At 61.9% G+C, this 57,671-nt stretch carries 49 protein-coding genes and 1 tRNA gene (1 of these 50 running past the window's edge); 21 read left to right on the plus strand and 29 right to left on the minus strand.

Annotated elements, in window-relative coordinates; genetic code table 11:
* Positions 1–140 precede the first annotated feature (140 nt).
* Positions 141–539 (plus strand): MAPEG family protein, encoded by a 399-nt coding sequence (locus VEJ16_16590; GenBank protein ID HYB11282.1) that lies wholly within the window; start codon positions 141–143, stop codon positions 537–539.
* Between the two features lie 114 nt (positions 540–653).
* On the opposite strand, the gene VEJ16_16595 is transcribed toward VEJ16_16590, so the two are convergent.
* Positions 654–1,520, minus strand: a complete 867-nt coding sequence (locus tag VEJ16_16595) for a CmcJ/NvfI family oxidoreductase (GenBank protein HYB11283.1) — start codon at positions 1,518–1,520, stop codon at positions 654–656.
* A 231-nt stretch (positions 1,521–1,751) separates the two neighbouring features.
* On the opposite strand from VEJ16_16595, the gene VEJ16_16600 reads away from it, so the two are divergent.
* The 4 genes from VEJ16_16600 to VEJ16_16615 all read left to right on the plus strand — a co-directional run bounded on the left by VEJ16_16600 (position 1,752) and on the right by VEJ16_16615 (position 5,509).
* Positions 1,752–2,789, plus strand: a complete 1,038-nt coding sequence (locus tag VEJ16_16600) for an arginase family protein (GenBank protein HYB11284.1) — start codon at positions 1,752–1,754, stop codon at positions 2,787–2,789.
* A gap of 182 nt (positions 2,790–2,971) precedes the next feature.
* A complete protein-coding gene (locus VEJ16_16605; GenBank protein ID HYB11285.1) occupies positions 2,972–3,907 on the plus strand; it encodes a zinc ABC transporter substrate-binding protein in 936 nt (311 codons plus the stop codon).
* Complete coding sequence (locus VEJ16_16610; protein HYB11286.1) at positions 3,856–4,704, plus strand: ATP-binding cassette domain-containing protein; 849 nt, start codon at positions 3,856–3,858, stop codon at positions 4,702–4,704. The genes VEJ16_16605 and VEJ16_16610 overlap by 52 nt, the downstream gene beginning before the upstream one ends.
* Entirely contained in the window at positions 4,697–5,509 is an 813-nt protein-coding gene (locus tag VEJ16_16615; protein HYB11287.1) for a metal ABC transporter permease, read from the plus strand. The genes VEJ16_16610 and VEJ16_16615 overlap by 8 nt, the downstream gene beginning before the upstream one ends.
* Positions 5,510–5,628: 119 nt before the next feature.
* Here the strand turns inward: VEJ16_16615 and VEJ16_16620 are convergent, their stop codons facing one another.
* Positions 5,629–5,916: a hypothetical protein gene (locus VEJ16_16620; GenBank protein HYB11288.1), complete on the minus strand. Its 288-nt coding sequence runs from the start codon at positions 5,914–5,916 to the stop codon at positions 5,629–5,631.
* 87 nt (positions 5,917–6,003) lie between these two features.
* On the opposite strand from VEJ16_16620, the gene VEJ16_16625 reads away from it, so the two are divergent.
* On the plus strand, positions 6,004–7,008 hold the full coding sequence (locus VEJ16_16625) for a DUF535 family protein (GenBank protein ID HYB11289.1): 1,005 nt from the start codon (positions 6,004–6,006) through the stop codon (positions 7,006–7,008).
* A gap of 35 nt (positions 7,009–7,043) precedes the next feature.
* Here VEJ16_16625 and lptF read toward each other — a convergent pair whose 3' ends face one another.
* The 3 genes from lptF to VEJ16_16640 form a co-directional block, all read right to left on the minus strand.
* Positions 7,044–8,186, minus strand: coding sequence for an LPS export ABC transporter permease LptF (gene lptF / locus VEJ16_16630; GenBank protein ID HYB11290.1), 1,143 nt, complete (start codon positions 8,184–8,186; stop codon positions 7,044–7,046).
* Between the two features lie 57 nt (positions 8,187–8,243).
* Positions 8,244–10,010, minus strand: coding sequence for an asparagine synthase (glutamine-hydrolyzing) (gene asnB / locus VEJ16_16635; protein HYB11291.1), 1,767 nt, complete (start codon positions 10,008–10,010; stop codon positions 8,244–8,246).
* A gap of 466 nt (positions 10,011–10,476) precedes the next feature.
* Positions 10,477–11,541 carry a glycosyltransferase gene (locus VEJ16_16640; GenBank protein HYB11292.1) on the minus strand — a complete coding sequence of 355 codons (1,065 nt, stop codon included), beginning with the start codon at positions 11,539–11,541 and terminating at the stop codon, positions 10,477–10,479.
* 284 nt (positions 11,542–11,825) lie between these two features.
* On the opposite strand from VEJ16_16640, the gene VEJ16_16645 reads away from it, so the two are divergent.
* Complete coding sequence (locus VEJ16_16645) at positions 11,826–13,049, plus strand: O-antigen ligase family protein (GenBank protein ID HYB11293.1); 1,224 nt, start codon at positions 11,826–11,828, stop codon at positions 13,047–13,049.
* 48 nt (positions 13,050–13,097) lie between these two features.
* Here the strand turns inward: VEJ16_16645 and VEJ16_16650 are convergent, their stop codons facing one another.
* Positions 13,098–13,544, minus strand: coding sequence for a MarR family winged helix-turn-helix transcriptional regulator (locus VEJ16_16650; protein HYB11294.1), 447 nt, complete (start codon positions 13,542–13,544; stop codon positions 13,098–13,100).
* Between the two features lie 171 nt (positions 13,545–13,715).
* Here VEJ16_16650 and VEJ16_16655 point away from each other — a divergent pair, with 171 nt between their 5' ends.
* Together VEJ16_16655 and VEJ16_16660 are read left to right on the plus strand one after the other, a co-directional pair.
* Positions 13,716–14,657 carry a cysteine synthase family protein gene (locus VEJ16_16655; GenBank protein ID HYB11295.1) on the plus strand — a complete coding sequence of 314 codons (942 nt, stop codon included), beginning with the start codon at positions 13,716–13,718 and terminating at the stop codon, positions 14,655–14,657.
* 205 nt (positions 14,658–14,862) lie between these two features.
* Complete coding sequence (locus VEJ16_16660; GenBank protein ID HYB11296.1) at positions 14,863–15,930, plus strand: rhodanese-like domain-containing protein; 1,068 nt, start codon at positions 14,863–14,865, stop codon at positions 15,928–15,930.
* Between the two features lie 104 nt (positions 15,931–16,034).
* Here VEJ16_16660 and VEJ16_16665 read toward each other — a convergent pair whose 3' ends face one another.
* Complete coding sequence (locus VEJ16_16665; GenBank protein ID HYB11297.1) at positions 16,035–16,694, minus strand: peroxiredoxin; 660 nt, start codon at positions 16,692–16,694, stop codon at positions 16,035–16,037.
* Between the two features lie 117 nt (positions 16,695–16,811).
* Between VEJ16_16665 and VEJ16_16670 the strand changes: the two genes are divergently transcribed.
* Complete coding sequence (locus VEJ16_16670; GenBank protein ID HYB11298.1) at positions 16,812–17,054, plus strand: hypothetical protein; 243 nt, start codon at positions 16,812–16,814, stop codon at positions 17,052–17,054.
* A 770-nt stretch (positions 17,055–17,824) separates the two neighbouring features.
* Complete coding sequence (locus VEJ16_16675) at positions 17,825–19,396, plus strand: long-chain-fatty-acid--CoA ligase (protein HYB11299.1); 1,572 nt, start codon at positions 17,825–17,827, stop codon at positions 19,394–19,396.
* 195 nt (positions 19,397–19,591) lie between these two features.
* Here VEJ16_16675 and VEJ16_16680 read toward each other — a convergent pair.
* Positions 19,592–19,668, minus strand: a tRNA-Arg gene (locus VEJ16_16680).
* Between the two features lie 530 nt (positions 19,669–20,198).
* Between VEJ16_16680 and VEJ16_16685 the strand changes: the two genes are divergently transcribed.
* From VEJ16_16685 to VEJ16_16705, 5 genes are read left to right on the plus strand one after another with little or no spacing between them, the layout of a single operon-like run.
* Positions 20,199–21,461 (plus strand): branched-chain amino acid ABC transporter substrate-binding protein, encoded by a 1,263-nt coding sequence (locus VEJ16_16685; protein HYB11300.1) that lies wholly within the window; start codon positions 20,199–20,201, stop codon positions 21,459–21,461.
* A 50-nt stretch (positions 21,462–21,511) separates the two neighbouring features.
* The gene (locus VEJ16_16690) at positions 21,512–22,441 is read left to right on the plus strand and encodes a branched-chain amino acid ABC transporter permease (GenBank protein ID HYB11301.1); all 930 of its coding nucleotides are present in this window, start codon (positions 21,512–21,514) and stop codon (positions 22,439–22,441) included.
* A gap of 9 nt (positions 22,442–22,450) precedes the next feature.
* Positions 22,451–24,475: an ATP-binding cassette domain-containing protein gene (locus VEJ16_16695; GenBank protein ID HYB11302.1), complete on the plus strand. Its 2,025-nt coding sequence runs from the start codon at positions 22,451–22,453 to the stop codon at positions 24,473–24,475.
* Complete coding sequence (locus VEJ16_16700) at positions 24,468–25,181, plus strand: ABC transporter ATP-binding protein (GenBank protein HYB11303.1); 714 nt, start codon at positions 24,468–24,470, stop codon at positions 25,179–25,181. The genes VEJ16_16695 and VEJ16_16700 overlap by 8 nt, the downstream gene beginning before the upstream one ends.
* A 36-nt stretch (positions 25,182–25,217) precedes the next feature.
* Positions 25,218–26,546: an aminotransferase class III-fold pyridoxal phosphate-dependent enzyme gene (locus VEJ16_16705; protein HYB11304.1), complete on the plus strand. Its 1,329-nt coding sequence runs from the start codon at positions 25,218–25,220 to the stop codon at positions 26,544–26,546.
* A 193-nt stretch (positions 26,547–26,739) separates the two neighbouring features.
* On the opposite strand, the gene VEJ16_16710 is transcribed toward VEJ16_16705, so the two are convergent.
* The 10 genes from VEJ16_16710 to VEJ16_16755 all read right to left on the minus strand — a co-directional run bounded on the left by VEJ16_16710 (position 26,740) and on the right by VEJ16_16755 (position 36,908).
* Positions 26,740–27,279, minus strand: coding sequence for an acyloxyacyl hydrolase (locus tag VEJ16_16710; GenBank protein HYB11305.1), 540 nt, complete (start codon positions 27,277–27,279; stop codon positions 26,740–26,742).
* A gap of 122 nt (positions 27,280–27,401) precedes the next feature.
* Entirely contained in the window at positions 27,402–28,364 is a 963-nt protein-coding gene (gene pip / locus VEJ16_16715) for a prolyl aminopeptidase (protein HYB11306.1), read from the minus strand.
* A 66-nt stretch (positions 28,365–28,430) separates the two neighbouring features.
* Positions 28,431–29,672, minus strand: coding sequence for a Zn-dependent hydrolase (locus VEJ16_16720; protein ID HYB11307.1), 1,242 nt, complete (start codon positions 29,670–29,672; stop codon positions 28,431–28,433).
* 53 nt (positions 29,673–29,725) lie between these two features.
* Entirely contained in the window at positions 29,726–31,396 is a 1,671-nt protein-coding gene (locus VEJ16_16725) for an isovaleryl-CoA dehydrogenase (GenBank protein HYB11308.1), read from the minus strand.
* 195 nt (positions 31,397–31,591) lie between these two features.
* Complete coding sequence (locus tag VEJ16_16730) at positions 31,592–32,089, minus strand: CarD family transcriptional regulator (GenBank protein HYB11309.1); 498 nt, start codon at positions 32,087–32,089, stop codon at positions 31,592–31,594.
* Positions 32,090–32,374: 285 nt separating this feature from the next.
* On the minus strand, positions 32,375–32,710 hold the full coding sequence (gene fdxA / locus VEJ16_16735; protein HYB11310.1) for a ferredoxin FdxA: 336 nt from the start codon (positions 32,708–32,710) through the stop codon (positions 32,375–32,377).
* A gap of 112 nt (positions 32,711–32,822) precedes the next feature.
* Complete coding sequence (locus VEJ16_16740; GenBank protein HYB11311.1) at positions 32,823–33,266, minus strand: RNA-binding S4 domain-containing protein; 444 nt, start codon at positions 33,264–33,266, stop codon at positions 32,823–32,825.
* Positions 33,250–35,772 carry a helicase-related protein gene (locus tag VEJ16_16745; protein HYB11312.1) on the minus strand — a complete coding sequence of 841 codons (2,523 nt, stop codon included), beginning with the start codon at positions 35,770–35,772 and terminating at the stop codon, positions 33,250–33,252. The genes VEJ16_16740 and VEJ16_16745 overlap by 17 nt, the downstream gene beginning before the upstream one ends.
* A 47-nt stretch (positions 35,773–35,819) precedes the next feature.
* Positions 35,820–36,518 carry a protein-L-isoaspartate(D-aspartate) O-methyltransferase gene (locus tag VEJ16_16750; GenBank protein ID HYB11313.1) on the minus strand — a complete coding sequence of 233 codons (699 nt, stop codon included), beginning with the start codon at positions 36,516–36,518 and terminating at the stop codon, positions 35,820–35,822.
* Positions 36,519–36,578: 60 nt separating this feature from the next.
* Complete coding sequence (locus VEJ16_16755; protein ID HYB11314.1) at positions 36,579–36,908, minus strand: HPF/RaiA family ribosome-associated protein; 330 nt, start codon at positions 36,906–36,908, stop codon at positions 36,579–36,581.
* 167 nt (positions 36,909–37,075) lie between these two features.
* Here VEJ16_16755 and htpG point away from each other — a divergent pair, with 167 nt between their 5' ends.
* Both htpG and VEJ16_16765 read left to right on the plus strand, forming a co-directional pair.
* Positions 37,076–38,956, plus strand: a complete 1,881-nt coding sequence (htpG, locus tag VEJ16_16760) for a molecular chaperone HtpG (GenBank protein HYB11315.1) — start codon at positions 37,076–37,078, stop codon at positions 38,954–38,956.
* A gap of 280 nt (positions 38,957–39,236) precedes the next feature.
* Positions 39,237–40,109, plus strand: coding sequence for a LysR family transcriptional regulator (locus tag VEJ16_16765; protein HYB11316.1), 873 nt, complete (start codon positions 39,237–39,239; stop codon positions 40,107–40,109).
* 106 nt (positions 40,110–40,215) lie between these two features.
* Here VEJ16_16765 and VEJ16_16770 read toward each other — a convergent pair whose 3' ends face one another.
* The 6 genes from VEJ16_16770 to VEJ16_16795 all read right to left on the minus strand — a co-directional run bounded on the left by VEJ16_16770 (position 40,216) and on the right by VEJ16_16795 (position 48,992).
* The gene (locus tag VEJ16_16770; GenBank protein HYB11317.1) at positions 40,216–40,947 is read right to left on the minus strand and encodes a DUF1223 domain-containing protein; all 732 of its coding nucleotides are present in this window, start codon (positions 40,945–40,947) and stop codon (positions 40,216–40,218) included.
* Positions 40,948–41,142: 195 nt separating this feature from the next.
* Positions 41,143–41,724: a TetR family transcriptional regulator C-terminal domain-containing protein gene (locus VEJ16_16775; GenBank protein HYB11318.1), complete on the minus strand. Its 582-nt coding sequence runs from the start codon at positions 41,722–41,724 to the stop codon at positions 41,143–41,145.
* A gap of 276 nt (positions 41,725–42,000) precedes the next feature.
* Positions 42,001–44,694 (minus strand): aconitate hydratase AcnA, encoded by a 2,694-nt coding sequence (gene acnA, locus VEJ16_16780; GenBank protein HYB11319.1) that lies wholly within the window; start codon positions 44,692–44,694, stop codon positions 42,001–42,003.
* A gap of 157 nt (positions 44,695–44,851) precedes the next feature.
* Positions 44,852–46,273 carry a benzoyl-CoA 2,3-epoxidase subunit BoxB gene (boxB, locus tag VEJ16_16785; GenBank protein HYB11320.1) on the minus strand — a complete coding sequence of 474 codons (1,422 nt, stop codon included), beginning with the start codon at positions 46,271–46,273 and terminating at the stop codon, positions 44,852–44,854.
* A 35-nt stretch (positions 46,274–46,308) separates the two neighbouring features.
* Positions 46,309–47,958, minus strand: a complete 1,650-nt coding sequence (boxC, locus tag VEJ16_16790; protein HYB11321.1) for a 2,3-epoxybenzoyl-CoA dihydrolase — start codon at positions 47,956–47,958, stop codon at positions 46,309–46,311.
* A 74-nt stretch (positions 47,959–48,032) separates the two neighbouring features.
* A complete protein-coding gene (locus VEJ16_16795) occupies positions 48,033–48,992 on the minus strand; it encodes a helix-turn-helix transcriptional regulator (GenBank protein HYB11322.1) in 960 nt (319 codons plus the stop codon).
* Between the two features lie 186 nt (positions 48,993–49,178).
* Here VEJ16_16795 and VEJ16_16800 point away from each other — a divergent pair, with 186 nt between their 5' ends.
* The 3 genes from VEJ16_16800 (at position 49,179) to VEJ16_16810 (ending at position 52,247) form a co-directional block, all read left to right on the plus strand.
* Entirely contained in the window at positions 49,179–49,667 is a 489-nt protein-coding gene (locus VEJ16_16800; GenBank protein HYB11323.1) for a flavodoxin domain-containing protein, read from the plus strand.
* Between the two features lie 202 nt (positions 49,668–49,869).
* Positions 49,870–51,459 carry a benzoate-CoA ligase family protein gene (locus tag VEJ16_16805; GenBank protein HYB11324.1) on the plus strand — a complete coding sequence of 530 codons (1,590 nt, stop codon included), beginning with the start codon at positions 49,870–49,872 and terminating at the stop codon, positions 51,457–51,459.
* On the plus strand, positions 51,456–52,247 hold the full coding sequence (locus VEJ16_16810) for an alpha/beta hydrolase (GenBank protein HYB11325.1): 792 nt from the start codon (positions 51,456–51,458) through the stop codon (positions 52,245–52,247). The genes VEJ16_16805 and VEJ16_16810 overlap by 4 nt, the downstream gene beginning before the upstream one ends.
* Here the strand turns inward: VEJ16_16810 and VEJ16_16815 are convergent.
* The 5 genes from VEJ16_16815 to VEJ16_16835 all read right to left on the minus strand — a co-directional run.
* Positions 52,244–52,804, minus strand: a complete 561-nt coding sequence (locus VEJ16_16815) for a MarR family transcriptional regulator (GenBank protein HYB11326.1) — start codon at positions 52,802–52,804, stop codon at positions 52,244–52,246. The two genes, VEJ16_16810 and VEJ16_16815, sit on opposite strands and share 4 nt — an antisense overlap.
* Before the next feature lie 89 nt (positions 52,805–52,893).
* Positions 52,894–53,850 (minus strand): threonine/serine dehydratase, encoded by a 957-nt coding sequence (locus VEJ16_16820; GenBank protein HYB11327.1) that lies wholly within the window; start codon positions 53,848–53,850, stop codon positions 52,894–52,896.
* Positions 53,851–53,874: 24 nt separating this feature from the next.
* A complete protein-coding gene (locus VEJ16_16825) occupies positions 53,875–55,476 on the minus strand; it encodes an AMP-binding protein (GenBank protein ID HYB11328.1) in 1,602 nt (533 codons plus the stop codon).
* Complete coding sequence (locus VEJ16_16830) at positions 55,473–56,039, minus strand: hypothetical protein (GenBank protein HYB11329.1); 567 nt, start codon at positions 56,037–56,039, stop codon at positions 55,473–55,475. The genes VEJ16_16825 and VEJ16_16830 overlap by 4 nt, the downstream gene beginning before the upstream one ends.
* Positions 56,036–57,671, minus strand: the 3' portion of a protein-coding gene (locus VEJ16_16835) for a bifunctional salicylyl-CoA 5-hydroxylase/oxidoreductase (protein HYB11330.1). The gene runs 623 nt beyond the window's last position; only the last 1,636 of its 2,259 coding nucleotides appear in the window; its start codon lies off the right edge, out of view; it ends in the stop codon at positions 56,036–56,038. Before VEJ16_16835 ends, VEJ16_16830 begins: the two co-directional genes overlap by 4 nt.

Below are 57,671 nucleotides of genomic sequence, written 5' to 3' on the forward strand. Positions count from 1 at the left end.
CGACGAGACGTCACCAGCGGTATATTTGTGCGCACCGCTTTCAAGAACGGGTGCGCTCCTCTATTGTGTCGACCGCAAAAGACAAGAGCTATCCCTACTAAGGAACTAATTTAGCAATCAAACGAAAAGGAGCCAGGCAAATGCCTATGGAACTCTTCTGGCTGACGTTGACCGTTGCGATGACGGGGCTCTTCTGGGTCCTCTATGTTCTGAACCGGATGGCGGTGAGGGGTCTCTGGCCTACGCTGGACAATCCGAGACCCGATGCGCCGCCCTTGTCCAACTGGGCCGAGCGGCAGATGCGCGCCCATGCCAATGCGGTCGAGAACCTCGTGCTGTTTGCACCACTGGTCTTGACGGCCCACGCCCTCGGCATCTCGAACGATTGGACCGTCGGCGCGTGTGCCGTCTATTTCTGGGCGCGCCTGGCGCACTACGTGATCTACACCGCGGGTATTCCGGTGCTGCGCACCTTGAGCTTCGCCGCCGGTTTTGCGGCACAGGTCGTCCTCGTGCTCGCGATCTTCAAGGCACTATAGGCCCGCACGCCTGGGCCGCCCCGGACCCAGGGTCCGGGGTTTCGGCCCGCTTATGACGGGATCGGGCACTACCCTCTGGCCGCGCGATCCCGATCCCGAAGCACGCCGACGGCTTCAATCGGGATAAAAGATGAGCGTCCTGATCTCAATGCTCTCGCGCGGCAGAACGCCGGCAGGTGCGGTCGGGTCCTCGAAGGCCGAGTGTGGCGAGAATCGCGCCCGCCCGTCTTTTGCGGAGTCGAAGCACTTTATGAGGAACGCCTCGTCCACTTCCATCGCAGGTGCGTAGAACCACCGGTGGGAGGCATTGTATCGGACGGCATAGGTTTCGCCCGTCCGGTCCCTGTAGATGAGGTCGGACGGCACGAAATCCTCGAACGGAATGCTGCGTGCGTCACAGATGGCAAGGGGTGCGTCGCGCAATGGGCCGCGTATGGGCCTCCAGAGGTTCACGACCGAGTAGCGACCGCGAAGAAGCTTCTCGGCCTCCGGACCCATGAGGTCGCGCACACGCTGGGGCCCGGACTTTTCCGTATAGTCGTTGTGCACGCGAGGCACGGGCTGACGCGGTTCGTGCGCGGTGCGATCCGCGACCCCGGGTACGCGCCGGCGGATCGTGTGGTCGAACACGATGACGCGGTTGGCCCCGGTCGCCTCCGCGACGACACGCTCGGCCTCCGGGTAGTAGACGCGCTTCAATTCGTCTTCGCTGTCGAAGTCCCGGACGGCACTATGGTGCCGCACAAGCCGAAAACCCTCCCGGTCGAGGGACGTGTCGGACGCTAAAAGACGCGCGTTGCGGATTCGCACGCGGTGAGGCTCATAGGTCGCGTTCATTCGCGCGATACCCGGTGGGGGCTCGTAGGTGTAGCTGCGCGGTTTCTCGGTCATCGGCACGATGTAATTCAAATCGGCCTCGACGTACGCCGGCTCACTCTCGACATCCGCACGGTCAGCCAGGGCAACGCTTTGTCGGCTCATGGTTGGGTCCTCGCCAAAATCCGTCCCCGTTCAAATCCTCGTGGGGATTCAAATGCGACTCCTCCGGGCGGATGACAAACAAATCTTTGTCAGGTCATGATTGAGTTTTTGTAACAGGAGACTGCACGACGGGCCTCGCCATGCCCTTCCACAGGCCTTGGAAAGTACTTAACATTCCGCCGATTGGGCCGATATCCGGGAGCCCCGGTTCGAAAAGGGAGCATTCGCATCATGGCGAAGCGTGGAGGGAAGAGGATTACCGCCGCCACGGGCGGCTATTCACCAAAACACCGGGTTGACCGGCCGTTCGTCGGCATTCCCTCGTTCCTGCGCTCGAGTATCTGCACGGATCTCGACGCCCTCGATGCGGCGATTGCGATCATGGGCGTTCCCTTCGACGAAGGGTCGCCGTTTCTGGCCGGCTCCCGCATGGGGCCGCGCGCACTCAGGGAGCATTCGCTTCGCTTCGGCAGCGCCAACAAGGGCTTCTACGACCCGGAAACGGACAAGCAATACCTCGAATACGAGATGGCCAACGGCCTGATCGCGGATACCGGCGATGCCGATATCCTGCCGACGAACGTCGAGAAGACCTTCGAGATCGTCACCGACATGACCAGGAGGATCCTCGACCGTGGCGCCATGCCGGTCGTGCTTGGGGGCGACCACTCGATCACCTATCCGGTCGTGCGGGCATTCGACACCCCACTTCACGTCGTCCATTTCGACGCGCACACGGATTATGCGCCGTTCATCCATGACCTCCGATTCACCAACCAGCACCCCTTCCGCCACATCAGCCCGATGAAGCATGTCCTGAGCCTGACCCAGGTCGGAATCCGGAGCTTGCGCGAAGGTCGGGAATACTCGGGTGACTCCATCCGCGACGGTAATCGCGTGATCACGATGTCGCAATTCCACCGCCTCAAGCCCAACGGCATTGCCGAAATCGTCCCGGCGAACGCACCGTGTTATGTCAGCATCGATGTCGATGTCATGGACATATCGCTGGTGCCGGGCTGCGTCTCGGCCGAACCAAACGGCATGACCTATAGCGAACTTCGCGACACGCTCAAGGCGATCGCCAAACGCGCAGACGTCATCGGCTTCGACTTCGTGGAGGTCAATCCCCAACTCGATGTCGGTACCGGCATCACGTCTTATCTCGGCGTGCATACGGTCATCGAGTTTCTGGGCCATATTTGCGATCAACCTCGTTGGATCGCCAAGCGCACGCGGTGGCGCCAGGGCAAGAAGCGTCGGCGCTAACGGACATCGGGAGCCATCGGTCCAGTAATCGCGCGGTATCCATCCGTGGATGAGCCGCCGCCCGGGTTTTTGGGCGGTTGCCACAAAAGGCGTGTTATGTAATAACATAACAAGAAGCGGATGCGCCGGACCCCAAGCATCAAGACGATGACCTAGTGTGGCGAACCCGGAATTCGCCACAGCTGGTCCACCACACTAGGCCGGTCTGCTCCAAATCGGTTCGGGTCTTGCAAAGGAATTACAGGGAGAAGCAGATGCGTAATCTCATTTTCGGCGCTCTGGCGAGCGCTTTGGTGGCAATTACGGCGGCGCATGCCGAGCCCCGCAAAATCGTGGCCGCGGAGAATTTCTACGGCGACGTCGCGGAACAGATCGGCGGCGCCAACGTGGCTGTCAGCAGCATCCTGACCAATCCCGAGCAAGACCCGCATGAGTTCGAAGCGAGCACCTCGACGGCACGGCTCCTCGCCGATGCGCAACTCGTCATATATAACGGTGCCGATTACGATCCGTGGGCGGTCAAGCTGCTGTCCGCATCGAAATCGCCGTCGCGCGAAGTGATCGAAGTCGCAAAGCTGGTGGGTCGCAAGGCCGGCGACAATCCGCACATCTGGTACGATCCGCCGACGATGCCGGCTTACGCGAAGGCGTTGGCGGCGACGCTCGTGAAGCTCGACCCGGCGCACAAGGCGGACTATGCGGTGAATCTTGCCGCATTCGAGGCGTCGCTGAAGCCGCTTACCGACAAGGTGGCGGAGCTTCGGACGAAATATGCGGGAACGCCGGTTACCGCGACGGAGCCCGTATTCGGCTATATGGCAACCGCGCTTGGCCTTAAAATGCGCAACGACCGCTTCCAGCTCGCGGTCATGAACGACACGGAGCCGAGTGCCTCGCAAATCGCGGCCTTCGAAAAAGATTTGAAGACGCGGGCGGTCAAGGTTCTCCTATATAACAGCCAGACGAGCGAGCCGCTGACCGAGCGGATGCGCATGCTCGCAAACGATAGCAAGGTGCCGGTCGTCGGCGTCACGGAAACGGAGCCCGAGGGGAAAAGGTACCAGGAATGGATGCTGTCGCAGCTCACGGCGCTGGACCAGGCGCTGGCAAACCGCTAGGGACCGCCGCGATCGAGCTGGCCGGTGTAACGCTTGCGCGGGACGGGCGGACAATCCTTTCGGACGTCAGCTTCAGCATTCGGCCGGGGGAGTTCATCGGAATTTTCGGCCCGAACGGCGCTGGCAAGACGACGCTCTTGCAAGCGATCCTCGGTCTTCTCCGTCCCAAGGCTGGCGCCCTGCGGGTTTTCGGCGAGCACCCCTCGCGTGGCAACCGGGGTGCTGGCTACTTGCCGCAACAGCGCGCGCAGGTCGCTGACCTTCGTCTCCTCGGATGGGACTTCGTGGCCAGTGCGCTCCACGGAGAGCGGTGGGGCCTTCCGATATTGGGCAGCACCGGCAGAGCCGAGGTGGCGCGCGCGATCGGTTTGGTGGACGCCAGCACCCTCGCCCGCCGCCCGCTTTACCGGCTTTCGGGAGGAGAGCTTCAGCGCCTGCTGCTCGCGCAGGCGCTCCTCGGAAGGCCCAAGATGCTTCTGCTCGATGAGCCGTTGATCAGCCTCGATCCGCACTTCCAGCAGGCCGCGGTGGCGCTGGTCAAGCAAATCCAGCGGGATCTCGGCATCACGGTGCTTTTCACCGCGCACGATATCAATCCGTTGCTCGGCTTCATGGACCGTGTCCTTTATCTCGGCCACGGGCAGGCCGCCCTGGGCACGGTCGACGAGGTCATCACGAGCGAAGTGCTTTCCCGTCTTTATCGCACTTCCATCGATGTGTTCCATTTGCAGGGCCGAATCCTCGTCGTTTCGGCGCACGGCCCCATCGAATCGCACCCGCATCTCCACGATGCTTGAATACGACTTCATGCGCACGGCCTTCGCAGCCGGCGCCATCGTGGCGATCGTCGCAGGGGCGGTCGGTTATTTCCTGGTGTTGCGAAACCTGACATTCGCCGGCCACGCGCTGTCGCACGTCGGTTTCGCGGGAGCCACGGGTGCTATCCTGATCGGCGTCAGCGCGCTCTGGGGCCTCCTCGCCTTCACCCTTGCGGCCGGGATCGCAATGGGCTTTCTCGGTGAACGCATACGCGGGCGCGACGTCGCGGTCGGCGTCATCCTCTCCCTCGCACTCGGGCTCGGAATACTTTTCCTTTACCTCTACACGACCCACGCGACCCAAGCGACAGCACTCCTCTTCGGCAATGTGCTTGGCGTCAGCATCGATACCGTGTGGGATTTGCTCGCACTCGGAGGTGTTTGCCTTCTTGCACTGGGCGCGATCTCGCGCCCGCTCCTGTTCGCGACTCTCGAGCCCGAATTGGCCGCAGCTAAAGGCGTGCCGCTACGTCTCGTTTCCGTGCTTTTTCTGGCAATCGTCGCCGTGGCGGTAGCGGAAGCGGCGCAGGTGGTGGGCGTTTTGCTCGTTTTCGCACTCATGGTCGGTCCCGCCGCCGCGTCGCTGCAACTGACCACGCGCGTCCATCGGGGCGTCGGCCTCGCGATGATCCTGGCACTCCTCGAGACCTGGTTCGGCATAGCACTTGCCTATTACTTGGATGTGCCGGCGAGCTTTTGCATCGTGCTCCTGAGTTGCCTTGTCTATTTCGCCAGCTTGGTTCGCCCGAGCGACGCAGGAGAACTCTCCGCGGCGAATCATTGAAGGCGACAGGTGGGCCGGGCAGCTTCCTTGCGTGCGGCAAGATTGTCGGACCCGATGCGGCTTCGTCGGCGATGGCAAATCCATGCGGCGTCGAGCCAGTCTGACATGTTATTTGTCAGTCACACGCACACCGCAATGCCCGTATCAAATCTCTTGCAGCTCGCGCCGACAGGCAAAAAATCACACCAAAGGCCGATCGCGCCATCTGTGGCATAGATACAGCAATCCACTGACATAACGCCCCCTCGCCCGGCCTCGCCGCGCCGGCCGGAGGCGTGACATTGGGTGCTCGACGAAGCGGCGGGAGCGCCTTTCTCGTTCAAATTAGGAATCTGAATATTTTGTTTTTCTAATTCGAACAGGGTTGACTCACTTTTCTCGATTCCGATCTCCGGTGCACCTTGCAATCACCGCTCCATTCGGTAATCTCGGTGTAGGTTGTTGAAAACATTACATTATACTTACGTCGAGGGTCGGCCGAGTTGTTTCATAGCATGCTTAGGAAGTGGTGCATCGTCGTTAAATATGCGCGGCTGATCCACGCATTTCATCAACCGGGACGCTACTTCGGCAGCGGTTCGAACCTCCGCGTGCTGAAGTTCATCGTGCGAGCCGCATTGCAGTGGCGCGACACGTTGCGTTGGCTGCTCTTCGTCGAAAACTCCCTTCTCGCTCAGGCGCCGGGTAACGTAAAGAAGGACCTAGTTGAAAAAATCCATCGCCCCTATGCGCGCCGCGGCCTCAGTACGGCACAGCGAGTGTCCCTCTTGATCGATCATTACGGCGCATTGGAGGCAGCGCTGCCGTACGCCATCCTCGCGGCAATCATCGCGGGCGAGAGGCTTCCGCTCGCTTACCTCGACGGGCGCGACGCAGGCCGGCGATACCTGATCGCAATCAGCCGCGACCGGCACTTCCACCAACAGGGCGAGTTGGCGATCTTGCTCGTCGACGACCTGATGAAAGATCCACTCGCCACTCTCGCGGTGAATATCGGCGTCAAATGCTCGGGACAACTCACGCTTTTCGTTAACGGCCTGCAGGGCCCAGCACCACCGATTGGGAAAACGGAAGTCAAGGAGGCCACGCGCAGCCTCGATGGGCTTCGGCCAAAGCACGCGGTGCTCGAAACGGCTTGCGCTTTTGCCCGTTGGTTGAGGGCGGACGCCATCGTCGCCACTTGCAAGCGCAATCATGTGTCGCAGATCAGGGGGCGGCGGTGGCGGCACATTCGGGCGGACTATGATGGATTCTGGGCCGAATTCGGCGCCGTGGCTCAAGCTGACGGGAATTTCCAGCTTCCGCTCGCGCCGCCGCGTCGAAGCGTCGAGCAGGTTCCCGCAAAGCGACGAAAGAGTTGGCTGCGTCGCCAAGTGCGTCTCGACACACTCGGTCTCGACGTGACGACGGCTCTCTCGATACTTTCCATATTGAACGCGGGCGTCGGCGCTTCAGCTTCGCAGGACTCGGCGGCACTGGTACCCTTGCCCAGTCGCTAAAGCGAAGTCACAAACGGTCGTTCTCTTAAACCCGATTACGGGGCGGCACTGCCCTGTTCGGCCAGATCATCGCCCGATTCGGGAAATCGGGGTGTGCGCTTTCGCGGCGGCCGAACAAGGTAAAGGAACGCGAGCACGAGCGGTACGAGACAATTGAGATAGACGAGCGGTAAGAGTGCGGCGGTCTTTCCAGCCATGTTCAAAAAGCCAATCGAGCTGGCTTCGAGCACCAGCACGCAAAAGACGGCTGCGAGCACTCTTTTGGCCTGCCCCTGCCGGTTGAAATCGCCCGACAGCAATGCGGAAAGCGCGATAAGCGTGTAGACAATCGCATAGAAGGGGGTCACCAGGCGTTGATGCCCTTCGGCGATCAGCCGATCGAAGTTGTTACGATCGTTCGGATCGTTGGGGTTCGGGTGAAGCAGGTCGCCGAGATATCGTTCCTCGGGGCGAGGCCAAGTCGCCTCGACTGCCTTGGCCAGGTTGAAGTCCGCCGTGTATTTATCGAAATAGAGAATCGACAATTTTCCATCGCGATCGATCTGCTGGCGGCTGCCGTTCGTCAGCACCGCGCGCTCGCCATCGCTTGCTTGGAAAAGTGCGCCACTTTCCGCGATCAGCGTGATCGGCTTGTCCTTGTCGCGGGTGTCGTAAATGATGAGGCCGACCAGGATGCCGTCCGGCTGACGCTCACGCACGTATATCGTGAGCTTGTCGGACATGACGTTGAATTTGCCTTCCTGCAGCATGACGGCGGAGAACTCGTTGCTGATCGAAAACATGAGATGCGAAAATGCCCGATAGGATGTCGGCAGGAGATAGAGATTGAGCGCATAACCCGCCAGCATGACAAGCACCGATAGAGCGAGTGCTGGCAGCGCCAGCGCCTCGGGGCTCACCCCGACCGCGCGCAAGATCACGAGTTCGCGGTCCATCCATAATTTGTTGTAGGTGAAGAGGATGGCGCCGAAAAGCGCCACCGGTAATACGATCACGAGAAAGCTCGGCAATAGCAGCGCGGTTAGATAAAGGAAGGTGCCGAACGAGATGCCGTGCTTGACGATCAGCTCGATATAACGCAGCGATTGCGTAAGCCAGACGGCGCACGTCATGCAAAAGGCAATGAACAGAATCCCCGTGAGGATTTGTCCGAAGATATATCGGCTATAGGCTTTCATCGCCGTGCAACGGTGAATTTAATCAACTATGCCTCGATCATTGGTCGCACTGCCGCCTCATGCGGCTTGCGCTGCGACGAGGACATCCTCGATCGTGCCCTCGCTCGGCACTTCGACGATATGATGGCTGTGCCACAGTGCATAGAAAAGGAGGCTCCACGCCGCTTGCGCATGCTTTTCCGGCGCCGCGAAGACGCGTGCGACAGTGCCCTTCGCGACGAACTCCGCGATCCCCGGCTGGGACGACACGAGGGGCTCGATAATGTCTTTTTTGGCGGCGATCCATTCGCCGACTGGTGGATTGAATCCTTTTTTCCGCGCAAAGGGCTCGGCTGCCGGCAGGTTCGACGATAGCCATTCGCGCAAGAGCCACTTGCCGAACTTGGCCGTCACTTTCATCCTGTCGGGCAGGCGGAACGCGAAATCGGCGACGATCGGGTCGAGGAATGGGGTCCGCCCCTCCAATCCATTCGCCATCAAGCATCGGTCGAGTTTGACCAACAGGTCGTTCGGCAGCCATTCGGCGCAGTCGACGGCCTGCAGGCATTGGACGCGCGTCCGATCTGCGGCGAATTCATCGGCTTCGACAACGTCCAAGCCGGAGCGCCACCCCTCGAAGGCGCCGTTTGTCTTCGTCACGCCATCGAAAATACCGCTCAAATTGCGTTTTCTCGCCAACAACCCCCAGAGCCAGCGCGCACGTCGGTACCTTGCGTAGCCGCCGAAGATTTCGTCCGCACCCTCGCCACTGATGACGACCTTGAGATAGCCCCTTGCCAGCTCGCTCAGCGCGAAGGTGGGAAGGGCTGCCGGGTCTGTTGTGGGATCGTCCAGTGCCGCGGCGAGGCGGGGGGCCGTAATCCAAAAGTCGCGTTCGGTCATTTCCAGAACGTGATGGTCCGCACCGATCGCGCGCGCGACCCGCTCGGCGGCAGCACGCTCGTCGTTAGCCCTGGTGCCCGGAAAGCACGCCGTCATCGCGACCACGGGGCCCGCGGAATGTCGCTTCATGAGGGCGGCAAGCACCGAGGAATCGATCCCGCCCGAAAGAAACAGTCCATAGGGGACATCCGAGCGCAAATGATGAATCACGCTGTCGGAAAGCAGCTCCCCGAGGGAGGCAAGGGCCTTGGAACGCTCGACTTCCCGCGGGGCCCCCTGCGGTATCATATCGAGCCGTTGCCGCTCGACGATCTTGCCATCGACAACGACCAGCGTCTCGCCCGGAAGGACGCGCTTTATGCTCGAAAAGATGGTCTCGCACCCGGTCGTGAACCTGAGCTGGAAGAGCTCGGCGCGCGCGCGGCGCCTGACCTCGCACGTCGCCAAGCCTGCGGCAATGAGCGCCTGCGGCTCGGATGCGAAGGCGAAGTACGTGGCTGCTTCCACGTAGTAGAGAGGCTTGATGCCGAACGGATCGCGGGCGAGCACCAATTTCGAGTCGGAGGGATCGTAAATCGCAATGGCGTACATGCCTCGAAGTTCCTTTGCGAAGTCGAGGCCCCGTGCGCGATACAAATGCAGCGGCGACTCGCAATCGGACCCCGTCCGGTACGGCACGTTGTGCAACCTCGCGCGCAACTCGAGATCGTTGTAAATCTCGCCATTGGCGACGAGCACCACGCCGTCGGAATCGCTTAATGGCTGGTCTCCCGTTTTCAGATCGATGATTGCAAGGCGCGTGCTCACAAGGCCGATCGCATCCGCGACGTGGCGTCCGCTGCCGTCCGGCCCGCGATGATCGATGGCGGCCTCGAGCGCGTCGAGGACGGCCGATTTCACCCGGCCGCCGTTGCGCAACATCACACCCGCTATTCCACACATACAGCGAAATCCTCAACGGCCACGCGCGACCAGCCTTGGCTGAACAAGGGTCGATGGTCGGGAGTTTCAGCCGGGACGCTGGACAAAGTCACCCCGATCCGGGCAAGGCACGAATTGCACGCCCGCCAAAGCGCGCCGTGCGGAACCGCATGCCTATCGACGAAACGCCGAGGGAACGATCGAGAACCGGGAATCGCAACCACTCTCTTGTCCAAACGCCCGCTCCCGCGGCGCCGAGTATGCCTCAATTCGAGACCTCGGCCGACGGCGGGCCCAGCCTTTTCCCCCATCATCGCGTTCTTTCATGGGGAGACTTCCCCGCGGCAATCCGGCCGCATCTTCTGGAAGTCGGTCCTATCGCGGAAGCGCAACGTAGCATGTTCCATACCGCGGACCTACAAAGATTCGCGCCATCGGCCGCCATTTTCTTGTAAGAATCGCATTGGCTTAGCATTTTTTGGATCGATCAAGGCAACAGCCTCGCCGCACGCCCCGCTTGCTTGGGGTGCTTCTCCCAGATGCGACGATAAAATGCCAAGTAACGATCGACCACGATGGCCTCGGTATATTCGAGTTCATACTGGCGGCGGCCGACTTCCGCAATATGCCGTGCAAGTGCTGGTTCTGCGATGAGCCGCCGGATCGCGTCGGCTAAAGCCGGCACGTCATCGGCCGGAACCAGGAGGCCGTTCTCGCCGTTCTTGATTAAGCCGCGCGGTCCGAGTGCCGCCGCCGCGATCAACGGCTTTCGGTAAGCCCAGGCTTCGATCATGACGGTGCCGAAGGGCTCGGCGCGCGACGGCATCACGCAGAAATCGCAGCTTGCCAGCAACGCGGCACGGTCGGGGCGCCATCCGAGGAAGCGGACCCGCGGCATCAGGTTCAATTTCAGCATCTGTTTTTCGAGCGTCGCCCTGAGCGGCCCTTCGCCTGCGAGCCAGAGATACGCCTGCGGCACCGAGGCGAGTGCGCGGAGCAAAATATCGAACGCCTTGTCCTCGTGCAGCCGCCCGAGTGCGAGGATTAGAGGTGCGTCTTCCGGCGTGTCCAGCTCGCTCCGGCGAAGTGCTGGCTCGGGCGCGTCGGATGCGAACGTCGGCAGGTAATGCGCGCGCGCTTCCGGCCAGCCCGCTTTGACGGCGTGGGCGACAATGTCTCGCGTAACGCCTATCAACTGATGGCAGCGCCGAAAGTACTTGATGTCGTAATAGCCGCCGAGCCAGCCGACATGGAGAAACGGTCCCGAAGGTGTCGCAAGACTGGCGCGACTCATCCAGGTCTGCACGATGTCCGGCCGGAACGCCGCAATTTCCCGGCGAAGCGCTCTCGCCGTGTCGATGTCGAACCAGCGACGGAACGGCAATTCGACGGGATCGAGTCCGCGTTCGCGAAGCTGGCGAGCACGCGAAGGGTGGCGCTTGATCAAAGCGCGCTGCTCGATACCGGTGCGGCTGAGCGCTGTCACCAAATCGACGAAGAACGTCTCAGCGCCGCCGTGGTCGGCCCCGGTCATGATCTGCAGCACGCGCATCGACGATCCTTTTCATCGCTTACGATGGATCGACGGTATAGCACGATATGACATACGCATTATCGGCGGCTGGGTGGCTGGCGTGGTATTGGGATTTGAAGTTCCCGAACGCGGCTGCCACCGAATTGTTAGGAAATTCAATTCCACGACACGAGAAGGAACGTCTTCAAAATAATGTGTTCGGGATTGGAAAATCGCTCCTTCGGGTGCGGCCAAGCGTCGATGGGCGACGGGCGCATGTATTTTATCGTCAACTCGGTGCGAATGAGATTAATTTGCCGACCATGAGATCCCTGAAAAATATCCCCAACGGAGACATATTAGGCGTTGCTGCGTTGGTGGTGCTTCCACTCGAGATCGTGTCCTGGCCAAGCATCGTGCCGGTGATGGCGATCGCAGCGGTCGCGGTCCTGCTCGTCGGGAGGGTGACGTGGCGCATGCTTCCGCTCCAGCTTGTCCTCCTGTTGGCCCTTCTCGTGGTTCTCGCGGGTATGAGTGCGATATGGTCGCTCGAGCCGCTCAGTTCGCTCAAGCTCGCGGCTTGGCTCTTCGGCACATTCGCCGCATTGCTCACCCTTTCGGCGGCGGTACCGGGGATGCGGGAAGAAGAGCGGGAGGCGTTTCGGCGCAAACTCGTCATCGGATTTCTTCTCGGGCTTGCCCTCCTCGAGGTCATGATTTTGAGCGAGGGGCGGGCGCTCGATTACGTGCGCAACCTTGATTTTCTCGTACCCCTTCTCGGCAAGCAGCGGCCAGTCAACTCAATCGTGGAGTTCGACACGGCGACGTCGTTCGTCGCCCTGCTTTCCTGGCCCGTAATTGGAATCGTGCTCCGCCGTCGCGGCGCATGGCCTGCATTGGCGATCTACACCTTGGCGTTGGTCGTGATATTCCAAGGCAAAAGCACGACCACGAAGCTCGCCTTTGTCATTGGCGGTCTCGTGTTCTTCGTCGGCCGGGCAGCACCCAAGACCGTTGCTTGGGCGATGGGCGCTGCCCTCGCCATTGGCATCGTGGCAGCCCCGCTCGTCCTTCGCTCGGACCGGCTCGACGGTGTCGCGACGGCGCTGCCCGTCTTCAAGAACAAGGAAGGCTCTCTTGCCCACCGATTCGCGATCTGGCAGTTCGTGGCCGAGCGGATCGATGAAAGGCCGATCCTGGGATGGGGCATCGACAGTTCTCGATGGATGCCGGGCGGGCATCAGCTTCGCGAGGCCGGCGGCGAGATGCTCCCCCTCCATCCCCATGACGCGGCCTTGCAGCTTCGCCTCGATCTCGGCTTGCCAGGTGTGTTGCTGGGGGTCGGCCTGGTGCTTTTTGTGGCAAACGGAATCGCCCGTCGAAAGCGCGGTCCGACCGAAGACGGCCTCATTCTTGCCTTGATCGCGACCGCATCGGTTCTCGCATTGATCAGCTATAACCTATGGCACATTTGGTGGATTACCATGCTGTGGCTCAGCGCGATCTTCGCCTTGGCAGCCTCGCCCTCGGAACTGGAGCGCCGCTGACCGTGATCCCGTTCCTTCCTCGACTGCCTTCCCGAAGTTAGCCTTGCTTCAATCGCTGAGCGAAGCGGCCTGATCCGCCAAACGCCGCGCGAGCGCGGGCGAGAGATGAGTCGTGAGCTTGACGTGGGCTTGACGCCAGACCGGGATCGCGGCTTCGAGCAGGCGCGCACCCGTCTCGGTAAGCCACACGGCCCGACGACGCAAATCGGCCTCGACCATGGCGACCTCGACGAGCCCCTCGCTTTCGAGCGCGCGCAGATTGCGCGAGAGCGTCGACTGTTCGAGGCCGGCGCGCCTGGCGAGCGCGCCGAGCGTATCGTCGGCGGCGGCGGCGATCTGGGCCATCAGCCCGAGCTGCGCCACGGTCAAGCCGCACCCCGCCAACTCACGATCCAGGAACTGGGTGACGCGCCGTGCCGCAAGACGGCTGTTCCAGCCGACGCAAACCTCGACCAGCTTGCGCGCGTCGGTGCCAAGCGTCTTTCGCCGTTGCATCCGGTACGTCATCTGTATATGTATATACATAAATTGTATTTACATGGAAATATTTTTATGAGCCCGGCAATCTTGCCCAAACGGTTTCGATCGGCCTCCAAGGGTCGAGGTGTGGGGTTCGGAAGCGGTTCCGCTCAGGATCGGCGAGGCGGGTAAAAGGGGACAGGCGTCATGAACGATTTGCCGCGGGACATCCTCGATCGCATCGGCGGGACGTCGTTGCTCGCACTCCGCAACATCCGGCCCCGCAACGGTGCTCGAATCCTGCTGAAGCAGGAAAGCGAAAACCCGACCGGCAGCATGAAGGATCGGATGGCGCTTGCCATGATCGAAGCCGCCGAGGCGGACGGACGGCTCAAGGCGGGTGGGTCCGTCGTCGAATATACCGGTGGGAGTACCGGCGTCTCCCTCTCCCTCGTCTGCGCGGTCAAGGGATATCCGCTCCATATCGTCACGTCCGATGCGTTCACGCAGGAAAAGCTCGATCACATGAAAATCCTCGGGGCCAGGCTTCGGATCGTGCGCAGCGAGAGCGGCCGCATGACCGAAAAACTGACCCGCGACATGATCGAAGCCGCACGCATCGTCACAGCCGATACGGGCGGTTTCTGGACCGATCAGCTCAATAATAAAGATCAGCTTGCGGCCTATAATAAAATGGCGACGGAGATTTGGTCCGAGACCGGCGGGCGGATCGATGGTTTTGTCCAATGTGTCGGGACTGCAGCATCCCTTCGGGGGATTGCCGAAGTCTTGCGGCGCAAAAACGATGACATCGAGGTCGTCGCGGTCGAGCCTGCGGAGTCTCCGGTGCTTTCCGGCGGCCCGCCGGGTGCTCACAAAATCGATGGGATCGGCGTGGGCTTCGTTGCCCCGCTCTGGCAGAACGGGATCGCCGATCGAATCGAACGGGTGTCGACGGAGGAGGCCACCGCCATGGCCCTTCGTCTGGCCCGGCAGGAAGGGCTCTTTGCCGGAACGTCCACGGGCGCCAATGTCGTCGCCGCCTTGCGATCGGTCGAAGACATGGGGCCGAACGCGACCGTCGTCACGATCATGTGCGACACCGGCATGAAGTATCTCAAGACTTATGGGGCGAGACTGAGCGGCTGAGGTCGCAAAATCGCCGGACAACGGTACGCCTCCACAGCTCGCCAGCCCGCCCCAACCCTCGCCTACCGAGGGGACGGGGCACTGCGTGCGCCAACTTTATCCAATCGCGCGGTGCTGTCGTGGTATGCTGAGGTCTAATGTGTCGGCGCGTTCCGATCGGCGTTGAAGACCTTGGCTCCATGCTCTTATTTGGAGGCCCGTCTTGCTGATATTCCGTCAGCTCTTCGACCCGCAATCCTCCACCTATTCCTATCTCCTGGGCGACGGGGAGAGCAGCGAGGCCGTTCTCATCGATCCGGTTTTCGAGCAAGTGCTGCGGGACAGCGCGCTGATACGAGAGCTGGGCCTCGCGCTACGCTTCACGGTCGAGACCCATATTCACGCCGACCACGTGACCGGCGCGTCGGCCCTCAAAAAGCGCCTTGGCAGCAAGATCGCACTCGGCGCCGCCACGGGTGCGGAGGGGGCCGACAGCTATCTCGAGGACCGCGCGAGGGTCGCCTTCGGCAAACGATTTCTCGAGGTCCGGTCGACGCCCGGGCATACGAATGGCTGTGTTACGTATGTGTTGGACAACGAGAGTATCGCTTTCACGGGCGACTGCCTGCTTATCCGCGGCTGCGGGCGGACGGATTTCCAAGAGGGCGATCCGCGGGCCATGTATCGCTCGGTGCATGCCCAGATCTTCTCCCTGCCGGAGGCCTGTCTTCTTTATCCGGCGCATGACTATCGCGGGCTCATGGCCACGAGCGTAGGCGAGGAACGGCGTTTCAATCCACGCCTTGGCGGGCAGCTCAGCGAAAACGATTTCATCGGCTATATGCGCAATCTCGGGCTGCCCCATCCGAAACTGATGGATCTCGCCGTCCCGGCCAATCTGAAGTGCGGCCGAAGGGAGGGGGCAGAGTCCGCCGAGGGCCCCGCCTGGGGACCGTTGACATTCACCTTCGCCGGCGTGTGGGAGATCGACCCTCACTGGGTCGAGGAGCATCTCAGCGACGTGCAGATCGTCGACGTGCGCGAGCCCGAGGAATATTCGGGCCCACTCGGACACATCCCGGGTGCGAAGCTTCTGCCGCTTGGCGGCTTGTCGGAGAGTGCGCCCGCCCTAGCGCGCGACAAGCCGGTTGTCACCGTGTGCCGTGCTGGCGGCCGATCCGCCCAGGCGTCGTTGACGCTCAGGCGACTGGGCTTCGAGCGGGTCGCCAACCTGCCTGGCGGAATGCTGCGCTGGCGGGCGCTCCATCAGATCGTCGACGGCGGTAGTGAGTGAGCTGAAGTTTGCACAAGGGAAGAAAGCTGTCGATGTCATCGCACACCGACAGCTTGAAGGTCCCGTCTCGCAATCGCACCCCTCGGTGAGGAAGGGCGGTTGATCTAGCGCGGCTGCGGCACGATCCGCAGGTAAGGCTTCGGCGCCTTCCAGCCGTTCGGATATTTCTGTTTCGCCTGCTCGTCGGAGACTGTCGGGACAATGATCACGTCCTCGCCCTGCTTCCAGTTGACGGGGGTGGCGACTTGATGCTTTGCCGTAAGCTGGCAGGAGTCCAACAGGCGCAGTACTTCGTCGAAATTCCGTCCGCTGCTCATCGGATAGGTCAGCATGGCCTTGACCTTCTTGTCGGGGCCGATGATGAAGACGGACCGAACCGTTGCGTTGTCGGCCGCCGTCCTGCCCTCCGAGGTTTCGCCCGATTCAGCCGGAAGCATGTCGTAGAGCTTCGCGATCTTAAGCTGCGGGTCGCCGATCAATGGATAATTCACGGCGTGGCCCTGGGTTTCCTCGATGTCCTTCGACCAGCGCTTGTGATTGTCCACGGGGTCGACGCTGAGGCCCAAGACCTTGGTGTTGCGCTTGTCGAATTCAGGCTTCAGACGCGCCATGTAGCCAAGCTCGGTCGTGCAGACGGGCGTGAAGTCTTTCGGGTGCGAAAACAGGATTGCCCAGCCGCTACCGATCCAATCATGGAAATTGATCGTGCCCTGGGTCGTTTCCGTCGTGAAGTTCGGCGCTTCGGAATTGATTCTCAGTGACATGTTCGTCAGTCCTCCCACTTAAAGCGCAATCGACGTCCTCCGTCGCTCTTAGCGTGCCACGATTTAAGTCCCAAACGCGCCAAGCCGCAATAGCTGACGGCGTGCTGTGCGTGAGAGGTGCGATCCCGAGATGACGCCGAAGGCTGGCGCGAGATCGAACCCAGCGAAATCCCCGGCGAGAGCGCGGGGCACTTCGTTTGGGTTCACTCGATCGGCACCACCGATGCGCCGCAATCGGCCGCTGCATTCACAGCCGCCGAACAGCGCCTAGCACGGCTTCAGTTCATAACGCTCGACGAACGCCTTGCCGGTGCCGCAAGAAAGGAAGACTTCGCGATGGTTCAGCTCGCCATCGCGTGAGGCGTTCGAAGTTTTGCGCCGAGATGGCGGGCCAACCGGGATAAATCTGGGCACTGGGAGATAACGCTTTTTCTGTCTTGTCGGCGTAAATATGCGACTGGGGGAATCTCCTGAAGCGAGTTTCAAGGCCCACAACTGCCTTAATTGGCGCTTGCCAGAAAATCTCTTGAGAGGTGCGAGTTGTACCTACAATCGCCGCAAAATGTGAGTTGGGAACTTCCGCATTTGGACCGAAAACGGCCGTTCCCTGCACATTAAGAAATGCACGAAAAGTGCCAGAAACAGACAAGCGGGCAGATTGCCCCCGCGAGCGGATGCTTCGGTCGAGTTGTTCGCGAATAGAGGCGCCATCCACGGAATGCTCCTTTAAGAAGTCGCCTATAGTAGACTAACACGTGGCGATGCAGCGATCGATCTCGTGGCGCCGGCGTCCGAAACCCTTCACAGGAGCCGACATCCCAGCGCCTTCCCGGTATCCCTAATTGGGGGTAGGATTCTGGCGACCTGGACATGACGAGGTCTCCGATTTCAACGGCAGATTGCCGAAAGGGGAGCAAACATATTGAATGTGCTCACGCACGCGACTTCGGCGCTTTCACGGGGTTTCCTGTTGGCCACACTTCCTGCGGCTGTGGGTCTGGGGGCAACAATTGGGTTTTCCGTTGCTCAGCCCAACCAAGCCGAGACGACTCACTCGAGATTTGGTCTAGGATGAACGACTTTGCCGAGAACGCCGACGCTTGTCGCCCGATCATTTAGGACGACGTCCAATGGAAACCCCACTGACGCCGATGGAATTTGCGCGGCGAGCCCGCCGGCTGTATCCCGGCCGGGAAGCTGTGGTCGATGGAAATCTGCGGCTGACATACGCCCAGTTCTTTGATCGCTGTGATCGCTGGTCTACTGCCCTCCAGGCTATGGGGATTCAAAGGGGCGACCGCGTCGCCTATATCGCCCCGAACACACACGCGCATCTTGAAGCTTATTACGCCGTGCCGCAGATCGGCGCGGTGCTGGTGCCGATCAACTATCGCCTGATTCCTGACGATTTCGATTACATCATCAGCCATTGTGGCGCGAAAGTGGTGTGCGCTCACGTCGACCATATCGATGCCGTGGAAGGCATCCGCCACAAGCTCAAAACCGTCGAGAACTTCGTCGCACTTGAGGGCGCAGCCACGGGCTGGATCGACTATGAGACCGCACTGACCGGGTGCGGAACCGAATTCGAGAAGCCGGACATTGCCGAGACCGATTTGCTTACCATCAATTACACGAGCGGCACGACGGCACGGCCAAAGGGTGTAATGATCACCCATCGCAACGCCTATCTGAATGTGATGGGCACGCTCGTGCACCACCACCTGACGCCAGGCGACCGCTATCTATGGACCCTGCCGATGTTCCACGCCAACGGCTGGACGTTCACGTGGATCAATACCGCCCGCGGCATGACGCACGTCTGCCTGCGTCGCGTCGAGCCAAAGCTGATTTACCAGGCGATCAAGGATGAGCGAATTACCATGCTCTGCGCGGCACCGACCGTGCTGATTAGCATCGCGAACGCTCCGACGAACATACGCGACGGCGCGCCACGTGGGGTTCGGTTGTTTACGGCCGGAGCCCCACCGGCGGCTGCGACCATCGAACTCGTCGAGCGCGAACTCGGCTGGGAGCTCACACACGTCTACGGACTGACGGAGACATCGCCGCTCATCACATTCTGCGAGCCATTACCGGAGCACGAGACTCTGTCGCTTCAGGAGCGAGCCAAAATCAAGGCGCGGCAGGGCGTCGAGCTGGTCAGTTCGGGCGAACTCAAGGTGCTCGATGAGCACGGCAATGAAGTGGTGCACGACGGCCAGACCTTGGGCGAGATCGCGGTCCGCGGCAATGTTGTCATGAAAGGCTATTACAACGACCCCGATGCGACGAGCGCTGCGATCAAGAACGGATGGTTCCGTTCGGGCGACGCCGCGGTGGTTCATCCAGACGGCTACGTCGAAATCCGCGACCGTTTTAAGGACGTCATCATTTCGGGCGGTGAGAACATCTCCTCAGTCGAAATAGAGGGATGCCTGCTCCAACATCCCGCGGTGCAAGAGGTTGCGGTGGTCGGCATGCCTCATCAGCGCTGGGGTGAATCGCCGCATGCATTTGTAATACTGCGGCAGGGTGCCCATGCAACAGAAGAAGAATTGAAGATGCACGTGCGGAACGCCATTGCACACTTCAAGACGCCCCAGTGGATTACCTTCATCGATGAACTGCCGAAGACGGCAACGGGCAAGGTGCAGAAGTTCGTGCTGCGCTCAGGGAAAGCTGGCGTCTTCCGTCAATAGCAGGACAGCAATGTCGGAGAAGGGCCATCTGTCGGGATAGGGGGGAGCCTCGCGGTGCGAGTGTAACCCATGTCGCAACCATGTTGCAGGGAGCTGCCGAATGTCCGTGTAACTCACTGGAATGTAATGGGAACAGTTTGCAACATAACGTGACATGAAAAAGGGCCTAGCGATAAGCTAAGCTCTTGAATTTATTGGCGTCCCCGGCGGGATTCGAACCCACGGCCTACAGATTAGGAATCTGTCGCTCTATCCTACTGAGCTACGGGGACGCCGTGCGGCCATATATACCAGCATCGAATTGCGCGCCCAAGCCTCGGTCGCCTCAAGCCTCGGTCGCCTCAAGCCTCGGTGGCATCGGGCCTCGGCCGCGGTTCAATTCGTTCACGCCCAGACACCGACCGCGCCGGCAACTTGAGGGCCTGCGGCACCCCGGTCCCTCGATACCCCGCCAGACCCGGCCGCGATGCCGGGCCTTCCGCTTACGAGTTCCTCGCCTTATGGTTGCCGTGCTCGCCTATCCGCAAGCGAAGTCGAGATTTCACGTTGTGGGCATATTGCAATCGCTCGATGCCGCACCTTCGGGTCCCCGCTCAAAGGCCGCCAGGGCGAGCGCGCCTCGAACACCGCACCAAAAGGCCAGTCCGCCCGTCCGCGCACCGTTCCGAGCGCCATCCTATGCTACGATTCTGTGAAAATGTCGGCTGGACTCCTGACATTAGCCCGGTCAATATCCCAGCACCGAATGGTCCTAACCAGCATGGTTAATATATCGGGACATTCTGCCTTGGGAGGTAGCCATATGACAAAGACTCTACGTCGTAACCTCGTGACGACCGCGCTCGGTGCCAGCGCCTTCGTCGCCCTAGCGGCCGCGGCCGGGCTCGTGCCCGTGCAGGCGGCTGACAAGACCGTGGCCGTTGGCATCGAATTGCCGCTCACGGGTGCGGATGCCGATTCCGCCGCGCGCATCAAATACGGCGCTCAGATGGCGATCGACGAAGCGAACGCCAAGGGCGGCGTCGCGGGCTATAAGTTCGACATCGTCGTGCTCGACAGCGGTACGGCCACCGCCGGCCAATACGATCCGGCACAGGCCGCCACCAACGCGAAGAAGTTCGCATCCGATCCTAAAGTCGTCGCCGTGGTCGGACCCGAGATGAGCGGCGAGGGTAAGGCGATGTCGCCGATCCTTTCCGCATCCGACCTCGCGACCATCACGCCGTCCTCGACCAATCCCGACATCACCGATCCCAAGTTCGCCGGCCAGTATCGCCCGAAGGGCAAGGCCGTCTACTTCCGCACCGTGACCACCGACGCGTTCCAAGGCCCGAACATGGCCAATTACGCGAAGGACACCCTAAAGGCGAAATCGGTGTTCGTGCTCGACGATTCCGGCGCCTACGGCGTCGGCATCGCGGATTCCTTCCAGGCACAGGCGAAGAAGATCGGCCTCAACGTGCTCGGCCGCGACCAGCTCAATCCGAAGGAAGCCGACTACACGACGGTTCTCACGAAGATCAAGGCCATGAACCCCGACGCCATCTATTACGGCGGCGTCAGCCAGGCCGGCATCAAGCTCGCCAAGCAAGTCGCCGACGTCATGCCGAATGTCATCAAGCTGGGTGGCGACGGCATGCAAGGTGGGGACATCCTCAAGGGTGTGGGCTTCCCGGCGGTTGAAGGCTGGTACGTGACGATCGCCTCGCCGCACGTAAGTGAGGACCCGGCTCTTGCGAAGTGGGTCGAGGACTACACGAAGAAGTTCAATGTGACGCCGAGCGACTATGCCGTGACCGCCTACGACGCCGCACAGGTTATTATCGACGCGGTGAAACGCGTGGCGGCAAGCGGAAAGGAAGTCAACAAGGCAAACGTCCGGGACGCGATCCAGTCGGCCAAGCTCAAGACCCTCCAGGGCGAGGTCGCGTTCGACGAGAACGGCGACATCTTGAGCCGGACTATCAGCGTGTTCCAGATCAAGCACGACGCGAAATTTCCGGAGGACGACGTCATTCACCAATACAAGTATGTCGGTGTGGCGCCGCAAACTCCGGCGAGCTGAGGCTTGAATAGCGTCCCATGACGTTCGACCGATAGGATCGGGACCTGGCAATGACCTATACCGAAGTCCTGCTCCAGCAGGTCATCAACGGTGTGAGCCTGGGTGCCATGTACGCGCTACTGGCACTCGGGTTCACCATGGTTTACGGCATCCTGTCGCTGATCAACTTCGCCCACTTCAACGTCTTCATGGTGGGGTCGTTCATCGCGATGGGGATCTTGGAGCTGACCGGGCTGATCGGCCAAAGGACCATCCTGGCCGGCTTCCCCCTGGTGGGCGTGCTACTGCTCGCACTCGTGGGCACCATGCTGCTCTCCGGAGCGATCGGCGTGCTCATCGAGCGCTTTGCCTTGCGCCCCTTGCGGGGAGTGCCGGGCACGGCGGCGATGATCACGACGATCGGCGTCTCCTACATCCTTTTCAATATCATCCTGCTCACCGTGGGCGCCGACGCTCAGAACTTCCCGAACCCGATGCCCAAGGTGCGTTGGGGATTCGGCGGGGTCGAACTCCAGTTGCGCGAAGTGCTCGTCTGGATCGTCGCGTTCATTCTGATGGCCGGATTGCACTTCTTCGTGCGGCGCACAAAGATGGGCAAGGCCATGCAGGCGACCTCCCAGGACCAGGAAGCCGCCCGCATGATGGGGGTCGAGGTCGACAAGGTGGTGATGATCGCCTTCTTCCTCGGCTCCGCCCTTGCGGGTGCTGCCGGCCTCATCTTCGGGCTTTATTACAACTACACGAATTTCACCATCGGCTACACGGCGGGCTTACGCGCCTTCACCGCCGCCGTCCTCGGTGGCATCGGGAACATCCCGGGCGCCATGGTTGGCGGGATCATCATCGGACTCATCGAATCGCTTGGCGGGCAACTTCTCGCCGTGAGATGGACCGATGTGATCATTTTCTCCATTCTGGTCATCGTCCTCGTATTCCGGCCGACCGGCCTGTTCGGCCGGGCCGCCCCTCAGAAGTCGTGAGGCGCAACCATGGTAGCTCCCTCTCCCCGCACGACGACCCTCGGTGAGACGATCACGGCCCCGTTCCGCGCGCTTTCGATAGAGCAGCGCACACGCCTTATCGTCATCGTCGTCGGCCTCTTCCTCCTTGCATTTCCCTTCATCATCACCAACGAAGGCGACATCGACGCGGCGGCGAATGCCTGCGCTTTCGCGGTCCTGGCCCTCGGGCTCAATATCGTGGTCGGGCTCGCCGGCCTGCTCGATCTCGGTTACGCCGCCTTCTTTGCGATCGGTGCATATTTCTACGGCGTCACGTCGTCGTGGCAGCTCACGCCCGAATGGTCGAGCTTCTGGGAGCCCTTCCGCTGGCTCGGTTTCGTGCTGCGCTATCACGTCGACGGCGCGCCCGATGTCGTCCACTTCACGCTTTCGTTCTGGATCGCGATGCCGGTTTCGGCCTTCGTGGCCGCGTTCTTCGGCGTGCTCTTCGGGGCGCCGACCCTTCGCCTCAGGGGCGACTATCTGGCGATCGTGACCCTCGGCTTTGGCGAGATCGTGCCGATCGTCGCGCGCAACTGGCCGGAGCTGACCAACGGGGCCGCCGGCCTGAACGGCGTGGCGCCACCGAGCCTCTTCGGCTATTCCTTCGGCGTCGAGTCGACCCCTTATTATTATCTCGGCCTGCTGCTGATCGTTTTTCTTATGTTCGTCAGCCTGCGGCTCAAGGAATCGCGCATAGGCCGTGCTTGGATGGCGATCCGCGAGGACGAGATCGCAGCCGGTGCGATGGGAGTCAACCGCGTCAAATTGAAACTCCTCGCGTTTGCCGTGGGTGCCGGATTCGCCGGCATGACCGGAACCTTCTATGTGGCGAAGCTTCAGACCGCGACACCGGACATGTTCATGTTCCCGGTGTCGGTCATGGTGCTCGTGATGATCGTGCTCGGCGGCATGGGTAGCATCTACGGCGTGGTCGTCGGCGCGGTGATCCTGCAACTCCTTCAATCCTGGTTCCTCCAGGATCTTACCCAATGGATCCACGCGCTCGGCCGAATGGTGGACAGCGAGTCGTTGCAGCATATCGACCTGGTGCAATCGATCGAACTCATTTTCGGCTTCATCCTCGTTTTCATGATGCTGTTCCGGCGCCAAGGACTCATTCCCGCACGCCGCAGTACGCCGGCCCTGACTTTCGAACAGCAAACGGCGTTACCGACGCGCGGCGTGGTCGCGACTCAGCTTCGCGTGATCGAAACCTATAAGGCGGACTCCTCGGTGCCGATGCTCGATATTCAAAAGCTCCTGAAGCGCTTCGGCGGTATTACGGCGGTGAAGGAGGTCGATCTCAGGATCGAGCAAAGCAGCATCGTCGCCCTCATCGGCCCCAACGGCTCGGGTAAGACGACGTTCTTCAATCTCATCACCGGCATGAACGAGCCGGACGGCGGCAAGGTCATCCTGTTGGGCGAGGACATCACGGGCCTGCCGTCTCATGCGGTCGTCGAGCGCGGGGTCGCCCGGACGTTCCAGAACCTCCGCCTTTTTAACAATATGACGGTGATGGAAAACATCCTCGTCGGCATGCATGCGCGGACGACGTCGGATGCCATCGGTTCGGTGCTCCACACGCCCCACACGTTGCAGGAGGAGCGTGATTCGCGCGAACGCGCGATGGAGATCATATCGATCTTCGGGAACCGCTTAACGCCGCGCGTCAATCAACTGGCGCATGAGCTTTCCTACGCCAATCGCCGCCGCACGGAAATTGCGCGCGCACTTGCCTCTCGGCCCAAGATTCTGCTGCTCGACGAGCCGACCGCGGGAATGAACCCGGCGGAAACGCTGGAGCTTGCCGAGCAGATAAAGAGTTTCCGCAAGATGGGGCTGACCATTTTCCTCATCGAGCACAAGCTCAACGTCGTCAACGACCTCGCCGACAAGATCGTGGTGCTCGATCACGGCGAAAAGATCGCCGAAGGGACCGCGGAAGAAGTCCACGCCCGGCCCGAAGTGCTCGAAGCCTATCTCGGCCGGAAGGTGGCCCATGCTTGAGTTTCGCGACGTCGACACCTACTACGGCGAGCTGCACGTCCTCAAGAAGGTCAACTACGTCATCAACAAGGGCGAAATCGTGTGCCTCTTGGGCGGCAACGCCTCCGGCAAGTCGACCACGATGAAGACCGTGCTCGGTATCGTGACGCCCAAGGCCGGAACGGTGCTGTTCGAGGGTAAGCCGATCAACAACCTGCCGACGGCGGAGCGCGTCAAGCGCGGCATCGCACCGGTTCCCGAGGCGCGCCGCCTCTTTCCCCGTATGACGGTGTTCGAGAACCTCGAAATGGGTGCTTATACGCGCGACGATCGCGACGGCATCCAGGAGGACATGGAGAAGGTTTACGAACTTTTTCCCCGCGTGAAAGAGCGCCTTGCCCAGCAGGCGGGAACCCTTTCGGGTGGCGAGCAGCAGATGGTGGCGATGGGCCGCGCATTGCTGGCGCGGCCGCGGCTCTTGTGCATGGACGAGCCCTCGATGGGACTTTCGCCCGCCTATGTCGAGCAGATTTTCGAAATCATTCAGACGATCAACAAGCTCGGCACCTCGATCTTCGTGGTCGAGCAGAACGCCAGCATGGCGCTCTCGATCGCCCATCGGGGTTATGTGCTGCAGACCGGCGAGGTGGTGCTATCCGGCACGGCCAAGAGCCTTCTTGAGAATGAAATGCTCAAAAAGACGTATCTCGGCGAAATGCAGCACTGACTTTCGGCGCCCGAAAAAGGCGAAAGGGGGGTCGCGATGAGCACGGCGGCTGCGGTCAAATCTGGCGTCAATCTCAGTCTCGATGCGGCCCTCAAGGAGGCGGAGGAGCGCTTCGTCGCCGCCAACCCGAAGAGTGGTGCTCGTCAAGCGGCGGCCGAGTCGGTCATGCCTGGCGGCAACACGCGAACGATCCTCTTCTATCCGCCTTATCCGGTCGCGATCGTGAAGGGCGAGGGCTGCCGGCTCACCGATCTCGACGGGCACGTCTACGTCGATTTCCTCGGCGAATACACGGCCGGGCTTTACGGCCATTCCCAGCCCGCGATCCTGCAGGCGATCAAGGCGGTGCTCGACGGGGGTATTACTCTCGGCGGACCGAATGTGTACGAGGCTGAGCTTGCCCGGCTCGTATGCGCGCGGTTTCCCTCGTGCGACATGGTGCGGTTCACGAATTCGGGGACCGAGGGTAACCTGATGGCGCTCGGCACCGCCCGCGCAGCGACCGGGCGAAGCCATATCCTCGTGTTCGAGGGCGCCTATCATGGCGGTGTATTGACCTTCGGTCACGGCGGCTCGCCGGTCAACGTGCCTTTCCCGATTGTTTATGCGCCCTACAACGACACCGCGGCCACGCTCGCTGTGATCGAGAAGCACGCCGCGGAGTTGGCCGCGATCATCGTCGAACCGATGATGGGTTCGGGCGGCGCCATTCCCGCACGCCGCGATTTCCTCGAGGCCTTGCGCAACGCCGCCACGAAGCACGGCATTGTCCTCATCTTCGACGAGGTGATGACGTCCCGGCTGTCATCGGGCGGCCTTCAAAAGAAGCTCGGTATCGTTCCCGACTTGACAAGCTTCGGGAAATATATCGGCGGCGGCCTGACCTTCGGCGCCTTCGGCGGCAAGCGTGCGCTCATGGAACGCTACGACCCCCATAAACCCGGCTACATCGGTCATGCCGGAACATTCAACAACAATGTCCTTACGATGGCGGCCGGTGTCGCCGGACTCACGCATGTTTTCACGCCCGAGGCGGCGGAAAGGCTCAACGCCGCGGGCGACGCATTGCGCGGCAAACTCAACGCGATCGGCCGCAAGCTCGGCGTGCCGGTCATCGTGAACGGGGTCGGCTCGCTCCTCGCGGTGCATTTCCAGTCGAAACCGATCGAGCGGCCGGCGGATGCCGAGGCAACGCCGGCTGCAGCGCGCTCCCTTTTCCATATCGAGATGCTGGCGCGCGGCTACTATCTGGCCCGGCGGGGTTTCATCAGCCTTTCGGTCGAGCATGGCCCGGCGGAGTTCGACGGATTCGCCCAGGCCTTCGGCGATTTCCTCGAGAACTACCGCTCGATCCTCGCCCCTTAGAACGCGACAGCGCCTCGGCGCGCTGACTCACGATCTCAAGATTGGCGTGAACCCGTGGCTTATCGGTTGGGTGATTCGGCTGTAGCAATACCATGCGCCACCCCTTTTTTCGTCATGGCCAGGCTGCCCGTGGTTAAGGCCCGAAAACAACGCCGAGGACCAAAGGTCTCGCTCGTCAGGGTCCCCTATTCGTTCATTCCCCAATAAGTTCCCTGAGGTTCTGAAGCGGATAGGCGTAGGTCAAAACCGCCACTTCCGAACCAGGGTTACTGCGGCTCAAGCCAGCGTTCGAAATATGGTAGAACGCCACGCCAAGCCTGGAATCATCGTCGAAGCGATAGGCAATCCCGATAGCCGATCGAAACTCCGGAAAGGCCGCCCCCAGCCTGGCATCATCGGCGCGCTCATAGCCGCCGATGGCAAGGCTCGGTGTCGCGTAGACATTGCTTCCGAGATAAAAATCGACCGCGAACCCGCCATAGCCATAGACCGCTTTTCGCGATGTCGAGAGGATCCCGACGATCGGTTTGATGTAACCGAAAATCTCGTAGTCCGAGCGATATTCGAAATTGTAGGCAAAGCTGTGGTCGCGGCGGACGTCAAAAGAACCGAGCTGAAATTCGATAAAATCGGAACTGTCGCAGGAATACCAGGAAGTTTCCGAACAGGCGTGTGCCGGAACCACCAGCACGCTAAGGGTCAGCAGGCTCAGGAGCCCGAGTGCGACGCGCAAGACCAACCCCGCTGGATACTGGACCGAATGGTTTGAAAGACCGGCGCCCAGATAATACGGGATTCCGAATTGCTGGCAAGCGACGTGTGTGTTTATCCGGAACCGACGCGCGAATTGATATGTCACCAGCGCCATTGAAGCGTGCGGAACCCGTCGGTTGCATCGAGGAGTGCGGAGCGAATGCCCGGCTCCATCGCCGAATGGCCGGCATCGGGTATCACGTGATACCGCGCCTCCGGCCAAGCTCGATGCAGCTCATCCGCCGTCGCGATCGGGCAGACGACATCGTAACGGCCCTGCACGATGACGGTCGGCAGATGTCGCACCAGCGGAATGTTCTCGAGGAGAAAATTTTCGGCCAGAAAGATACCGTTGATAAAGTAGTGCGCCTCCATTCGCGCAAGGCCAAGTGCCATCCGATCGTCACCGAAGGCGGCGACGGTCTCCGGACTCGGTAGAAGTGTCGAGCAAGACCCCTCATAGACGCTCCAGCGCCGTGCAGCGGGCATGTGCACGTCGGGATTGGGGTCCATGAGGCGCTTGTGGTAGTTCGCGAGCAGGTCGCCGCGTTCGGCTTCGGGAAGGAACTCAGCGAACGTCCGCCACGCCTCCGGGAAGAGATTGCGAATATCGTAGAGAAACCAATCGATCTCGCTCTTTCGACAGACGAAGATTCCGCGCAAAACGAGGCCGCTGCACCGATCAGGATGAGTCTCGGCATAGGCAAGCGCCAACGTCGAGCCCCACGAGCCGCCGAACACCAGCCAGCCCTCGATGCCGAGATGGCGGCGAAGCGTCTCGATATCGCTTACAAGAAGTGGTGTGGTATTCGCACGCGTCTCGCCGAGCGGGACCGAACGGCCAGCACCACGCTGGTCGAACACCACGATACGGTAATGCGCTGGATCGAAAAACCGGCGATGAGTGGGCGTGCTTCCAGCGCCCGGGCCGCCATGGAGGAAAAGGACGGGTGCTCCCCGGGGATTGCCCGATACCTCCCAATACATCGTGTGAACGTCGTCGAGCTTCAGCATGCCGCTCTGGTGCGGCTGGAGTTCGGGATAAAGCTCCCTCACGGGCGGCATCGGGCTCTCCACGACATCGTTCGGCGACGAGTACCTTGGGGTGGTGGCGACAGCCGAGTGCTATGACTATTGCGCGATGCCGGCACGATCGAGAATGGCATGCAGCAGGACTTCGCAACCCGCCGCGACGTCGCTCGGTGTTGCGTTCTCGATCTCGTTGTGGCTCAACCCGTTCTCGCACGGCACGAAGATCATCGCGGTGGGTGCGACCTTGGACATGTAGCAGGCGTCGTGTCCCGCACCCGAAACAATGTCGCGATGGGCGTAGCCGAGACGGGTTGCCGCTGCGCGCACGGCGTTGATGCAATCGGGCTCAAAGCGCACGACCTCGGTGAGGGAGATCTGCTCGATCGAAAGTTCAAGCCGTTGTTCGATTGCAATCGACTGGAAACGCAGGCGCATTTCGTGATCCATCGCGGCGAGCGTGCCCGCATCCGGGTGGCGCAGATCGGCGGAAAAATAAACCTGCCCGGGAACGACATTGCGTGAGTTGGGATGCACCTTCAGCATCCCGACCGTTGAGACCGCGTAAGGTGCATGGCTCTTTGCGATTTTTTCGAGGCAAGCGATCATGCGCGCGGCCCCCGCCATCGCATCGCGGCGATTCGGCATCGGCGTCGTGCCGGCATGGGAATCCAGGCCCGTGACGACCACGTCATACCAGCGTTGGCCCTGGGCCCCTGTGACGACGCCGATCGTCTTCTGCTCGGTCTCGAGGATCGGCCCCTGCTCGATATGCACCTCGAAAAAGGCGCCGACCTTGCGCCCGCCGACCGGCGCCTTTCCGGCATAGCCGATCTTCTCGAGCGCTTCGCCCATGGTAATCCCGTCGGTGTCCTTGAGGCCGAGCGCGAAGTCGAGCGAAAATTTTCCGGCGAAGACGCCGGAGGCGGTCATCGACGGGGCAAACCGCGAGCCTTCTTCGTTCGTCCAAACGACTGCTTCGACCGGGGCTTTGGTCTTTATTCCAAGATCGTTCAAGGTTCGCAGCACCTCAAGGCCCGCCATGACGCCATAGGCGCCGTCGAACTTGCCGCCGGTCGGCTGGCTGTCGAGATGGCTGCCTGTCATGATCGGCGGGAGCGACTCGTCGCTCCCGGCCCGGCGCGCGAAAATATTGCCGATGGCGTCGACGGTGATCGTGCAGCCGGCCTCCGCGCACCATCGCGCGAAAAGGTCGCGCGCCTGCTTGTCGAGTGATGTCAGCGCCAAACGACACACCCCGCCCTTCGGTGTTGCGCCGATTTCCGCCATTTCCATGAGGCTAAGCCACAGCCGTTCGCCGTTGACCTTCAAGTTCTTCTGCATCTCCGACCTCCGGTAATCGCCGGGGAAAACGGTAGGAGGTGGCCGTGAGCCGGTCAAGGCTCGCTTGGCATTGCCCGCTCAATGAGTGCAATCGCGTCGAATCCGGTCGGCAGGGTGCCGAACGCCAGGCCGCGATCCCCGTCAAGCCGGGAAGCGCAGAACGCGTTCGCGACGTTGGCCGGGTCGTTTCGCAGGAGAATGGCGGCCTCGAGCGCCAACGCGAGTGCTTCGATCAGCCGCCGCGCGCGCGTTTCCCTCTCGTCGCGATTCTCGATTTCCACGCCAAGCCGATCGAGAAAGCGGTCATAACGTGCGTCGAGCCCGCGCGAGGCGCTCAACTCCGCGAGCAGCAGCTCAACGCTTTCCGGCTCGCGCTCGAGTGTGCGCAATACGTCGAGGCAGATGACGTTGCCCGAGCCCTCCCAGATGCCGTTGACCGGCGCTTCGCGGTAAAGACGCGGCATCACGCTCTCTTCGACGTAGCCGTTGCCGCCGTGGCATTCGAGGGCTTCGCCAACCAGCGCCGGCGCGCGCTTGCAGATCCAGTATTTGGCAATCGCCGTGGCGATCCGCGCGAAACGGCGCGCGTGTTCGTCGTCCTGACCTTCGCCGAATGCGCGCGCCACGCGGAACGCGAGTGCCGTCGCCGCCTCGGATTCGAGCGTCAGGTCGGCGAGCACGTTGCGCATCAAGGCGTGGTCGACGAGACGGCGCTGGAACGCCGAACGATGCGACGCGTGATGAAGCGCCTGGACGAGTGCTTGACGCATGAGGGCCGCCGATCCAAGCGCGCATTCGAGGCGCGTCCCCTGCACCATCTCGATGATGGTCGCAATGCCTCGGCCTTCCTCGCCGACGAGGCGTCCCCATGTCTCGTCATACTCGATCTCGCTCGATGCGTTGGAGCGGTTGCCGAGTTTCGATTTGAGGCGCTGGATGAATATCCGATTTTTCGTCCCGTCGGGCAGAAAGCGTGGCACGAAAAAGCACGACAAGCCGCCCTCGGCATACGCCAATGTCAGGAAGGCATCGGACATGGGGGCGGAGCAAAACCATTTATGGCCGGTCAGAAGATATTCGCATCCAGGCCCCCGAGCGCCCACGGCCCGAGCGCGCGTCGAATTCGCGCGCACGTCGGACCCGCCCTGTTTTTCGGTCATCGCCATGCCGAAGGTCGCACCCGTCTTGTCCTTGGCCGGGATGAACCGGGAATCGTAGCGCCCACTCGTGAAACGCGGTTCCCACTCGCGCGCCAAATCGGGCAGGTGCCGCAGGACGGGCGTGCCCGCAAAGGTCATCGCCATCGGGCAGGAAACGCCCGCTTCCGCCTGACCCCAGAGGAAAGCCAGCGCTGCACGCGCGACGTGAGCGCCCGGGCGTTTCTCGACCCATGCGTAACTTGGGACCCGATGCTCGACCGCAAGCGCCATGAGAGTATGGTAAGCGGGATGAAAATCGACCTCGTCGATACGGTTGCCGAAACGGTCAAAGGCCCTGAGCTCGGGCGGAAAGCGATTGGCCTGCTCGGCGAGCCGCATCGTCTCCGCAGCACCAACGACGGCGCCGAGCGCCACGAGGCGATCTTGTGCGAAGGCGCCACCCTCTCGCACCACCGCGTCCCGCAGTGCGCGGTCCGTGAGGAACAGGTTTAGATTTTCGAGCGGCGGGGGCTGGTTAATGACCTCATGCGTTCCGTAGACGTGGTGACTGGGCCGCTCATCCATGGTCGTCCTCGCCAAAGACTCGCAAAAGCGGACGATCGAAACGGCTTATGTTACCTCGCCAGCCGGCCCGATCCGACTCCGTCGACGTTAAAGCCCCAGCATTGCGGCCGGGGCTTTTCCATCGTCAATCCAGTGTCCACGTTGCCGGGGAATGCTTTAGTGGCCTGCTCGGGCGGACGCGAGCCCGATAATGGCCTAGGCAACCTTGAGAATGTCTTCGAGGCGCTTGATCGCCCGCTTCTCGTCGAGCTTCTCGACGGCCGCAAGCTCGCGCGCCAGCCGATCGAGGGCCGCCTGGTAGATCTGCCGCTCGCTATAGGATTGGTCGGGCTGGTCGGTGCCGCGATGGAGATCGCGAACCACCTCCGCAATGGATACCGGGTCGCCCGAATTGATCTTCGCTTCGTACTCCTGGGCGCGACGGCTCCACATCGTTCGCTTTACCCGGCTCCGTCCCTTCAAGGTCTTGAGGGCGGATTCCATCACCTTCCGGGTCGAGAGCTTGCGCAGGCCTACCTGCGTCGCCTTGCTGACCGGCACGCGAAGCGTCAACTTCTCCTTGTCCAGCTGAATCACAAAGAGCTGCAGGGACGAGCCAGCGATCTCCTGCGTCTCGACGCCGGAAATCCGGCCGACACCGTGCGCGGGGTAAACGACCAGATCGCCTGTGCCAAAGGGCGACTCGTTCGCAATGCCTTGCCTCTTTCCTACCATTAATCTCTCCGTAACAAAGAACAGAAAGCACACGTGTCCCCGTGCGCACGCAACGCAGCTGGTCTCACCCCTTTTGAGGCCGCTCCAGGGTACTGACGGACCCTATAGACATGGTGCACAGCATAAGGCATGCACCCGAAGCGATGCTTATACCATAATCCAGGTCAAAAGTGTAGCCCTCAGCGTTAACGCGAGCATCCGGCTTGGTCGAATCTAACCAGTAAAACAGGTTTTATCAGAAAATTAACTGAAACTGCCGCTCTTTCAACGCTTGGCGGGGTTCGGGCTAAAGAACTTCTCGAATTTGCCAGCGGTGTCCTTGAATTGGTCGGCATCGGGCGGAATTTCGCCTTTACGGGTGATGTTGGGCCAGCTTTCGGCATATTTTCGGTTCACCTCGACCCAGCTCGAGACATCGCCGTCGGTATCGGGCTTGATCGCCTCGACCGGGCATTCGGGCTCGCAGACGCCGCAATCGATGCATTCGTCGGGGTGAATGACGAGCATATTCTCGCCTTCGTAAAAACAGTCGACCGGGCATACCTCGACGCAATCCATGTATTTGCACTTGATGCAGCTCTCGGTCACGACGTAGGTCATCGATTTCTCCCGTATGGTTCGGCACCGGCGAGGGCTTCCGGTCTGCATCCCGAGGCCGGCCGGAGTGGTAAATAAGCCCAAGCCGCATAATGGGGCAAGCGGGAATAGTGGTTCACCCTTCCTCGCCAAGACGGTCGAGTGCGCGACGCTCCTTTTTCGTGGGTCGACCGGAACCCGGATCGCGCACGGCCGTGGCGAGTGCGTCACGAGCATCTTCGCCCACGCGCTGTTCCGGGGTCAGATCCTCGTATAGGCGTTGCGCCTCTACCGCCGGCCCCCGGCGCACACCGAGAGCGATCACCTTGATCACGCGAATTTGCCGACCTTGGGGAAAGGTTAGCACATCGCCCGGCCGGATCGGCTGATGCGCCTTCGTCGCGACGACCCGGTTGATGCGCACCTTGCCATCGGCGCAAAGCCGCGTGGCAAGGGAGCGGCTTTTGAAGAAACGCGCGAACCAAAGCCACTTGTCGACGCGCAACGTCTGAACGGCACTCCTCTCGGAGTCCGTACCGAAATCGTCCCGCACGCGATCCGCGTCAATCGGTGCCGACAAGATTCCAATCCTTGAGTTTGGCGAAGGGCGAGGAGGCATCCTCGCGTTCGAGCCGCTTTGCACTTCGCTGCCGGCGCTTGGGCCACCTGTTTCCCTTGGCGCGCCGAGACTCGACGAAGCGAAGTGCTCCTTCGCCCTCCTCGGCGCGGAAGCCGAGAGTGGCGAGGATCGGAACGAGATCGTCCTTCGGACAGCCGACGAGGGAGAGAATCTTCGCATCGGGTTCAAAGGGCCCGTGGCGGGAGCGTCGTCTTGCCTCGAGCGAAAGACGATCGAGGCGGTCAGCGCGCACCGCGACATGCCCAAAGACGCGATATCCGATCGCCTCATAAAACGCGAGCGGGACCGCAGGGTCGAGCTTGATCGAAATCCTGCCCGGCGAGGGTGCCGATACGAGATCGACCATGTCGTGATGTACGGCCCAAAGAAGCGTCTTCAACGCAATCGCATCGGGCTTGAGAAGGGCCGGAAGATAAACGGCATCGACGCCGGTGCACACGCCGTGGCGCTTGAGGGTCGCTCGTGCCGCCGCGTCGAGGGCATCGAGTTGGGGGCGCACGGGCGTTCTGGGTACGACGCCGAGCCGCTCCTTGAGCTGGAAGGCGAGGCCCCGCGCCGCACCCGTGAGGGGAGCTTCCTCGAGGGCATATAGTGGCTGAAGCCGCGCGCGGATTTGACGTTCGACCCGAGCCGCGATGTTCCGGCGCAGGATCTCGCGCGTTTGCGGCTCAATGAGGTCGGTCGGCATCAAGAGCGCGCGCGGCGTCAGGGGATGTTCGCCGGGTGCAAGATAGGCGATCGGCGAGGCGTTCCATACCACCCGGCCGTCCGCGCGGAGGGCGAAATTCACGTCCGGTTCCTCGAGTGCCCGCTTGACGCGCGCCGGCATTTCGCTGCGCAGCGCGCGGAGGGCGGCACTCATCAGCGCTTTCGCCTCGTCGGGCGAGCCGGTCTCGATCGGCGTGAAACGGAAGCCGTCGATTTGACCGACGGCTTCGCCCTCGACCAGCACTTGACCGGTGCGGGTGACGGCGCCGAGGAGCTCGGTCCCGGCGCGCCTGTGGCGTTGCAGCGTCGCCGCACGCTTGTCTACAAATCGCTGCGTCAAGCGCGCGTGAAGCGCGTCGGATAGACGGTCTTCGATGTTGCGCGCGCGCTCTTGCCAGTGTGCTGCATTGGGAAGCCACTCGGCGCGATGGGAAATGAAGGTCCAGGTTCGAACGAAGGAAATGCGCTGGACGAGTGCGTCGATGTCGCCGTCGGGGCGGTCGAGCGCTGCAAGCTGGGACGCTACCCAGTCCTCGGGCAGCCTCGCGGCGGGTCCGATCAGGTGGAGAAAAATCCGCTTGAGGAGACGGACATGCGCATCACTCAGAATCTTGCGGAAATCGGGTATCTGGCAAACTTCCCAGAGGGTGCGCAGGGCCGCGGCCGCGTGCGCAAGCGGCGCCACATCGGGGTCCCGCGCCAAGGTGGTGAGCGCTTGCACGTCCTCGGCTTCGCGCGCACGCCTCAGGAACGGTGCTGGCGGGGGCGCTTCCAGGCTTCGCAATAGATTATCGATCGAGCGGAAATCGAGATCGACGTTGCGCCAGTAGAGAGTCTTGAGCGGTTCGAAGCGATGCTCCTCGATCGCTTCGACGAGCTCGGGATCGAGGGGGCCGAGTTCGCCCGTGGCGCCGAACGTCCCATCCGACATGTAGCGCCCCGCGCGCCCGGCGATCTGCGCGAGCTCCGCGGGGTAGAGCCGGCGCGGCGACCAGCCGTCGAATTTCACAAGGCTCGAGAAGGCGACGTGACTCACGTCCATATTGAGCCCCATGCCGATCGCGTCGGTCGCGACAAGGTAGTCGACCTCGCCTGCCTGATACATCGCGACTTGCGCGTTGCGCGTGCGCGGGCTCAGGGCCCCCAGGACGACCGCCGTGCCGCCGCGTTGGCGGCGCATCTGCTCCGCGAGCGCGTAGACCTCTTGCACTGAGAACGCAACGACCGCACTCCGCGGCGGCAGACGCGTGAGCTTGCGCTGGCCGGTATAGGTAAGGTGCGAGAATCGGGGCCGCGTGACGAACTCGACGCCGGCGACGAGCTTCCGTAACAGGGGACGAATCGTCTCGGCACCCAGCAGCATTGTCTCTTCGTTGCCGCGCGCATAAAGAAGCCGGTCGGTGAAGACGTGGCCGCGATCCGGATCGGCCGCGACTTGGATTTCGTCGACCGCCATGAATTCGACGCTGCGGTCGAGCGGCATGGCTTCGACGGTGCAAACCCAATAGCTCGGGTGCGCGGGAACGATTTTTTCCTCGCCGGTGACGAGTGCAACCGCCTTCTCGCCCTTGAGCCGGACGATCCGATCGTAATTCTCCCGCGCGAGCAGTCGGAGCGGGAAGCCGATCATGCCCGTGCGGTGCCCCAGCATCCGCTCGATTGCGAGGTGGGTTTTTCCGGTGTTGGTCGGCCCGAGGACAGCGATGGGATGTCGGGGATCGCGGGTTTTCGTCAACAAGCCGATCGATCCTTTTTAAAAAGTTGCCTAGACATGCACTCCCCAGCCTAGCCGCCCTTGAGGGGCACAAAGGCGACAGGCAGGATGGGGCGCGCCACGACCGGCCCGCGTTGCCCGCCTACCACGATCGAAAGTTCCTGTTCTTCGCGCGCGCGCCCGATCGGCAAGACCATTCGCCGGCCTGCCTTCAATTGGGCGACCAGCGCCAACGGAACGCGTTGTGCGGCCGCGGTCACGATGATGCCATCGAAGGGGGCGGCTTCCGGCCAGCCAAGCGAGCCGTCGCCTGTGCGCAATTCAATGTTGCGATAGCCGAGACGCGCGAGGCGTGCGGCTGCATCCCGGGCAAGTTCGGGAACGTATTCGATCGAATAGACCGACCTTGCGAGTTCGGCGAGGACGGCCGTTTGGTATCCGCAGCCGGTACCGATCTCAAGGATCGCATCGTCGGGGCGGATCTCAAGCAGATGGGTCATCACCGCGACGATGTAGGGTTGGGAGATCGTCTGGCCATGTCCGATCGGCAGCGGCGAATTCTCGTAGGCAAGATGTCTCGAGCCTTCGGGCACGAATTCGTGGCGGGGTATCGAGCCGAGCGCCGACATCACGCGGGGATCGAGTGTGTCGGTGCCGAGATACTCGCGCGTCTTGCGAACCTCGTCCTCGATCTCGCCGAGCAGCCGCCGACGCTGCTCTTGGTAGGGGCAGCCGTCCGGGTGGCCGCGGTGCCGAGGGTCGGTCGTCACGGGCAAAAGCATAACAGGTCGGCGGCAATGGCACCAAGCCGGACCTTGCGGGCCTGCTCGTCAGTCGCCCCTGCGGCGGACGACGTAGTCCGCGATCTGCCGTCGAGCCGCATCGAAAGCCTCACCGACCGCAACCATAAGGTCCCGGTGGGTATGAAGCCGCAGGCGCCCCTTCGCTGCGTAGACAGCGCCCCCCGGCAGCGTGACGTCGACCTTCACCCGGAACACCCCGCCCTTTTGGTGGCTTTTGTGGGGTGCTTCGACGGTAACATGGCAGCCGGTGATGCGCTTCGATAGACGTTCCAATTTGCGCGCCTTTTGCCGGATACGGTTTTCGACGGTCTTGCTCGGGGTGATGTCGCGAAAGGTGATCTGAAGCGGAACCTGCATTGCCTGCTCCACCATGTCTGGAGAGACGAACGAGCCTACATCTCGCATGTGGGTAGGTATGGCGCAATGTACAAGCGGGCTTGGTCTTGCTTACGAGGGGCTTGCAGCCGGCGAACGCCTTCCTCATATCAGCACACGAGAACGCAGGCACCCAAACGAGGGGAACCATGTCCGAAGAAAAGCTCAACTTTCAGGCGGAGGTCAGCAAGCTCCTGGATATCGTCGCCCATTCGCTTTACAGCGAGCGGGAAGTGTTCCTGCGCGAACTGATTTCGAATGCATCGGATGCCTGCGACCGCTTGCGTTACGAAGCCCTTACGAAGCCCGAGCTGCTCGAGGGCGGGGCCGATTTCCGCATTACCCTCTCGGCCGACAAGAAGACCGGCACGCTCACGATCGCCGACAATGGGATCGGCATGAGCCGCGCCGATCTCATTGAAAATCTCGGCACCATTGCGCGTTCCGGCACCGCAGCGTTCGTCACCGAGGCGGCCAAGGGCGATGGCGATGCCGCACCGAGCCTGATCGGTCAATTCGGGGTCGGTTTTTATTCCGCGTTCATGGTTTCCGACCGTGTGGAAGTCGTCTCACGCAAGGCGGGGGGCAGCGAGGCGTGGCACTGGATTTCGGACGGCAAAGGCAGCTTCACGGTCGGCGAGGCGGAGCTTGCGAGCCGCGGTACGCGTGTGAATCTTCACCTCAACGACACGGCGAAAGAATTCCTCGAAGCGGCACGACTGCGCGAGGTTGTAAAGCGTCACTCCGACCACATCGCAATTCCGATCGAATTGGATGAGGCCGGCAAGAAGGAAACGATCAATCGCGCTTCTGCCCTTTGGACACGGCCCAAAAGCGAGATCACCGAGCTTCAGTACAAGGAATTTTACCGCCAAAGTGCCCATAGTTTCGACGAGCCGTGGGCGACGCTCCACTATCGGGCGGAAGGGACGCTCGATTATACGGCCCTCCTCTTCGTGCCCCAGGAGCGGCCCTTCGATCTCTTCAACCCAGAGCGCAAAAGTTCGGTGCGCCTCTACGTGAAACGCGTTTTCATCACCGACGAATGCCCGGAACTTTTGCCGGCCTATCTGCGCTTTTTGCGCGGCATCGTCGACACGGACGACCTGCCCCTCAACGTCAGCCGCGAAATGCTTCAAAAGAACCCCGTGCTCATCAAGATGCGGACGGGCCTCGTCAAGCGGACCCTCGACGAGCTCGACCGAAAAGCCAAGGACGATCCAAAAGACTACGCGAAGTTCTGGCGGAATTTCGGCGCCGTGCTGAAGGAAGGGCTATACGAAGACCCGGAGCAGCGCGAGCGCCTTCTCGCCCTTGCCCGCTTCCACTCGACCGCGGGTGAGGAGCTTGTGAGTTTCGAGGACTACCTAACCCGCATGCGGGAGGGCCAAGAGGCGATCTATTACATCGCGGGCGAGACGGTCGAAGTGGTGCGGCGAAGCCCACAGCTCGAAGGGTTTCGGGCGAAGGGCGTGGAAGTGCTCTTGATGACCGATCCCGTCGATGAGTTCTGGCTGAGCGCTGTCGGAAGCTACAAGGAGAAACCCTTCAAATCCGTCACGCGCGGAAGTGCCGATCTCGCCAAGATAAAAAGTGCCGCGGGAAGCGATGCCGACGGCGACAAACGCGAGGACGACAGTGCGGCATCCGAGGTGAGCGGGCTCGTGGCCCTCTTCAAATTGACGCTGAAGGACATGGTCAAGGATGTACGCGCGTCGGAGCGGTTGACCGACAGCCCCGTGTGCCTGGTCGCGGACGAAGGCGACATGGACATCCATCTTGAGCGGCTTCTACGCCAGCACAAGCAGGTCGACCAAGGGGCACGGCGCATCCTGGAGGTCAATCCGACGCATCCCCTCATAAGGCGTCTCGTCAAGGACGTGTCGAAAAAGGGGACGTCGTCGCGAATCGAGGATTATGCGTTCTTGCTGCTCGACCAAGCCCGCATCGTTCAGGGCGAAACGCCACCCGATCCGGCCGCATTCTCCCGCCGGCTCGCGAGCGTGTTGGAGTACGGCCTCATCGGCTGATTGACCAGGCTTCAGGGCCAAAAAAAAGCGGCCACCCCCGGGGGCGGGGTGTGGCCGCGTTGTGGGTGCCGATGTGGATGGCACCGCCTTGCGGTAAGTGTGTGACGTCGCAATCCAGCCCTCGCCCAAATTCTCCACCGACAACGTCTACCGGGCGGGCTGGCAACACAAACGATAAACATCTCGTTGTCATTCGACAAACGAATTTTATCGATGTAAACTATCGTTTTTTCCGATAATAGCAGACGGACGCCGTTACCCTCGAACGCGGTCTGTTCAAATGGACATCGAGCAAGCGCGCACATTTTTGGAGATCGCCGAGTCCGGCACCTTCGTGAAGGCGGCGGAACGGCTCAATATCACCCAATCCACGGCGAGTATGCGCATCAAAGCGCTCGAGGACAGCCTGGGCCGACCGCTTTTCACGCGCAGCAAAGCCGGCGCTCAGCTGACGGCGGCGGGCCAGCAATTCCGGCGCTATGCCACGACCGTGGTCCGCGCCTGGCAGCAGGCGCGTCAAGACGTGGCGTTGCCGCCCGGTTTTCGAGCCGTTCTGGGGATCGGCGGCCAGCACAGCCTATGGGAACGGCTGCTGATCAAGTGGGTCCCGTGGATTCGGACCGCGATGCCCGACGTGGCGGTCCGCGCCGAGGTGGGAACACCCGAAACGCTGATCCGCCAACTGAGCGAGGGGCTCCTCGATATCGTGGCGATGTATGCGCCGCAGAACCGTACCGGATTCGTTGTCGAGCAACTCTTCACCGACCGCATCGTCATGGTCTCGACCGAAAAGGATGCACGGCCGGTTCTCGATGACCGCTACGTGTATGTCGACTGGGGCCCCGCGTTCCATTCGGGCCACTCCCAGGCCTTTCCCGATTTCGCGACACCGGCGGTGAGCGTTGGCATCGGTTTTTTGGGACTTTCCTATCTCCTCGAAAGCGGGGGAAGCGGCTATTTCCCGATACGCGTGGTGCGTCCGCACATCGAGGCGGGCCGACTTCACCTGGTCAAGGAGGCGCCCGATTTCCACCGGCCGGCCTACGCGGTTTATCCCCAAAGCTCAGCACAGGAGAGCTTGCTCAAAGTCGCGTTCCAGGGTCTGCGAAACCTTGCGAGTGCTGAAGCGGCGACGTCGGACGAGGCGGCCTGAGCGGCGTGCAATCGCGGCTCAAATCCATAGCCGGATAAGTATCTGGGCGCACGACACCCCATCGCACGACATCCCGCGCGTCCGTTTCCCGGTGTCGAGGGGTCGCTTAGTTTTCGTCGATGAGCGTGGCGCCGAGGATGGGTCCTTGGCCCTCGCCCGCCGAATTATCCGCCTGCAGCAGGATCGCGCAGCCGCTATCGGGTTTTAGCGCGACCTCGACGGGAATCTCCGCGGCCTTGCCGTCATAGCGGCCCGCCTTGCGCCACTCGCGCACGATGTTGAACTCCTGGAGCGTGCGGCCGCCATTTTCGCCGCGCGCCACGTCGGTCGTGCGCTCCTTGTCGAAGATCGCGAGCCAAACCGTCGCCGTCCCCTTCAGGTTCGAGGCGGGGATCTCGATCTTGTAATCGCTTTCCGAACGCTCCGTGACCGCGAGCGGAACCTTGTCCTTCATCTTCAGTTCCGCCTCAATGAGCCGGGCAATGGCCCCGCGGTCGGAGCCCGTCGCGTCGTTGCGACCCTCCACGACCATCTGAGGTGTATAGAGATAGCGATTGCCGAGCGCTTCTGTATAGCGGCGCTGGCGAGCCGTAGCGTCGGGGAGCGCGTATTGATCCTTCCAACCGATATAGTCCCAATAATCCACGTGGAAGGCGAGTGCTATGACGTTTTTCTGCTTGGCAAGCTCGCCGAGATAGGCGTCCGCCGGCGGGCAGCTCGAGCAGCCTTGGGACGTGAAGAGCTCCACGACGACGGGATTTTGACCATCCGCCGCAGCAGGAAGTGCGGGCAGCACCGCGATGAGGGCCGCCACGGCGGCAATCGTGAATCGCATCATGGCCTATACTTATGGGTTCGGTCGCAGCCGCACGAATCACTTGTCTTCAAGAAAGAGTGAAACGCATCCCGCAAAAAAGCAACCGCTAGTTTCAAAACGGCACCCGAAATCGGGCATGGGATCGGACACGGGCCGCCGCGGTCGTCTCCATCCTGGTGTGGTGGATCCGAAATTCGCCACACGAGGATCCGATTTTCAGCCGAGCATCGCAAGTGCGAGGTCTGAAATCCGGCCGAGGGCGGGACCCTCCGCACCCAGTTTGGAGCGCACGCGGAGGCCGTCGATTAGGGCACTCAGACCCTCTGCGAGTGTGCGGGGATCGCGATCGAGGGCTACTTCGCCCTCGTCCTGCGCGCGGGCGATCACCCGCGTGAGCAACACCTCCATTGCCTCATAGTGCGCCCGAAGCCGGGCTGCAACGTCGGCGTCCCGGCTCCCCAATTCGCAAGCAGCACTGACGACAAGGCAACCGCGCCGTTGCGGGTCGCCGGCTGCAAAGGCCGCGAGCTCGGTAAACAACCCTCGAAGACCTTCGAGCGGAGAAGACGCGGATTCGAGAGCGTCGAGCCGAGGTGTCAGCACGCTCTCGATATAACGGTCGAGCGCTTGGAGGAAGAGGCTTCTCTTGTCGCCGTAGGTTCCATAAAGGCTCGCACGGTTGATCCCCATCGCTTGGACAAGATCGTCAACCGACGTCGCTTCGTAGCCCTGGCGCCAAAAAAGCTGCATCGCCTTGCGCAAGGCGGTGTCGGGATCGAAGGATTTGGCTCGAGCCATCGGTCGTGCTCAAAATGCAGATCTATTCCAGAATACAAATTTAGAACAGATTGTCAAGAAAACGGGTGATTGTAAATCCAACGACTTTGCCGGTTATAAACTAACCGTACATTTAAGTTTTGTTTGCAAATTGCTTCTCGCTGACAGGGGGACGCGTGCAGTGTCAGGTTGTTGATAATACATCGTTCCACGCCGATTCGCGCGGGTAAATTCACCGCGTTCGCGCGCCGGCCTGTCGAGACCTCACGGATGTTCCAAAAAAACTAACTGGTCATTCTAAGTCGATTTCACCAAATTCCGCAAAACGAACTGAAGAATTCCACCATTGCGGAAATACTCCACTTCGTCTTCGGTATCGATGCGGCAAATCACCGGCACTTTCTCGGACTGGCCGTTCTGTCTGTGGACGACCAGCGTGAGAGGCATCCGCGGTTTGATCCCGCTCCTAAGTCCGATCACGTCGAACGTCTCGGCACCGTCGAGTTTGAGAGTCTTGCGCGTGACACCTTCCTGAAACTGAAGTGGCAGTACGCCCATTCCAACAAGATTGGAACGATGTATGCGCTCGAAACTCTCTGCGATGACGGCCTTGACACCTTGCAACATCGGCCCCTTCGCGGCCCAGTCGCGCGAAGAACCCGTGCCGTATTCCTTGCCGGCGACGACGACGAGCGGCGTTTCAGCACTCTTATATTTCATCGCCGCGTCATAGATCGACATCTTCTCCCCGCTCGGCACATGCTTGGTGAAGCCACCCTCGACACCCGGCACCATTTCGTTCTTGATGCGGATATTCGCGAAGGTGCCGCGCATCATCACCTCGTGGTTACCGCGCCTCGAGCCATAGGAATTGAAGTCGAGGGGGCGCACCTGATAACTGATCAAATACTCGCCGGCCGGGCTCTCCTTCTTGATGTTGCCCGCAGGCGAAATGTGATCCGTCGTGACCGAATCGCCGAGAAGTGCGAGGGGCCGTGCGCCCGATATATCGCTGAAGCCGTCCGACGGCTTGAGGGTCATGCCCTCGAAGTAGGGCGGATTGCGCACGTAGGTGCTGCGCTCCGACCAATCATAGGTGAGCCCGCCGGCGACCTTGATGCTGCGCCACTCGGGCGGGCCCTCGAAGACGTTGGCGTAGCGCTTGCGAAACATCTCGGCACTCAGCGCGCCTTCGATGGTCGTACGGATATCGTGACTCGATGGCCAGATGTCGCGGAGATAGACGGGCTTGCCATCGCGGCCCTCGCCGAGCGGGTCCTTGCCCAGGTCGACCTTCATCGACCCCGCAAGCGCATAAGCGACGACGAGTGGCGGCGAGGCGAGATAATTCGCCCTCGTCGACGGATTGATGCGGCCTTCGAAATTCCGATTGCCGGAAAGGACCGCGGCGCAAACGAGGTCGCCCGCCTCGATCGCGTCGGCGATCGGCTCCGGCAAGGGGCCCGAATTGCCGATGCACGTGGTGCATCCATATCCCACAAGATTGAAGCCGAGCTTGTCGAGCTCCGCTTGAAGGCCCGAGTTGCCGAGATAATCGCTCACCACCTGGCTGCCCGGTGCAAGCGACGTCTTCACCCAAGGCTTCGTCTTGAGACCCTTGGCATTGGCGTTTTTCGCAAGCAAGCCCGCCGCCATCATCACGTCCGGGTTCGAGGTGTTCGTGCAGCTCGTGATCGCCGCGATCACGACATCGCCGTCCTTGAGGGAATAATTGGCGTCCTTGACCGGGACCGACTTGGCGCGGCCGACCTCACCCACGAAATCCTTGAGCGAGTCGTTGAATGCCTTCGCCGCCCCGGCCACCGTTACCTTGTCCTGGGGGCGTTTGGGTCCGGCGAGCGAGGGCTCGACGTTCGAGAGTTCGAGTTCCAGTGTGTCGCTGAAGACCGGGTCGGGCGTGGATTGGTCGCGCCACAGGCCCTGAGTCTTGGCGTAGGCCTCGACGAGCTTCACACGCCCTTCGTCGCGGCCGGTGAAGCGCAGATAGCGGATCGTCTCGGCATCGATCGGGAAGAAGCCGCATGTGGCGCCGTATTCCGGCGACATGTTCCCGATCGTGGCCCGGTCGGCGAGCGAAAGATTGCCGCAGCCCGGTCCGTAGAATTCGACGAACTTGTTCACCACACCTTTCTTGCGCAACATCTGCGTGACGGTAAGCACAAGATCGGTCGCCGTGGCCCCTTCCTTGAGGCGGCCGGTGAGCTTGAAGCCCACCACCTCGGGAATGACCATCGAGATCGGCTGGCCAAGCATTGCCGCCTCCGCCTCGATCCCGCCCACACCCCAACCCAGCACGGCGAGGCCGTTGACCATCGTCGTGTGACTGTCGGTGCCGACGACGGTGTCGGGATAGGCGATTTCGGTCCCGTTTTCCTTCGCGAGCCAGACGGTTTGTGCGAGATATTCGAGGTTGACCTGGTGGCAGATGCCGGTCCCCGGTGGGACGACGCGGAAATTATCGAATGCCTTCTGTCCCCAACGCAGGAACTCGTAACGCTCCTGGTTGCGATGGAACTCCATCTCGACGTTCTTGCGGAACGATTCCTTGGCGCCGAATGAATCGACCATCACCGAATGGTCGATCACGAGATCGACGGGCACTTGCGGATTGATCTGCTTGGCATCGCCGCCGAGCTTGACGACCGCGTCGCGCATCGCGGCGAGATCGACGACCGCGGGCACGCCCGTGAAATCCTGCATGAGCACGCGCGCGGGCCGGAAAGCGATTTCGCGGGTCGAGCGCCGGTCCTTGAGCCAGCTTGCCATCGCCTTCAAGTCATCGACCGAGACCGTTCGGCCATCCTCCCAGCGCAGCAGGTTCTCGAGCAACACCTTGAGCGAGAACGGCAGGCGCGCGAGGTCCCCGAGACCTGCCTTTTGAGCCGCATCCAAGCTGAAATAGTCATATTTCTTGTTTCCCACGCTGAGCGTGCGGCGGGTCTTGAGCGTATCCTGTCCGATGACGGCCACGGGCGGTCTCCTGAGTTTTCGACGGTGCGCGGATGCTCCGCACCTCGGGCGGCGCGTCCTCGAGCGGGAATCGCCCCGGGGTTGGTAACGATGGTTATAGCACCAATAAAACCGCCGGGGAGTCCCCCTCCGAGGGCCGGCTCGATGCGAGACGCGACTAAAGCCTCACATATTCATAGTCGGTCGGCAGATTGTTGATGCCGCGCTCGGGAGGGGCGACCCAGCCGGCCATCTTTCCCGGTTCGGTCACGGGTTGCATGAGGCTTTTGACGAATGCCCGGTCGGCCTCGCTCGGAATCCACGCGGGATTCCCGGCCTCCCATTCGGCAGGCGAAAGAGGCTTGCCCGCGGGGTCAAAATTCCGGCCCGCCCAGACGCCGACATTGCGGCGAAATCGCTCGCTCGGCAACTTGATCTCGAAATCCACGCCAGCCTTCTTGATGATGCGGTTCCAGCGCTGCACGCCGATGTCGCAATCCTTGAGATAGGCCTTGCGCGCGATCTCGTTCATTGCATTCCGCATTGGCACGTCCTCGGTCTGGACACCGTCATCGAGCGTCGGCTTCTCGAGCGTGAAAACGGAATCGCCGCAGAGGTGATCCTCGTAGTTCCCCTCATCGGGCCGGCCCTTGAGCCCATTTGCGAAGTAGCCCGCGGCATTGGTCGAAATTTCCGAGCCGAAGAGGTCGACAGAGGAAGAGCACCAGAAATTCACGTAGCGCTGCACGGTCGGCAGATCGATCGCACCTTGGGCGCGAATCCTGTCGGGCTCGCCCGTGCCGAGTTCCTTCATGACTTCGAGCGTGCGGCGAACGACGCGGCCGACGCCGGTCTCGCCCACGAACATGTGATGGGCTTCCTCGGTCAGCATGAACTGGCAAGTGCGCGCGAGCGGATCGAAGCCGCTTTCCGCGAGGCTTTTGAGCTGGAACTTGCCGTCCCGGTCGGTGAAATAGCCGAAGCAATAAAACGACATCCAGTCCTCGATGGGCTCGTTGAAGGTGCCGAGGATGCGCGGATTGTCCCTGTCCCCCGAGTGACGTTGAAGCAATGCCTCCGCTTCCTCGCGCCCGTCGCGGCCGAAATAGGCGTGGAGGAGGTAGACCATCGCCCAGAGGTGACGGCCCTCCTCCACGTTCACCTGGAAAAGATTGCGCAGGTCGTAAAGCGAGGGGCATGTCTGGCCAAGGCGGCGCTGCTGCTCGACGGAGGCGGGCTCCGTGTCGCCTTGCGTCACGATGAGGCGGCGCAGTGTGGCGCGGAATTCGCCGGGCACTTCCTGCCATGCGGGCTGCCCGTGGAAATCGCCAAAGCCGATCTTGCGATCGGGTTGCGGGTCGTTCAGGAAGATGCCCCAGCGGTATTCGGGCATCTTGACCATGCCGTAGCTTGCCCAGCCCTTGGCATCGACGGAGACGGCGGTGCGCAGGAAAACGTCCTTCGCTTGAAAGCCATCGGGTCCGAGCGCTTTCCACCAGTCGAGAAAGTGCGGCTGCCACGCCTCGAGCGCACGCTGCAGGCGGCGGTCGTCCGAGAGGTGGACGTTGTTCGGAATCCGTTCGTTATAGTCGATGGCCATATGAAAATACTCCTGCTTGGTGCCCCGCGTGCCGTTCAAACCCTGCGCCGGTCGAACTCGCCCCGCTGGCCGGTGCCGTATCGCTTCAACGCACCCGAGTCCCCGACCGCGTTGGGGCGCTGGAATATCCAGTTCTGCCACGCCGTGAGGCGGCCGAAGACTTTGCTTTCGATCGTCTCGGGGCCGGCAAAGCGCAAGCTCGCCTCCATGCCGCTTAGGGCATCGGGCGAGAATGAAGCGCGTTCCTCGAGTGCAAGACGCACCTCATCCGCCCAATCGATGTCATCGGGTGCGAAGGTGACGAGCCCGGCTTCCTCCGCCTTGCGCGCGTCGAGGCTTTGTCCGATCAGCGAGCGCGAAACGTCGAGCCGTTCGGGCTCGCCGAGGAAGCGGCTTGCAAGGCGGCTGATGCCGTTCGGCATCGGATAGGCATCGAAATTGAGTTCGCCGAGGCGCACGCTGGCCGGCGGACGATTGTCTCCCTCCAGCTGCCCATCGAGCATGTAGCTGCGGTCGGCGGCGAGGGCGAGCTCGAGGAGCGAGCCGGCAAAGCAGCTTCCGGGCTCGATGAGCGTGATGATCGAGCGCGAACTCACGTCGAGACGCTTGAAGACACGCTTGAGGAAATGGGTCGCCTCGCGCACGAACCAGTCGTCGCGGTGCGCCACCAACGCCCGGTCCATCGCCTCGACGAACTCGGCATTGCCCTGGCTTTTGAAGATCCAAGTGCCGATTTCCTGCTCGTTTGTGCGCAGATGAAGGATCGCGTCGTCAAGTGCGCGCGCGAGGGCGAGCGGCCAGAACGCCGCACCGAGGCGGTGAATATCGCCGATACTCGGCGGCGGGCCGGCCTCGGGTCCAAGGATCGTAAGCTCGGCCGCGCGCAGCGTACGGTCGAGCGAGACGCGAAGCGTGGGATAGAGAATGCGATCACTTTCGATCTTGCGATCGAGTGGCGCCAGGACAACCCCCTTCCCATCCGCCGGCCGGCCCGAGCGCTCGGCAAGCGCCAGAGCGCGCGAGCGCGCCACCTCATCGAGCTTCGAGCGAGGCACCAACTCGTCGACCAGGCGCCAATCGAGTGCGCGCTTGCCCCGAACGCCTTCCTCGGTGGTGCAGAAGAAATCGGCACGGTCGCGCCGCACCTTGCGCTTGTCGACAAGACGCGTAAGTCCGCCCGTGCCCGGCAGGACCGCAAGGAGCGGTACTTCCGGCAGCGAGACGGAGGTGTTGCCGTCGTCGGCCATGACGATGAAATCGCAAGCGAGGGCAAGCTCGTATCCCCCGCCGGCACAGGGGCCGTTTACGGCGCATACGAATCCGAGCCCGCCATTGCCGCTCGAATCCTCCATGCCGTTCCGCGTCTCATTGGTGAACTTGCAGAAATTGACCTTCTCGGCGTGGCTCGAGAGACTCAGCATGCGGATATTGGCGCCCGCGCAAAAGATGCGCTCCTTGCCCGAGGTCAGGATCACCGCGCCGACGGCGGGATGCTCGAAGCGAATGCGCTGGAGTGCGTCGTGAAGTTCGATGTCCACGCCCAGATCGTAGGAATTGAGCTTGAGCTGGTAGCCGGGCTTCAGGCCACCATCCTCGGCGACGTCCATCGCGAGAACGGCGATTCGCCCGTCGACGGCGAGCTTCCAATGCCTGTAACGATCCGGATGAGTGTCGAAGCTGATCATCGCGTCACGCTCCCCTGCCTTTCGGCATTATAATGCATACAATGATATCTTGTGCAATATACTGCTAAACGATGTCATCCTCGCCGAGAAGCTGCAATGCCTAATGCAGCGGGAAGGACGCGCAACAGGTCGTTGAAGCTTTCCGCTTCGGTGCGGTTGGCGGTATCGATCGACGCGTCCGCCTTGCGGTAGAGCGCCTCACGCTCGGCAAGGATTCGCCGCAAATCTTCCATCGCCTCGTCATTCCCTGCCATCGGTCGATAATCGCCTTGGGCGACCACGCGGCTCATATGCTCCTCCGGGGCCGCCGCAATCCAGATCGTAAAGCACCCGCGAAGGAGCAGCTCATACGTCATGGGCTCGGAAACGAGGCTGCCGCCCGTCTCGATGACGGCCCGGTCGTGGTTTTCGAGCAGACGCTCAAGGCAGCGTTTCTCGAGACGCCGGTAGCTCGCCTGCCCGGAGAGCGAAAATATTTCCGAAAGACTCATGCCGGAATCTCGCTCGATCTCTTCTCCCATGTCGAAGAACGGTAGACCGAGATGGCTCGCAAGACGCCGGCCGAGCGTCGTTTTGCCAGCACCGCGCAAGCCGATGAGTGCTATTCGGCCGGCACGTTGGCCGTCGAGGGCGCGTCCGAATCGAGCACTCAGGAGTTCTCGCGCCGCGGCAAGCTCGTCCGTGGAAAGGCGCTCGAGGAGCTGGCGCACAAGCGTGAATTCGACGGGACGATCCGGCCCCTCTCGTGCAAGATCGGCAAGCGGCAGGCCCATGGCGCGGGCGATCTGTCGGAAAAGCAAAATCGAAATGTTTCCCTGGCCCGTCTCCAACTGGGCGATGTAACGCTCCGAAACGCCCGAGTCGCGTGCGAGGATCTTGCGCGTCATCCCGCGCCGGGCGCGGGCATTGCGTACGCGCTCCCCGATCAGCCGAAGATAGCGTTCTGCGGCGGCATGGCCGTCGCCGCCGGCGACGCCCGTGTTATCCGGACGGCTGGCGTCGTCACTCTGCTCCGCCCTGGCATCCATCGTCATTTTGTCCCCCATCGCGATGCCTCGTCGATGCGGGCACATTATGCGATCCTCATTGAATATGCAATATAATGCTTGTGATGATAATGCGAATGCATTATGTTTGCAACTACCCACCGAACCCGGTGGGGTCCGGCCCGCTTTCGCCGGGCATGAGAATGTCGTCGTTTCAGGGGAAAAGGCGGGAAAATGAGGGTCGGCGCCGCGACGTCATTCACCATTCTTGTCGGCACCATGACGGGGACGGCCGAACTCGTCGCCGAGGAAATCAAGGAAGCACTCGAACCCAAGGGCCATGAGATCGAAGTCAAGATCATGGACGGGCTCGACGCCTCGGTGTTCGAGTCGGGATGCACCTACCTCGTCTGCACCTCGACTTACGGCCAAGGCGATGTTCCCGACAACGCCATGATGCTCTATGACGACCTCACGGTACGGCGACCCGACCTCACGGGCGTACGTTACGGTGTCCTATCCCTGGGCGACCGCACCTATGCCCAGACTTTTTGTCATGGTGGCAAGCGCTTCGACGAAGTTCTCGCAGCACTTAAGGCCGAGCGCATCGGCGACGTCCTGATGCATGACGCCAGTGCCGGCACCGTGCCCGAGGAAGCCGGTCTCGCATGGGCCGAGACGTGGGTCGAAGCGGTGGCAATCCGCTTGAGCGAGGCCGCGTAAAGAGGGGCAACTTGCGATGAACAAGACGGAATTCGAGGTCTCGTTGGCGAGGTTGCTCGGGTGGGCGGAGACAAGCATTGACTCTTTATTTATTGCCTGACGGCGCGATGGAGTTCACAAAAAACTGAGCGAACGCAGCCGGATGCGCGACCGCGCAACGACAGGACCCGGCCGCGGCGGGAAAACGCTTCGAGAGACGCACATGTCGATGTCGCCCTTCAGCAAAACCGACCGCCTCAGCACGCCCCCAACCGTCACCGTGCCGCGTCGCTACAACGCATCGGTCGATTTCATCGATCGTCACCTGGTCGAGGGCCGTGGCGGCAAGATCGCGGTGCGCGACGACAGGGGAAGTCACAGCTATGCGCAACTTGCCGAACGCGTGAACCGCGCGGGCAACATGATGAAGGCGCTCGGCATCGGGCTCGAGGACCGGGTCGTCTTGCTGATGCTGGATTCGGTCGACTTCATCGCCTGTTTCTTCGGCGCCATCAGACTCGGCGCCGTGCCGATCCCACTGAACACGCTTCTCACGGCAAACGACTACGATTTCATGCTGCGCGACAGCCGCGCCAAGCTCGTGATCGTTTCGGCACCTCTTTATGAAAAAGTCTCGCCGGCACTTGACGGCCGGGCGTTCGTCCAGGCTGTCGTGGTCGATGGTGGAACGGGTCACGGCCGGCCTCAGCTCCACGACCTTATCGCACAGGCTTCGACAATCCTGGAGCCCGCCGCCACGGTCGCCGACGATATCTGCTTCTGGCTCTACACCTCGGGCTCGACCGGCCAACCGAAGGCCGCCGTCCACCTGCATGCCGACCTGGTCCATACGGCCGCACTCTACGCGGTACCGATCCTTGGCATCGTCGAGCAGGACATCGTGTTCTCGGCCGCGAAACTCTTTTTCGCCTACGGCCTCGGCAACGCCATGACCTTCCCGCTCCATGTCGGCGCGTCGGCGGTCCTCATGGCGGAGCGGCCGACGCCGCAATCGGTTGCGAAGCGCCTCGTCGAACATCGGCCGACGATCTTCTTCGGCGTGCCGACGCTTTACGCGGCGATGCTTGCGGACCCGAACCTTCCGAGTCGGGAGAAACTGGCGCTGCGCTGGTGCGTTTCGGCGGGTGAGGCGCTCCCGGAGCAAGTCGCGAAGCGGTGGAGGGAGCACACGGGCGTGGACATTCTCGACGGCATCGGCTCGACCGAGATGCTCCACATCTTCCTCTCGAACCGTCCGCAGGCGCTCAAATACGGCACGACCGGTAAGCCCGTGCCCGGCTATGAGATGCGGCTTCTCGGCGACGATGGCGTGCCGGTAAAGCCGGGCGAGATCGGCGATCTTTATGTCGGCGGGCCGACAAGCGCCGTCATGTATTGGAATAACCGCGCCAGGAGCCTCGAATCGTTTCACGGCCGCTGGACGAGGACGGGCGACAAATACCTGATCGACGGGGACGGCTTCTTCGTCTATCAGGGCCGCTCGGACGATATGCTCAAGGTGGGCGGAATTTATGTCTCGCCGTTCGAGGTCGAAGGAGCCATCGTGACTCACGAAGCCGTGCTCGAGGCGGCGGTCGTGGGAGCAGAGGACGACAGCAAGCTCATCAAACCCAAGGCATATGTCGTCTTGAGGGATGGCTTCGAGCCGTCGGACAACCTCGCCGAATCCCTCAGAACCTATTTGAAAACCCGCTTGGCACCCTACAAATGCCCGCGCTGGATCGAGTTCGTGGCGGAGCTGCCGAAGACCGCGACCGGCAAGATCCAGCGCTTCAAGCTGAGACAGCATTGAACGAATTGCCCGATACATCGAATTCCGCCCTGATCGTCGATGGCGTGCGGCTCGAGCTCGCGCGCTTCGGCGCGCCGGCACCTGGACGGCCGATGTTGGTCTTTCTTCACGAGGGACTGGGCTCGGTCAGCCTCTGGCGCGACTTTCCGAACGACGTCGCGAATGCAACGGGCTGCCCCGCACTGGTCTATAGCCGGCAAGGTTATGGCAAGTCCGATTCCGTTGCGTTACCCCGGCCCTTGAGCTTCATGCATGACGAGGCCAGAGCCGTCCTCCCCGCCCTTCTCGAAGCCGCCGGCGTCGACGACGCGATCCTGATCGGGCATTCGGATGGTGCATCGATCTCACTTATCTATGCGGGCGAGAACGGGCGGTCCTTGCGCGGTTTGGTGCTTCTCGCTCCTCACGTCTTCGTCGAGCACGTTTGCGTCGCGGCGATCGCGCGGACGCGTGAGAGTTATCGCTCGACGGGCTTGCGCGAGAAGTTGATGCGCCATCACGGGACGAACGTCGACGGCGCGTTCTATGGCTGGGCGGATAGTTGGCTAAATCCCAAGTTCCTCGAGTGGAATCTCGAGGAATTCCTGCCGGGGATTCAGGTTCCCACGCTCGTGATCCAGGGCGAGAATGACGAGTATGGGACGCTCGAGCAGGTCGATCGGGTTGTGGCCCAGGTATCGGGTCCATGGGAGCGCTTGGTCTTGTCCGATTGCGGCCATTCGCCTCACCGCGACCGGCCGGAAGCGACATGCGACGCCATCGCAGGCTTCGTCCGACGGCTCCTTTAGTGGTCGTCGCCGGAAACGACCCTGCCGAGACTCCCGGCAACACCGCCGAGGATCCGCGCAAGCGTACCGCGATCCGTGCGCTTGAGCGATCCGAGCGCGAGAGTTTCAATCGAGCGCGATTCCGCCTCGACCGCACGGCGCAACGCTCGCCCACGCGAGGTTAGACGGACGTTGAACGCCCTGCGGTCTTGTTTGCTCGGGATTCGGGCAATGAGATCGTCCCGCTCCATGCGGTCGAGCGTGCGCGCCATCGTCGGCTGCTCGACGCGAACGGCACGGGCAAGCTCAGCCTGCGTGAGTCCATCCCCCTCCCACAAGCGCTGGAGTACCGAAAGCTGGCCGGGTGCTACGCCATGGGGTACGAGGCGGTCGTGAAGTGCGCGCGCGAACAATCGGCTAGTAAGTGTGACGAGCCCCGCCAGAGTGCGCTCATGGACCAGCTTCGAATGCGCAGCACTGCCGCGCCTTGCTCCCGTCGGTTTGAGCCTGCCCGTTTCGGCCTTCGCCCCACCTTTACGAGAGCCTTTTGCGCGCACCTTGCGCACTTGCCTGGCCATCCCGCGCCTCCTTCCACTTTCCCGCCGCTCAATATAGCACACACACGCTTGCTATGCTCACAAAGGTTGCCGTCATGCGACGGCACATATTATTCCATGCCGTCGGTGCCAGCACCGCAAACGATGGCTGAGACCCTCTCGTTCTTATGTGGTGCGTAGCGACCCGTGCGCAAGACCGCAAGCGATGCGGCGGCACTGAGTTCGACTGCAAGCCCGAGTTCGAACCACAGCCAGCGGGCCGCGTCGCGAATCTCGTCGTCGGTCACGAGAAGGATGTTATCGACGTTACGATGGACGTGCTCGAACGTGAAGGGATCGGTCCGTTTCGCGGCAAGCGTCACAGCCGCCGTGCGCACCTCGGGGAGCTCGACCACACGGCCCGCCTTCACGCTGTCGTGGAGGGTGGCAGCCCCGCGAGGCTCGACGCCGACGACGCGAATCGAAGGCTTGAGCGCCTTGAGCGCCGTCGCGACCCCGGCGATGAGCCCGCCGCCGCCGATCGCCACGATCGCGGTGTCGATCGCGGGGTCGTCCTCGAGCATTTCAAGGCCCACGGTACCTTGCCCGGCGATTACCGCGCGATCGGCAAATGGATGGACATAGGCCAACCCCTCGAGTTCTGCGGCACGGAGTGCAGCCGCATTCGATTCATCCCACACCTCGCCCACATAGTCCGTGGCAGCGCCCCAACGGTGGAGTTTCTCGGCTTTTGCCCGGGGTACCGGCCGCGGCAAGTAAATCCGCGCACGCGTGCGGGCGCACCATCCCGCGTAGGCGACGCCGAGCCCGTGATTGCCGCCCGACGCGGTCACGAGCCCGCGCGCCACGTCGGAAGCATTGAGGCTCCGGACTTTGTTGGTGGCACCGCGCGCTTTGAACGATCCCGTTACTTGGAGGCATTCGAGCTTGAGGGAGAGCGTTCCTTCCTCCATCGCGGGACGTTGCGTCGGGCCGACTTGGATGAGTGGCGTGCGCCGCACGGCACCCGCGATGCGCTTTCGCGCCGCCTTGATCTCGTCGAGGGTCACAAGCTCGATTTCGGACATCAACCTCTCCCCAGCAAGCGGCACTCAGTTCATGCGCAGTCTCGCCTCGGCCATTTCCCGGAGCTTGGCGCGCTGGATCTTGGCGCCATTGGCGCTGACCGTAACGGGAAACGCATCGAGCGGAAATATGCGGACCGGCACCTTGTATTTCGCCATCGATCCCGCACAACGCGCGCACAAGGATTGCTCATCGAAGCCTACACCGTTTTCGAGTGTCACAAACCCGACCGCTTCGGCGCCGTGGCCCCTCGCGACGCCAACGACCTGGCAGCCGGCTATTCCCGGCTGCTCCTCGATGAAAGCCTCGATCTCGGCGGGGTTGACGAGAAATCCGCCGAGGCGGAGCGAATCGCCCATCCGCGCGAGATAGACGAAGCCGCCGTCCCTCCCGATATGCGCAAGATCGCCCGTGCGCATGAATCCGTCGGCGGTGAGCGCTTTCCCCGTCGCCTCCTCGTCGCCCCAGTACCCGGCGAAGCGGCTCGGGCCGTTGAGCTCGAGCTCCCCCGCCTCACCCGGCGGCAAAAGCTTCCCACTCTCGGGATCGCGCACCCGATAGGCGCCGTGAGGCGAGACAGGCATCCCGCCGGCTAAAGCACGCTGTTCGGTGGAAGCGGTCTCCGGCTGGCGCGCGAAAAGCGCTTGCACCTCGCTCATGCCATAAAGCCCGACATAGGGGATTCCCCGCCTGTCGCCCTCCGCCACGAGGGCCGAACCCTGCGCGTTGGCGAAGGCCGCGTAGCCGCACAGCCTGAGGCTCGCGAGCGAAAAATTGTGTAGGTCGGCCGCGTCCATGATCCGAAAGAACATCTCGTCGGTGCCGTTCAAATGCGTGACCTCGTGATGGGCAATGAGTCGCGCCGCCTCCGCACCGTCGAAAATCGGTAGCATGATCATGGGCCGACCGGCAGAGAGAGCCGCCATCGCCTGACAAAATCCGAACACGCCGCACAGGGGCAAGGCCTGCAACAAGACAGCACCGGGCGCCGTAAATCCGAAGCCGGGGCCTACGTCGCGGGCGTGGGCCACGATCGAGCCGTGGGTGTGCAAGACGAACTTGGGCGCTCGCGTGGTGCCCGACGTCGTGAAGAGGATCGACGGCGTCGTGCGTTCGAGTGCGGTGGCCTCGTCGAACGGGCGGCCGCCTTCGAGTGCGCCATAGCGCACCGTCGGGCAACCCGCGATGCGCTCCGCGACCGGCTCGCCTTCGTCATAGGCGATGACGGTAAGGAGAGCCGAGCGGGCGTCGGCCGGCACCTCAGCGAGGATGCCGGCGAAATCGATGCCCTTGAAGGCGGGCCACAAAGCCAGGGCCTTCGCACCGGACCGACCGAGCATGTCGGCGACCTCGTGCGAGCGAAACCGCGTATTGATTGCGACGACAAGGACGCCGAGGCGGGCTGCGGCAAAAAGGAGGACAAGCCACGCCGGCACGTTCGGGAGCCACACGGCGAGACGATCGCCGCGGACGAGGCCCAATCGTGCAAGCCCCGCAGCGGCACGGACGATCTTGGCCTCAAGCTCGGCGTAACCGATCGCCGACCCCCGATAGAAGATTGCGGGATCGTTCGCCCGACCGGAAGGGAGCGCGGTCAAGATGTCGGCGGCAGGCGCGATCATGGTCATTTCGCAGGCTCGTTCGGTCGCGTGGGAAAGTAGCGCACCGTAAGCGACTTGTTCCACGAGGTATCCTCGAAATCGGGTTCGAAATAGGTGAGCACCACGGTCGTCGTCGGAAAGGTCCAGCGGTCGACGACGCGAAACCACGGGATATCGCTCGAGTAGTCCGTCTTTCGCTCGCTTCTGCCGGGCGGACCGAGCGTTCCTTCAAGCGCTTGCCGCGCTTGCGCGTAGCTTCCGAAGGGTGGGGTTCCGGCGTTGAATGTCAACAGCACTTGCACAAGCCGCCGGCTACGCTCGTCCACTTGAAAAACCACGGCAAATCGCGCGGAGCCGAGCCATACGGGATTGATGACCGCGGCCCCGATGCTGTCCTTATATTGCAGCCCCGGTGAAAGTTTGCGCAAGCGTGGGCCGAACGTCTTGCCGAGCTCCTCCGTCGTCATCCCCCATCGCGCCTGGTCCCACCCAGGCAAGTCGGCAGGCGCTGCCCCGAGAAGGAAGGCAAGGGCGAATGCCCCCGACACGGTCGCCGGCAAGTATCGCACGCGAGGGCGTGCGCGTATCACATGAAGCGCGGCTCGTAATCCTCGACCGTAAGGTAGGGCTTGGGCCATGGAATATGATAACCCTGCTTGGTCGCCATGTGGCGAGTCCAATAGGGGTCGTAAAGATGGGCCCGCGCGAGCACGCATAGGTCGGCCCTGCCGGCGGCGAGCACGCTGTTGACGTCCTCGAAGGTCGAGATGTTGCCGACCGTCATGGTCGGGATGCCGGCCTCGAGGCGCACGCGGTCCGAGAACGGCGTTTGGAAGAGCCGGCCATAGACCGGCTGCTGGTCGGGCACGACTTGCCCCGCGGACACGTCGACGATGTCGCAGCCATGGGCCTTGAGGTGCGCGCCAAGCGTTACGGCATCCTCGCCGTCGAAGCCACCGCGCACCCAGTCGGTTGCCGAAATGCGCACCGAGATCGGCTTCTCGGCCGGCCAAACCTTGCGAACGGCATCGAAGACCTCGAGCGGATAGCGCATGCGGTTCTCGATGCTCCCGCCATATTCGTCGTGGCGCCGGTTCGTTAGTGGCGAAAGGAACGTCGAGAGAAGATAGCCGTGCGCGAAGTGCAGCTCGATCAAATCGAAGCCGGCCTCCTCGGCCATCGCGGCCGCGCGCAGGAAATCGTCCCTCACCTTGTCCATGTCGGCGCGGGTCATTTCCCGCGGCACCTGGCTGTTGCCGAAATAGGGAATCGGGGAAGGCGCTATGATGGGCCAATTGCCGTCATCGAGCGGCTCGTCATAGCCTTCCCAGCCGACTTTGGTCGATCCCTTTCGACCGGCGTGCGCTAATTGCATGCCGATCTTGGCGAAGCTGTGCTTGTGGACGAAGGCCACGACGCGACGCCAGGCCGCGACGTGCTCGGGCTTGTAGAGACCCGCACAGCCGGGCGTGATCCGTCCTTCGGCACTCACGTCGGTCATCTCGGTGATGATGAGCCCGGCGCCACTCAAGGCACGGCTGCCAAGGTGCACGAGATGCCAATCGTCGATCAATCCATCTTGGGCCGAATATTGGCACATGGGCGAGACGACGACGCGATTCTGCAGGACCATGTCGCGCAGCTTGATGGGCGTGAACATCGGTGGCGGAGGCGAATCGGCCGCCACATTGAGACCCGATTGATTCCCGGCTTTCTCGGCGAACCAGCGGTCGACCTTGCCGACGAACGCGGGGTCGCGCAATTTCAGATTCTCGTGGCTGATCCGAAGGGAGCGGGTGAGCAGGCTGAAGGCGAATTGAAGCGGCTCGAGCGTGCGGTAGTAACGCTCGGTTTCCTCGAACCATTTGAGGCTCACGAGGGCGGCGCGCTGCACGGTCTCGACCTCTGGCCGGTGCTTGGCTTCATAGCTCGCGAGTGCCGCCCTCACCTCGCCAGGATGTGCCACCATCGCCTCGTGGAGCGCTATCGCGTCCTCCATCGCGAGCTTGGTTCCGGAGCCGATCGAGAAATGCGCGGTATGCACGCCGTCGCCGATCAGGACCACATTGTCGAAATGCCATCGGCCGTTGCGCACATTGGGGAAATTGCGCCAGATCGAGCGGTTCTTGAGCAGCCGATGGCCGTCAAGCTCGTCCTTGAAGAGAACCTCGCAATAAGCGATCGCGGCATCCTCGTCGTTGGGGTCGAGGCCGGCGTTGACG

This window comes from Alphaproteobacteria bacterium (genome assembly GCA_035625915.1).
Classification (GTDB): domain Bacteria; phylum Pseudomonadota; class Alphaproteobacteria; order JACZXZ01; family JACZXZ01; genus DATDHA01.

Coding starts and splice junctions, on each gene's coding strand:
- lptF (HYB11290.1), bottom strand. CDS start 8,186: ATGAAAGCCTATAGCCGATATATCTTCGGACAAATCCTCACGGGGATT.
- VEJ16_16610 (HYB11286.1), top strand. CDS start 3,856: ATGGATGCTGTCGCAGCTCACGGCGCTGGACCAGGCGCTGGCAAACCG.
- VEJ16_16675 (HYB11299.1), top strand. CDS start 17,825: ATGGAAACCCCACTGACGCCGATGGAATTTGCGCGGCGAGCCCGCCGG.
- VEJ16_16775 (HYB11318.1), bottom strand. CDS start 41,724: ATGGCTCGAGCCAAATCCTTCGATCCCGACACCGCCTTGCGCAAGGCG.
- boxB (HYB11320.1), bottom strand. CDS start 46,273: ATGGCCATCGACTATAACGAACGGATTCCGAACAACGTCCACCTCTCG.
- VEJ16_16700 (HYB11303.1), top strand. CDS start 24,468: ATGCTTGAGTTTCGCGACGTCGACACCTACTACGGCGAGCTGCACGTC.
- VEJ16_16815 (HYB11326.1), bottom strand. CDS start 52,804: ATGGCCAGGCAAGTGCGCAAGGTGCGCGCAAAAGGCTCTCGTAAAGGT.
- VEJ16_16690 (HYB11301.1), top strand. CDS start 21,512: ATGACCTATACCGAAGTCCTGCTCCAGCAGGTCATCAACGGTGTGAGC.
- VEJ16_16755 (HYB11314.1), bottom strand. CDS start 36,908: ATGCAGGTTCCGCTTCAGATCACCTTTCGCGACATCACCCCGAGCAAG.
- VEJ16_16645 (HYB11293.1), top strand. CDS start 11,826: ATGAGATCCCTGAAAAATATCCCCAACGGAGACATATTAGGCGTTGCT.
- VEJ16_16820 (HYB11327.1), bottom strand. CDS start 53,850: ATGTCCGAAATCGAGCTTGTGACCCTCGACGAGATCAAGGCGGCGCGA.
- VEJ16_16765 (HYB11316.1), top strand. CDS start 39,237: ATGGACATCGAGCAAGCGCGCACATTTTTGGAGATCGCCGAGTCCGGC.
- VEJ16_16615 (HYB11287.1), top strand. CDS start 4,697: ATGCTTGAATACGACTTCATGCGCACGGCCTTCGCAGCCGGCGCCATC.
- VEJ16_16695 (HYB11302.1), top strand. CDS start 22,451: ATGGTAGCTCCCTCTCCCCGCACGACGACCCTCGGTGAGACGATCACG.
- pip (HYB11306.1), bottom strand. CDS start 28,364: ATGCCGCCCGTGAGGGAGCTTTATCCCGAACTCCAGCCGCACCAGAGC.
- VEJ16_16825 (HYB11328.1), bottom strand. CDS start 55,476: ATGACCATGATCGCGCCTGCCGCCGACATCTTGACCGCGCTCCCTTCC.
- htpG (HYB11315.1), top strand. CDS start 37,076: ATGTCCGAAGAAAAGCTCAACTTTCAGGCGGAGGTCAGCAAGCTCCTG.
- VEJ16_16665 (HYB11297.1), bottom strand. CDS start 16,694: ATGTCACTGAGAATCAATTCCGAAGCGCCGAACTTCACGACGGAAACG.
- VEJ16_16705 (HYB11304.1), top strand. CDS start 25,218: ATGAGCACGGCGGCTGCGGTCAAATCTGGCGTCAATCTCAGTCTCGAT.
- VEJ16_16600 (HYB11284.1), top strand. CDS start 1,752: ATGGCGAAGCGTGGAGGGAAGAGGATTACCGCCGCCACGGGCGGCTAT.
- VEJ16_16650 (HYB11294.1), bottom strand. CDS start 13,544: ATGCAACGGCGAAAGACGCTTGGCACCGACGCGCGCAAGCTGGTCGAG.
- VEJ16_16795 (HYB11322.1), bottom strand. CDS start 48,992: ATGACGATGGATGCCAGGGCGGAGCAGAGTGACGACGCCAGCCGTCCG.
- VEJ16_16655 (HYB11295.1), top strand. CDS start 13,716: ATGAACGATTTGCCGCGGGACATCCTCGATCGCATCGGCGGGACGTCG.
- asnB (HYB11291.1), bottom strand. CDS start 10,010: ATGTGTGGAATAGCGGGTGTGATGTTGCGCAACGGCGGCCGGGTGAAA.
- VEJ16_16625 (HYB11289.1), top strand. CDS start 6,004: ATGCTTAGGAAGTGGTGCATCGTCGTTAAATATGCGCGGCTGATCCAC.
- fdxA (HYB11310.1), bottom strand. CDS start 32,710: ATGACCTACGTCGTGACCGAGAGCTGCATCAAGTGCAAATACATGGAT.
- VEJ16_16725 (HYB11308.1), bottom strand. CDS start 31,396: ATGGATGAGCGGCCCAGTCACCACGTCTACGGAACGCATGAGGTCATT.
- VEJ16_16800 (HYB11323.1), top strand. CDS start 49,179: ATGAGGGTCGGCGCCGCGACGTCATTCACCATTCTTGTCGGCACCATG.
- VEJ16_16590 (HYB11282.1), top strand. CDS start 141: ATGCCTATGGAACTCTTCTGGCTGACGTTGACCGTTGCGATGACGGGG.
- VEJ16_16720 (HYB11307.1), bottom strand. CDS start 29,672: ATGCAGAAGAACTTGAAGGTCAACGGCGAACGGCTGTGGCTTAGCCTC.
- boxC (HYB11321.1), bottom strand. CDS start 47,958: ATGATCAGCTTCGACACTCATCCGGATCGTTACAGGCATTGGAAGCTC.
- VEJ16_16685 (HYB11300.1), top strand. CDS start 20,199: ATGACAAAGACTCTACGTCGTAACCTCGTGACGACCGCGCTCGGTGCC.
- VEJ16_16805 (HYB11324.1), top strand. CDS start 49,870: ATGTCGATGTCGCCCTTCAGCAAAACCGACCGCCTCAGCACGCCCCCA.
- VEJ16_16640 (HYB11292.1), bottom strand. CDS start 11,541: ATGCGCGTGCTGCAGATCATGACCGGGGCCGACCACGGCGGCGCTGAG.
- VEJ16_16770 (HYB11317.1), bottom strand. CDS start 40,947: ATGATGCGATTCACGATTGCCGCCGTGGCGGCCCTCATCGCGGTGCTG.
- VEJ16_16595 (HYB11283.1), bottom strand. CDS start 1,520: ATGAGCCGACAAAGCGTTGCCCTGGCTGACCGTGCGGATGTCGAGAGT.